This is a genomic window from Citrobacter sp. T1.2D-1 (assembly GCF_950098555.1).
Taxonomy (GTDB): Bacteria; Pseudomonadota; Gammaproteobacteria; order Enterobacterales; family Enterobacteriaceae; genus Citrobacter_A; species Citrobacter_A telavivensis.
In genome coordinates this window covers 1-57,671 of sequence record NZ_CATNHH010000007.1, presented here as the reverse complement: position 1 = coordinate 57,671, position 57,671 = coordinate 1, and the positions used below count along the sequence as shown (strand labels likewise).

The following is a 57,671-nucleotide window of genomic DNA, read 5'->3' as shown; positions in this document are numbered from 1 at the left end:
GGCGATCGTCACCCAGCATCGTCATATTTCCCGCGAAGCGCTGCTGCAACACGTTGACGTGCTCTACCCGATGCTGAAAGCCGAGCTGTTCCTGCGCTGGGAGCGTGATGAACTGGCAGGCGTGATTGACGCGCTGACGGCTGAAATGCAGCGTCAGGGGCTGATTACCGTTCAGGACGACGAGCTGCATATCAACCCGGCCCACTCCCGCACGCTGCAACTGCTGGCGGCGGGCGCGCGCGAAACGCTGCAACGCTATGCCATCACCTTCTGGCTGCTGAGCGCCAACCCGTCTATCAACCGCGGGACGCTGGAGAAAGAAAGCCGCACCGTGGCGCAGCGTTTGTCCGTGCTGCACGGTATCAACGCACCGGAATTCTTCGACAAGGCGGTGTTCAGCTCACTGGTGCTGACCCTGCGTGACGAGGGTTACATCAGCGATACCGGCGATGCGGAACCGGGCGAAACGATGAAGGTGTATCAGATGCTGGCGGAGCTCATCACGTCGGATGTGCGCCTGACGATTGAGAGCGCAACACAAGGCGAGTAATACATAGAAAAGCCGGTCGAGATGACCGGCTTTTTTTATGTCAGATTGCCGGATGGCGGCGTTCCGCCTGATCCGGCCTACATCAGCTTACCGTTTGGTAGGCCCGATAAGCGCAGCGCCATCGGACAAGATGCTTTATAAGTGCCAGTAACTCATCGCCAGACCGATAAAGAGTACCAGTCCCACGTAGTTATTGTTCATGAACGCTTTGAAGCACGCTTCACGTTCGCGGTTGGCAATCAGCTTCTGCTGCCAGACAAACAGCGCGCCAGCGACCAGTACAGACCAGTAATAGCCCAGCCCCAGGCCGTTCAGCCAACCAATCAGCGCCATCAGCGCCAACACCGCCACCTGCAAGATACCGATGATCAGCTTGTCATGCTCGCCAAACAGAATGGCGGTCGATTTGATGCCGATTTTCAGATCGTCATCGCGGTCAACCATCGCGTACTGCGTGTCGTAGGCCACCGCCCACAGAATGTTGGCCAGGAACATCAGCCAGCAGCTCAACGGTACCGATTCACTCACCGCCGCGAAGGCCATCGGAATCGACCAGCCAAACGCCGCCCCCAGCACCACCTGCGGTAGATGGGTGTAGCGCTTCATAAACGGATAGACCCACGCCAGCGCCAGCGCCGCAATTGACAGCAGAATGGTCATGGTATTGAGCGTCAGCACCAGTAGAAACGAGAGCACCACCAGCACGACAAACAGCGTCCGGGCCTCTTTCTCCGTCACCGCGCCGCTGGGCAACGGGCGGTTCGCCGTGCGTTTAACATGCCCGTCGAATTTCCGATCGGCATAGTCATTAACCACACATCCGGCGGCACGCATCAGCCAGACCCCGGCGACAAACACCGCTAGGATCCACAATTGAGGGACTCCAGGGGTCGCCACCCACAGCGCCCACAGCGTCGGCCAGAGCAGCAGTAAGGCGCCGATGGGCTTATCCGTACGCATCAAGCGGTGAAACGCCAGCAGCTTATTCTGCGTCAGACTCCACTCCATTTTATTTTCCTCTTAGTACAACGGTGATGCGGGTAAAAACAGTTCGGTCAACATCAGCGGCTTACCGCTCAGTCGCAGTCGGGAACGGCGTCCCCACAGCCCGACATCACAACCAATTTCAATAAAATCTCGGGTCAACGTCGATGATGTAAACAGATAACGCCCCAGCGGGGTCTTGCCCAAATTTTGTAGGGCCAGCTCAGGGCCAGACAGCGTGGATTCGGGCACCACGGTGCGTCCGGCCAGCCAGGGTTCATCATCGGCACATAACAGGATTTCACGCAGCCAGTAGCGGGTTTCTTTTGGCAGTCGGGTTAGCTCTTCCACCACCTCATGTTGACCCACAAATCCTTCCCTGATCAGTGTCACAGTGACCCGTTTTCCCTGCTGCTCAAAACGTTTTGTCATGGAATCTTCCAGTAGCAGCCAGTCGAGCTGTTCTGGGTCCAGGGCGGGGATCTCTTCAAAATAGCGCAGCGCACGCAGTTGCGTTAACGCGGGGTGTGACATGCCTGACTCTCCGTTTCATAACTGAAAGGCATTGTATCGCAGAAAAGAGCTTACGGGAGATGGAAACATAATTAAGTGATCTGTTGCGCAACAGAAGCGTAACAAGTCGCAGGAAATGCTAAAAAAAAGGTGCGCCAGATGACGCACCAGTTGTTGCAAATCAGCAATGTGGGGAGAACATTACCCCTTGCCTTTTACACTGCTGATAAAGGTGGAACGGGCAGATGTCGATCCCAGACGTTCAGCTTCATCAAGCAGTTTCAGCGCTTTATCAACGTCGCCTTTGGCAACGGCGTCTTTAATCGCTTTGTTAAAGTAGCTTTCGGTGTCATTCAACATCGGCTCGCTTTTCTTCGCAGGTGCAGGAGTCACCACCGGCGCGGCAACAGGTGCAGCATAGGTCGGCGCAGGGGCGGCAGTATTCCCCACCGTCACCGGACCTGGGCCGGAAGAACCAAACAGTGGCCCCACCAGCACGCTGGAGCTGCTGTTGGTTTTCACTTTCAGCTTCAGCAGGCCGTCGGTGGTATGACGGGCAATCGGATCCGGAATATCCGGAACAGAGTTACCCACCCCTTTGGCATAGGCTTTCGCCGGGTCGAGCAGTTTGGTGGTCTGCTGGAGATCTTTCTCGGTCGTAAAGACCAGAACATAAAGTTTCTGCTGGCCCAGTGCTGGCGTCAGGCGCATAACCCCTTCCAGGCGATCCGCGCTCATCACGCCGGGCTCCTGGTAGGTGAAATAGCTGCTCGGGAAGAACGCAGAAGGCGTCATGTTCTGATCAAGAATCAGGACGTTGGGCGCAAATACGCTGGTCTGTTTGTTCACTTCGCTGGAGAGCGTGATGTTTAACTCCCCAATGTTCGCCGGTACGCTGTACGCGGCAACCGGACCGGAAATGCCAGCCACGTCAAGACGCTGACCGCCAGTCGAAAGCTGCGTCGTTTGCGTGTTGGACTGGTCAACCGGCGTCCAGGTTAACTGCTGGAGCGCAGTCGTCGGAATCGTCGGCGCAGCGCTGGTATTTTGCGGCACATAGTTAACGTCAGCCAGGCTGATGCCCGGCGCACTGGCAAATAACCCTGCGGATAAACAAAGGGCGACGAGACTTTTCTTCATTTTCATTGTTATCACCTCAGAAAGCGTGGGTTCAGCGGTGGCCAGGCAATAGCGCGCTAAACCAGATGATGCCGGATGGCGGCGGACGCCTTATCCGGCCTACAAACTGGTGCCGTAGGCCGGATAAGCTTGCGCCATCGGGCATTGCAGCAGTTTGGGAGGGGCTTTCGCCCCTCGTTACGTCAGGTTAGTGCTGGATTACCACCAGATTTCCATCTGAGCACCGAAGGACCACTCATCGTTGTCACCACGGCTGAAGGTATGCGCGCTGGTATCGCTGTAGGCGATGCCGTTGTCGTAACCCCATTTTTCATCCCACTTCGCGTAGGTTGCGAAGACACGGATAGCCGGGCGAGACCAGATGCTGTCGCCAGCCTGCCATTGTTGCGCCAGGGTGATTTTGTACTGGTTGTTGGTGTCGTCGGTACGCTGAGATTTCACGTTGTCGTAACCGACTTCCATCAGGGTGCTCATGATCGGTGTCCATTTGAACATCGGACGCACACCCACGGTGTACCAGGTTGTACCGTTTTTATCGTCACGATCGATATCCTGATACATACCGACGTACATCAGATCCCAACGGTCGCCCAGGGAGATCGCGCCGTGGTCGAGGATACGCACCAGAGAACCGTTGTTGTTGGTTGTGATGTTATCGCTGTCATTGATAGTGTAGGTACCCTGTGGGATCCCTTTACCCTGGGTGGTCATCGCGTCAGTCGCGTACTGAACGACAAACTTGTTGTAGCCTTTCAGCATGCTCTGGGTATGTTCAGCGGTGAACATCCAGCCGTCTTTGGTTGCGCCGTCAACGTAGTGGTAACCGTCAGTTTTGTTCGCGCGACCGTAGTCAACACCCAGCTCCAGCACGCCGTCCGGGTTGGTTTCCAGACCGGCTAAACGCACGTCGAACACGTCGTTGGCGGTGTCTTTGTAATCGCGATAGACATCGTTGCTGCTAAAGATGTACGAGCCGCCCGCTTCCTGAGAACGGGTGGCAGCCAGAGACAGCTTACCGAAGCCCAGGTCGATGTTTTCAAGACCGGCACCAGGACCCGAGATATCCCAGTAGTAGAAGTCGATCATGTGAACGTCATGACGCTGATAGAAGCGCTTACCTGCCCAGATGGTGGAGCCTGGCAGCCAGTCGATCAGGTTTTTACCCTGTACGTTAGCTTCACGGAATGCCGGGTCAGTGGCTTCCCAGTCATTTTGCTGTGCCACAGAGTAGGCAACGTTGGTGTCAAAATAGAAGCTCTTATCACCCTCTTTCCACACTTCCTGACCCAGTTTCAGTTCCGCATAGGTTTCACATTCGTTACCAAGACGGTATTTACTTTGAGCACCGGTTGCCTGGAAACATTGTTGTTCGCCGCCACTACCCGTCCAGCCGATACCGGAACGAGCATAACCATGGAAATCCACTGCCATTGCCTGAACAGACATAATGCCTGCTGCGACGGCAACCGCCAGGGGGAGTTTGCGCAGAGTAATCATCATTCTATCTCCTGAGATCATTGCTTTTCTTTGAACGCTTCACCGTAGGGCTTTGCGCTTTTTTTTAATGGGACACCTTAAACGCCTGGCTCTTTATGCAACCGACGACATGCAGTGCCATCTTCACGGAACAGATGACAACGCTCTGGCGGCAGGCCAATAGCGAATGTGGCGCCCTCTTCTACCAACACCACGTCGTTCTGGCGGTACACCAGGTTTTGACGAATGGCGGGGATCTGGATATGAATCTGTGTTTCGTGACCAAGCTGTTCGACGACCTGAACCTCGCCTTCCAGCGTGACATCGGCGATATCACTGGGTAACAGGTGTTCAGGACGGATACCTAACGACATGTTTACGCCCACCTGCACATCACGGCTGTCGACCGGCAGCCAGACGTGCTGACGGTTCGGTAGTTCAACCTGGACCTGGTCGATGGCCGTCGCGGTAACTTTCACCGGCAGGAAGTTCATCTTCGGCGAACCAATAAAGCCCGCGACGAAGCGGTCTGCCGGGTAGTGATACAGTTCCAGCGGTTTACCGATCTGCGCGACGCGACCGGCGTCCAGCACCACGATTTTGTCGGCCAGCGTCATCGCTTCGACCTGATCGTGGGTAACGTAGATCATCGTGCGCCCAAGGCGCTTATGCAGACGGGAGATCTCGATGCGCATCTGCACACGTAGCGCGGCATCGAGGTTAGAGAGAGGTTCATCGAGCAGGAACACGCGCGGTTCCGCCACCAGCGTACGGCCAATCGCCACGCGCTGGCGCTGCCCCCCCGAGAGGGCTTTCGGTTTACGCTCCAGCAGGTGCGCCAGTTGCAGCACTTCCGCAACCTGGTTAACACGCTGATTCATCACCTCTTTTTTCGCGCCCGCCAGTTTCAGGCCAAACGACATATTTTCGGCAACGGATAAATGGGGATAGAGCGCGTAGGACTGGAAGACCATACCGACGCCACGTTCCGCGGGTGGGATATCGTTCATGCGGGTATCCCCAATATAGAGGTCCCCGCTGGTAATCGTTTCAAGTCCGGCAATCATACGGAGCAGGGTCGATTTGCCGCAGCCTGACGGTCCAACAAACACCACGAATTCCCCTTCGTGAATGTCGAGATTGATATCTTTCGATACCACCACGTCACCCCAGGCTTTCGTTACATTTCGCAGCTGTACGCTCGCCATGCCTTCTCCCTTCGTTACAACCTGTCATTGACAGCAACATTCATGATGGCCTGACTATGCGGGATTCACTGCGTGCGTAAATCCTCCACCCCCGGCTTTTTCATGGGGGAGGAGTCGGGAGGATGAGGGAAGGAAGTCTGAGACCCTGTCCGGGGGAGATCGCGTAATTTCGTGAAGTCCCCCGCAAAAATGAGTCTATTTTTATGTGCGCCAGTACGCATTACTCACATTTCTGCAACACAGATCACATAAAGAGGAGGTGGGGCGTAGGGGTAAGGAGGATGGAAAGAGGATGTCAAATAAGGAGACTGAGTCACGTTGAATCACTGAAGTCATACCACGAGCACATCACCAAAAGGATGGCAGATATGAAGATCAAGACTGGCGCACGCGTTTTCGCATTGTCCGCCCTCGCAGCAATGATGATTTCCGCACCGGCTCTGGCCAAAATCGAAGAAGGTAAACTGGTTATCTGGATTAACGGCGATAAAGGCTATAACGGCCTGGCCGAAGTCGGAAAAAAATTCGAGAAAGACACCGGTATCAAAGTGACCATTGAACACCCGGACAAGCTGGAAGAGAAATTCCCGCAGGTTGCGGCAACCGGTGATGGTCCGGACATCATCTTCTGGGCGCACGATCGTTTTGGCGGTTACGCACAGTCTGGCCTGCTGGCTGAAATCACCCCGGAAAAAACGTTCCAGGACAAACTCTATCCGTTCACCTGGGATGCTGTACGTTACAACGGCAAGCTGATCGCCTACCCCATCGCGGTAGAAGCGCTGTCGCTGATTTACAACAAAGACCTGGTGCCGACCCCGCCGAAGACCTGGGAAGAGATCCCGGCACTGGATAAAGCGCTGAAGGCGAAAGGTAAGAGCGCCCTGATGTTCAACCTGCAAGAACCGTACTTCACCTGGCCGCTGATTGCTGCCGACGGCGGTTACGCATTCAAGTTTGAAAACGGCAAGTACGATGTGAAAGATGTGGGCGTCGACAGCGCAGGCGCGAAAGCGGGCCTGGGTTTCCTGGTTGACCTCATCAAGAACAAACACATGAACGCGGACACCGATTACTCCATCGCAGAAGCGGCCTTTAACAAAGGCGATACGGCGATGACCATCAACGGTCCGTGGGCCTGGTCGAACATCGACAAGAGCAAAGTGAATTACGGCGTCACCCTGCTGCCAACCTTCAAAGGCAAACCGTCTAAACCGTTCGTGGGCGTGCTGAGTGCCGGTATTAACGCCGCCAGCCCGAACAAAGAGCTGGCGAAAGAGTTCCTTGAAAACTACCTGCTGACCGATCAGGGTCTGGAAGAAGTGAACAAGGATAAACCGTTGGGGGCCGTGGCGCTGAAATCCTATCAGGAGCAGTTAGCGAAAGACCCGCGCATCGCGGCCACCATGGATAACGCCCAGAAAGGCGAAATCATGCCGAACATCCCGCAGATGTCTGCGTTCTGGTACGCCGTGCGTACGGCGGTCATCAACGCCGCCAGCGGTCGCCAGACGGTTGATGCTGCACTGAAAGACGCGCAGGGCCGTATCACCAAGTAATGCTGTCGATGTGCCTGATGGCGCTGCGCTTATCAGGCCTACAAACGTCTGTAGGCCGGATAAGGCATTTATGCCGCCATCTGGCACATTTACGACAAGATTTCACCGTTGTAGAGGAAGATCCCCATGGATGCCGTTAAAAAGAGTCACTGGTGGCAGAGCGACATGCTGAAGTGGTCCGCGATCGGATTGCTGGGCCTGCTGGTGGGTTACCTTGTCGTTTTAATGTATGCACAAGGGGAATATCTGTTCGCCATCATGACGCTGATTTTAAGCTCTGCTGGCCTGTACATTTTCGCTAACCGTAAGGCCTACGCCTGGCGTTACGTTTATCCTGGCATGGCGGGCATGGGACTGTTCGTTCTGTTTCCGCTGATTTGCACCATCGCCATCGCTTTTACCAACTACAGCAGCACCAACCAGCTCACTTTCGAACGCGCCCAACAGGTGCTGATGGACCGCTCTTATCAGGCGGGTAAATCCTATAACTTCGGGCTCTATCCGGCAGGTGAAGAGTGGCAACTGGCCCTCACCGACGGCGAAACCGGTAAGAATTACCTCTCCGACGCCTTTAAATTTGGCGGCGAACAAAAGCTGGCGCTGAAAGAAACGGACGCCCTGCCAGAGGGTGAGCGCGCGACGCTGCGCATCATCACCCAGAATCGCCAGGCGCTGAACCAGATTACCGCCGTGCTGCCCGATGACAGCAAAGTGATCATGAGCTCGCTGCGCCAGTTCTCCGGCACGCAGCCGCTGTACGCGCTCGCCGATGACGGCATGTTGACCAACAACCAGAGCGGCGTGAAATACCGTCCCAATAACGACATTGGCTACTACCAGTCCATCAATGCGGACGGTAACTGGGGTGACGAAAAGCTCAGTCCGGGCTACACCGTGACCATCGGCTGGGATAACTTTACCCGCGTCTTCACTGACGAAGGGATCCAGAAGCCGTTCTTCGCCATCTTCGTCTGGACCGTGGTGTTCTCGGTACTCACCGTCATCCTGACCGTGGCGGTCGGGATGGTGCTGGCGTGTCTCGTTCAGTGGGAGTCGCTGAAAGGTAAAGCGATTTACCGTGTCCTGCTGATTCTGCCGTACGCCGTACCGTCGTTTATCTCGATTCTGATTTTCAAAGGCCTGTTCAACCAGAGCTTTGGTGAAATCAACATGATGCTAAGCGCGCTGTTTGGCATCAAGCCGGCATGGTTTAGCGACCCGACCACCGCGCGTTCGATGATTATTATCGTCAATACCTGGCTGGGCTACCCGTACATGATGATCCTGTGCATGGGTCTGCTGAAAGCGATTCCGGACGACCTGTACGAGGCGTCGGCAATGGATGGCGCGGGCCCGTTCCAGAACTTCTTTAAGATTACGCTCCCGCTGTTGATTAAGCCGCTGACGCCGCTGATGATCGCCAGCTTTGCCTTTAACTTTAACAACTTCGTGCTGATTCAACTGTTGACCAACGGCGGTCCGGATCGTCTCGGAACGACCACGCCAGCCGGGTATACCGACCTGTTAGTAAGCTACACCTACCGCATCGCCTTTGAAGGCGGCGGCGGACAGGACTTCGGCCTGGCGGCGGCAATCGCCACGCTGATCTTCCTGCTGGTCGGTGCGCTTGCCATCGTGAACCTGAAAGCCACACGCATGAAGTTTGATTAATCAGAATCACCAGGCGTAATTGGCGCAGCCAGTCTGGATGCTGCCAGCGTTCAGAATGGCAAGTGAAATAGCCTGGAGCGATGTTAAGGAGTAAAAAATTATGGCTATGGTACAACCGAAATCTCAAAAATTGCGTCTCTTCACGACGCACCTGTTACTCCTGATTTTTATCGCGGCCATCATGTTCCCGCTGCTGATGGTTATCGCCATCTCCCTGCGTGAAGGTAACTTTGCGACCGGCAGCCTGATCCCGGAAACCATCTCCTGGGAGCACTGGCGGCTGGCGCTGGGCTTCAGCGTTGAACATGCTGATGGCCGCATCACGCCGCCCCCCTTCCCGGTTCTGTTATGGCTGTGGAACTCGGTGAAAATCGCCGGGATCACCGCGATTGGCATCGTGGCGCTGTCAACGACCTGCGCCTACGCCTTTGCCCGTATGCGTTTTCCGGGTAAAGCCACGCTGCTCAAAGGGATGCTGATTTTCCAGATGTTCCCGGCGGTGCTGTCGCTGGTCGCGTTGTACGCGTTGTTTGATCGCCTTGGCCAGTACATTCCGTTCATTGGTCTGAACACCCATGGTGGGGTGATCTTCGCCTATCTCGGCGGTATCGCTCTACATGTGTGGACCATCAAGGGCTATTTCGAAACCATCGACGGGTCGCTTGAAGAAGCGGCCGCACTGGATGGCGCAACCCCGTGGCAGGCTTTCCGCCTGGTGCTGTTGCCGCTGTCGGTGCCGATTCTGGCGGTGGTCTTTATTCTGTCGTTCATTGCCGCCATTACCGAAGTGCCGGTTGCCTCACTGCTGCTACGTGATGTGGACAGCTACACCCTGGCCGTCGGGATGCAGCAATACCTCAACCCGCAAAACTACCTGTGGGGCGATTTTGCCGCTGCGGCCGTGCTTTCTGCGATCCCGATCACCCTGGTCTTCCTGCTGGCACAGCGCTGGCTGGTCAACGGCCTGACGGCGGGCGGAGTCAAAGGTTAAGTTTCATTGAAGTCCCTGTAATGCCACTGCACCCTCAACTTGTTTTATCCAACTTGTGACTGTAATTCGGCGCTCCACGGAGCGCCTTTTTTTTTGTCTGCCGGATGGCGGCGTTGCCTTATCCGGCCTACTCGCGCTTCAGTTTGTAGGCCTGATAAGCGCAGCGCCATCAGGCAACCACGACACACATTGCCTTATCCGACCTACTCGCGCTTCAGGCGTTTTGAATTACACATCCAGAGCGTGATCACCAGTAGCAGGATCGCCGCCGAATAGATCAGCACATCGAGAGGGGATTTGTGATCGACAATGATCAGCCGGACGATCGCGGTGATCCCGATATAGATGAAATAGCGCAGCGGAAAGTGAAAGCCTGACTGAAAGTACTTCACAATCAGCGCGATAAATTCGAAATAGAGAAAGTAGACAACCAGCCCTTCCACCAGCTCATACTTGCTGGCTTGTTCAGGCGCGAAGAGCACATCTGCCAGATGCAGCGTCTCTTTACCGAGGAATACGACCAGGATCATACCCAGACTCAGCAGCCCAAGGTTCAACACGGTCTGTAGGATCGTGGAGATAAACTCCACGCGCGGACGAGAGAGTGACGTCATAACAGCACCTCGATCTCAGTGGTGAGGTTCCTGTATAACGCAAAAATGTGACGGAGATCTATATTTTTTGTTTATATTTTGTGCAAACCAGAAGAATCGCCCGGTGGCGCTTCGCTTACCGGGCCTATGGGAATGTAGGCCGGATAAGCGCAGCGCCATCCGGCAAAACAACCTTAGCGGAAATTCACGCTTTTATCGCTGGTCATGTCATACAGCTGGAACTTACGTCCAAGCTGCTGACCCCCATCACGCGTCAGCGGCGTCCAGCCCACTGCCGCACGGCTGCGGGTCGGACCAGTAGAGAAGAGATCCAGCGGAATCGACACGTAGACGCCTTTGGTGAAATCCCCTTCGCCATACTCATCCGGCGAGACGTTAGTGAGAGTGGCGTAACCACCGACCACCACGCCGCTGTCGAAGCGTTTAGAGATATCCAGCGTGCCGCCTTTATCCCCCGCCAGATACTGACCGACGCTCGCTTTCACCAGCACGTCCTGGGCGAATGATGGCGTCCAGTAGGCCGTCAAGTGTCCGGTCTTCACGCTGTAGTCGGTGAATTTCATCATGTCCTGTGCGCTGCGCCAGTCACGCTGCTTCACGTAGTTGGCATCCAGGCCAAACGCCCAGTTGCTGTCGACCGGACGGTACAACACTTCCGCTCCCGCCCCACCGTACATGGTTTCAAGATAGCCGCCGTAAACCTGACCATAGAAACCATTACCGAAGTACTGGAAGTAGTTGGCCTGCAGGTTATTCACGTAAACGTCGTTCTGTACGTATTCACGCACGCGGGTACGCACGCGCGGTAGCTTCGAATCGTTCGGCGGGTTGGTGTAGTTAAATTTATCGTAGTTATTGGCAAGGTTGCCAAACAGGCTGCCGGTGGTCAGCAGGTGGTCGGTGACCCACAGATCCGCCGTCGCCATCACGCCCAACTGGTACATGTAGAAGTTTTCCGGCCCCCCCACGGACTGGTTCAGCACCGGATCGAGATGGAAGTCAAAGCGCGATTTATCGATATACCAGCCCTGTTCGGTACTTTCCGGCACTATCGGCTCAAGGCGTTTTTGCGCCAGCGGCGTTTCCTGTCCCAGCGGTTCGCCTTCCAGATGGCGTTTCAGGCTGCTGACGTCCGTTTCGGTGGTCACCTGCGGCAGATTGAGGCGATTTTCCGTCACGCGGATCGTGCGGATCCCCTCCGGGAGATCGTTCATGACGATCCGATTCGCTCGTTCGATCCCTTCACGCGAGTCGCGGTATTTCACCTGCTCGCCCGTCACGTACAGCGTGTCGCCCTTCACCTGAATCTGCGGATCCGCCAGTCCGGCGTTGTATTTCAGCAGCGTCAGTTGGTTCGCTACCACCGAGTGTTGCAGGATCGGGTCCTGCGGCTCCGGCTGATATTTCGGCCGCGCGTTATCGTTATACGACGGCCGCAAATCGTTGAAATTGGTCCGCAGCGTCACCCCAAACATAAAGGTGTTACCGCGTTCGTAGCTGAGGTTAACGTCGGCCCAATCGGTGACGCGGTAAATGGCACCGACGTTAAACTTGCTTTTTTGTTCCAGCTTGCCCGCGAAGTCCTGCTGGTAGTTGTTGCCCTCATATTCCAGCTTCAGTCGCAGCGGTTGCCACGGCGTCTGGTACTCAACACCGCCAAACAGCGACGCCGGACCGTGAAACATCTGACTGCCGTCAATAGAGCCGGCCTGTTTATAGCTGTTATCGCGGTAGCAATATTTATCGCTGTACGAACAGAGCGGATTGCTGACGTTGCCGCTGGTCCCCAGATAACCCCAGCCGAGGCCAAGCGAGAAATCAAACGGTCCCCAGGCTTTATTCGCCACGATGTATTCCGCATCGAACAGACCGGTCCCACCGATATCCCGCGCGCCGACCGACACCTGCGGTGTCCAGTAGCTCTCTTCCCACAGCCGCAACTTCAGGTCGAACGCCTTATCTTTGTAGGTCTGATTGCCCGAGAACGACTCGACGCTACTGTACGGTTTGGTCCGCACGTCGGTGTAGCGCAGTGTGGTTTCCAGCCAGGGGAAAAGCTGCACGGACGCGGAGTAATAACGGTACTGATCGTTATCGCGATAGTTGAGACTCAACTCCCCTTCACGCGCCATGCGCGCGGTTGGGGTCTGTAATAATCCCACGCCGCCAAAATCCGACTGGGAGGGCCCAATCGGTGCCGGATACGTTTCGGCATGGCACGCTGCGCTGATGCCCAGCGCCAGTAAGCTAAGCAGATGTGTTTTTTTCATTATTCGGGTATCCGCTGCGTCAGGGTGTGAAGAATGTCGGCGTTAAGCGCTTCCGGTTCGCTGCTCCAGAAAGCGTCATCCAGGCCGACAAAAATGATGCTGCCGGGCATCGGCTCAACGTGACGCTTATTCCAGTACGCAACCGGCACTTTCTGCGTTCGTCCATCGGGATAAACCACCCATGCATAGCTGCGATCTGCACCGCTGAGCCGCTGTTGTCCCTCGAGATAGCTGACAACATCGCGTCCTGGCATAAACGGCTGCTTTCCGGGACGGCTTATCAGACCAAAGACTGTGACATCCGTCGGCTGCGCGCCTACCCACAGCGTGTAGTTGCCCTGCAATGGCGGATTGCCGCGCTCGCTGACCCGCACAATGTCCGGATCGAGATTTACCCACTGTCGACCTGCCACCTTCAGCGCCTGAATTTGCTGGCGCAGCGCGTTAATGGCGGCTGCACCCTCCCCGCTCTCTTCGCCGCTTAACGCCGCCAGACGCCCCAGCAGCGCCTGCTGCTGGCTCTGCGCCGTCACGGTCGCTTTCTCTTCCGCGATCGCTGCACCGGGCCACCAGCTGTTCGCCAGTCTGGGCTGTCCCACCAGATCGATAAGATGTTCAGCGCCGGTAAGTGTTTTCGGTTCTGCGCTGCCTGCGCTAAAGACCTTAACGGTTCCCGCAGCAAAAACAGATGACGTGCTCAGACTGAAGATCAGTGCCGCAATAGTCCGTTTCATCATGATTTTGCCGCCTTAATCAGCGTGGTTTTCACCGGGAAATAGTTCGCCCCCAGATATTGCTCCGACTGGCGGATTTGCCCTTCGTCATCGACCCAGTAACGGTTATGCCAGCGAGCCTGATCGGTCGTGACGGCTTCATCCAGCACGCGAACCGGGGTCTCTTCGCTGCCGACTTTTACCGTGTCGTTGCCATCCCATGTAAAGACCGAGCGCGCGGTGGCATAGCGCACCTGCTTGTATTCGGTCCAGCCCATCGTGCGTGTCCAGGTCGTGCCGTCGACGATCTGATTTGGTTTATTCAGCGGGTCATCCGCGAGGTTATTCACGTCGATGAGGTTGTCGCCGCCCAGCAGCGTCTTCACCAGACGACCGTGCTGGGTCACGAGGGTGGCCTGATCCTGCGTCACCCATTTCTGCTGTCCGTTCTCTGCGAAAGCGAGCACCACAAACAGCTGCGGCCCGCCGTTAAGCTGCATGTACTGGCTGGCGTAGGGCATGTTTTGAATGTCATCGTCCGTTAGCTGTACGCCGGGCGTGCCAAACAGACTGTCCCACAGTGAGTTGCCCAGTTGCTTTGTCGTGGCTGAGCATGCCTGTAACAGCAGGCAAAGTAGTATGAGTGCAGGTCGCTTCACGACTCTTCTCCAGAGGGGCAAAATAACCACACCGAAGTGTGGTTAGGATTAAATGTACCGATCTTACTGGGTACTGGTGGTCGTGGTAGTGGTGGTCCCGGTATTGGAACCGTCACCGCCGCCGGTTGCCGCAAGCGCGACACCCACCGCCGAACTTACGGTGCTCACGCTGGATGCGGAGGAACTACCCGCCGACACCGACGTTGCTGCCGACCCTGCCGCTTCACCCACCTGAACGGGGGCTGCATAGACAGAACTCGCCGCAAGCGCAGATATGGCAAAAATGCCATACAGAACTTTTTTCATAACAATTTCCCTTCATTGAATGAATGGAGATTTACCCAAAAGCATTTCGGGCGGGATCGAGTATACACAACTAAAGCATGCGAATTACGGCAGGGGGAAATAGCAAGGTGGTTTTAGGATAATTGGACTTTTGCTGAACAATTCATTTTTATAAAAATAATAATAATCATTAAAAACAGCATATTAACATTAAATTCATTTAGCTAAACGATCCGTATTATCCTAAAATAACACTGGGTTATTTTACGGTTATTTATTATTTTAGGATTATGCTCAATATAAAATTGCGGGAAACAACACGGACAACCGGAATTATCTTATAAAAAAAGCCGATAATAATATCGGCTCATTTCATTATTAACTTTCCTGATGACGCTGCGCTTATCAGGCCTACGGTAGAGAGTAGGCCGGATAAGACGCATTAGCGTCGCCATCCGGCACTGCGCCAGATTAACGCCAGTTTTTATAACGGTTAATCAATCCGTTAGTCGAGCTGTCGTGGCTTTCAATCGCTTTATCATCTTTCAGCTCCGGCAGAATGCGGTTCGCCAGCTGTTTACCCAGCTCAACGCCCCACTGGTCGAAGGTGAAGATGTTCAGGATGATGCCCTGAGTAAAGATTTTGTGCTCATAGAGCGCAATCAGCGCACCCAGGCTGAACGGAGTGATTTCACGCAGCAGGATGGAGTTGGTCGGGCGGTTGCCTTCGAACACTTTGAACGGCACCACGTGTTCCAGCGTGGCCGGATCTTTACCCTGATCGCGGTATTCCTGCTCAACCACTTCACGCGATTTCCCGAACGCCAGCGCTTCCGTCTGGGCGAAGAAGTTAGACAGCAGCTTCGGATGGTGATCGGACAGCGGGTTATGGGTAATCGCCGGGGCGATGAAATCACAAGGCACCATTTTGGTTCCCTGGTGAATCAGCTGATAGAAGGCGTGCTGACCGTTGGTTCCCGGTTCACCCCAGATGATCGGGCCCGTCTGGTAATCCACCGGGTTGCCGTTACGGTCAACGTATTTCCCGTTAGACTCCATGTTGCCCTGCTGGAAATAGGCCGCGAAACGGTGCATATACTGGTCATACGGCAGGATCGCTTCGGTTTCTGCACCGAAGAAATTGTTGTACCAGATACCAATCAACGCCAGCAGCACCGGCAGGTTGTTCTCCAGAGGCGTGGTCGAGAAGTGCTTATCCATCGCATGCGCGCCGGACAGCAGTTGCACAAAGTTGTCGTAACCGACGGACAGGATGATCGACAGACCAATCGCTGACCACAACGAGTAACGACCGCCCACCCAGTCCCAGAACTCGAACATATTGGCGGTATCGATACCGAACTCACCGACCGCTTTCGCGTTGGTAGACAGCGCGGCGAAGTGTTTCGCAACGTGTTTTTCGTCACCGGCGGTTTTCAGGAACCAGTCACGCGCGCTATGGGCGTTAGTCATGGTTTCCTGCGTCGTAAAGGTTTTGGACGCCACGAGGAACAGGGTGGTTTCCGGGTTCACTTTCTTCAGCACTTCGGCGATATGGGTACCGTCGACGTTAGAAACAAAGTGCATATTCAGGTGGTTTTTGTACGGACGCAGCGCTTCGGTCACCATGAACGGGCCGAGGTCGGAGCCGCCGATACCGATGTTAACCACGTCGGTGATCGCTTTACCGGTATACCCCTTCCACTGGCCCGAAATAATGGCTTCAGAGAAGGATTTCATCTTCTCCAGCACCGCGTTGACTTCCGGCATCACATCTTTGCCGTCCACGATAATCGGGGTATTGCTACGGTTACGCAGCGCCACGTGCAGCACGGCACGATCTTCAGTACGGTTGATTTTCTCGCCGGAGAACATGGACTTGATGGCGCCCGCCAGATCGGTCTCTTTCGCCAGATCCTGCAGTTTCGCCAGCGTCTCTTCGGTGATGCGGTTTTTGGAGTAATCCACCAGCATCAGATCGTCAAACGTTGCGGAGAATTTGCTGAAGCGATCGCTATCCTTCGCGAACAGATCCGCGATAGTAACGTCCTTCATGTCATCAAAGTGTTTTTGTAGTGCCTGCCAGGCAGAGGTCTGCGTTGGATTGATGTTTTTCATTAGCAATACTCTTCTGATTTGAGAATTGTGACTGGGATCGATTGTAACGCCAGTCACAGAAAAGTGTGATTGTTTTAGTGCCGTTGCCTGGCCACGGTCAAATGCCGCCGAAAAGTATCGTTGTTATAAGCACCATTACTGAGGCTAAACGCAGCATGAAAAATCCGCATAATCCCAGCGTTGACAGTCCAGGCCACACATTTTATTTATAAATACGGTATTTGCGCCTGCACCGGTTTCTGTTCTGCCTTTGTGCCCAGGTCGCTTTCTCACTCCCTGACACGAGGTTGTTATGACAGAAATCGTTGTTTCCAAATTTGGCGGAACCAGCGTCGCTGATTTCGATGCCATGAACCGCAGCGCCGACGTGGTGCTTTCCGATGCAAACGTGCGTTTAGTGGTGCTCTCCGCTTCCGCAGGCATCACTAATTTACTGGTTGCACTGGCTGAAGGTCTGGAACCCACCGAACGCTTCGAGAAACTCGACGCTATCCGCAAAATTCAATTCGATATCCTGGAACGTCTGCGTTATCCAAACGTTATTCGTGAAGAGATCGAACGTCTGCTGGAAAATATCACCACGCTGGCGGAAGCGGCCTCACTCGCCACTTCCACCGCGCTGACGGATGAACTGGTCAGCCACGGCGAACTGATGTCTACTCTGCTGTTTGTTGAAATCCTGCGTGAGCGTCACGTTCAGGCGCAGTGGTTCGATGTGCGTAAAGTGATGCGTACCAACGATCGCTTTGGTCGCGCCGAACCTGACGTCGCGGCGCTGGCAGAACTGGCAACGCTGCAACTGACCCCACGTCTGAACGAAGGGCTGGTGATCACTCAGGGGTTCATCGGCAGCGAAGGCAAAGGGCGCACAACCACACTCGGACGCGGCGGCAGCGACTACACGGCGGCCCTGTTGGCCGAAGCGCTCCATGCCGCGCGTGTCGATATCTGGACGGACGTTCCGGGCATCTACACCACCGATCCTCGCGTGGTGCCTGCGGCGCAGCGCATTGATGAAATCGCCTTTGAAGAGGCGGCGGAAATGGCCACCTTTGGTGCGAAAGTGCTGCATCCGGCCACCCTGCTGCCCGCCGTGCGCAGCGATATCCCGGTCTTCGTCGGCTCCAGTAAAGATCCGAAAGCGGGCGGTACGCTGGTCTGCAATAAAACCCAGAATCCACCGCTGTTCCGCGCGCTGGCGCTGCGTCGTAAACAAACCCTGTTAACGCTGCACAGCCTGAATATGCTGCACTCGCGCGGTTTCCTGGCCGAAGTATTCGGTATTCTGGCACGCCATAATATCTCGGTCGATCTGATCACCACCTCCGAAGTGAGCGTGGCGCTAACGCTGGATACCACCGGCTCGACCTCCACTGGCGATACGCTGCTGACGCAGTCGCTGCTAATGGAACTGTCTGCCTTGTGTCGGGTGGAGGTTGAAGAGGGTCTCGCGCTGGTTGCGCTGATTGGTAACGATCTGTCGAAAGCCTGCGGCGTCGGCAAAGAGGTGTTCGGCGTGCTGGAACCGTTCAATATCCGTATGATTTGCTATGGCGCTTCCAGCCATAACCTCTGTTTCCTGGTGCCTGGCACCGAAGCCGAGCAAGTGGTGCAAAAACTGCACCAGAATTTGTTTGAGTGATATAGATTCAATGCCGGATGGCGGCGCTCCGCGCTTTATCCGGCCTACAAATTTTGCCCACGTAGGCCCGATAAGCGCAGCGCCATCGGGCAACGTAGTCATACCATCACCGTCTCATAAAGCAGTTTATCCAGTGCCTTCACGTCGCCTTCCCGGCTGTCCGGCAGCGTGGGCGGGATTTCGCCTCTCGCCAGTTCAGCGTGGATGAACGCATGCAGCAACGGACGGCGCGGACCATACTCCGCCTCTCCCGCACGCTGTTTGCGCGCCAGCAGTTCGTCTATCTCCTGACGTAACGGCGCCTCCAGTTCGCTTCCGGCCAGCAGTTCGGCAAAGCGCATGGGCGGAACGCCTTTACCCGCTTCGACCCAACGCACCGCCAGCAGCGGACGCAGGACGTAGAAGTATTTTTTCAGCCGCACCTCTTCTCCCTGCAAATAGCCGCGAAAGTTTTTTCGCGCCATCGAGTAGTAATGCCAACGTGCGCGAAGTGGAGAAAACCACTGCGGTATCATCGTTTTAAGTGCGCTGACCGTGACCTCATCCTGCTGATAAACCACCGGGGAATCCAGCCACTCGATCAGCGTCGGGTTGGCCCCCTTCAGCAGTCCCAGCGCTTTACGCCACTCCCAGCCGCACACGTCCAGTTCATCGTCTATCGGCAGCTCGATCACGTCGCGCGGCGCGTCGACCCGCAGATACCACTGTGGCGGATGAACATACAAAAACCGCACATCGTAATCACTATCCGGCGAGGCAAATCCCCAGCCGCGACTCCCTGACTCGCAGGCATACAGCACCCTGACGCCGTAACGCGTTTCCACTTCTTTGAGTTGCCGCGCGACCCGTTCGCGCATCGCGGCACTCACTGCATTTTTCGCCATCTTCTTTTATCCTTTTACACACACCACCTGCCGCAGCGTATGCACGATCTCCACCAGTGAAGACTGCGCCGCCATCACGGCATCAATGTCTTTGTAAGCCATTGGAATTTCATCGATCACCTCGCTGTCTTTACGGCATTCAACGTGGGCCGTCGCGCGGATCTGATCCGCCACGGTAAAGCGTTTTTTGGCCGCCGTTCGGCTCATGGTTCTTCCTGCGCCATGGCTGCAGGAGCAGAAGCTCTCTTCATTCCCCAGCCCACGCACGATGAAGCTTTTCGCCCCCATCGACCCCGGAATAATCCCCATCTGGCCTTTCTGCGCTGAAACAGCGCCTTTACGCGTCACCAGCACCTCTTCACCAAAGTGACGCTCTTTTTGCACATAGTTATGGTGGCAATTCACCGCTTCCTGCTGGGTGATAAACGGTTTACTCACGATGCGCGACAGCGCGGCCAGGACACGGGACATCATCACCTCCCGGTTTTGCCGGGCAAAATCCTGCGCCCATTCCACCGCTTCAATGTAGTCGTTGTAGTGCTGGCTCTCTTCCTGGAAGTACGCCAGGTTTCGGTCCGGGAGATTCGCGATATGCTGCTGCATATCCTGCTGCGCCAGCGTGATGAAAACGTTGCCGATGGCATTCCCCACGCCGCGCGAGCCGCTGTGCAACATCACCCAGACGCGCTGCTGCTCATCCAGACAAACCTCAATGAAGTGGTTACCGGTTCCCAATGTTCCCAGATGCTGATAGTTGTTGGTCTTCAGCAACGAGGGATACTTGTCAGTCAGGCGCTTAAAGCGCGGTGCCAGCATCCCCCAGTGAGTACTCACCTCCTCTGGCGGCGTATCCCACGCGCCTTTGTCGCGACGGGAGCGCGTATTCGTACGCCCGTGTGGAACGGCCTGCTCAATCGCGCTCCGCAACCCGCTGAGGTTATCCGGCAGATCGCCGGCCAGCAGCGAAGTACGCACTGCGATCATCCCACAGCCGATATCCACCCCTACTGCCGCCGGAATAATCGCCCCTTTGGTTGGGATCACGCTGCCGATGGTCGACCCTTTCCCCAGATGCACATCCGGCATCACCGCCAGGTGTTTAAAAATAAACGGCATCTTCGCCGTGTTCAGCAGTTGCTGGCGCGCTTCGGGCTCCACCGGAACGCCGTGCGTCCACATTTTCACCGGCGCCGCGTTCTGCGACGCCAACAGCGCATAGTCGTTATGTGCCATGTTTCTTATCCTTTAATGTTCACTAAGCCGTGCAGAACCTGGTCCAGGCCACCGAATACCGAGATTTTATCGATACGCTCCGCCACTCTTTCGAGGGTTTCCAGCTCTTTTAAGCGCAGCGCTACCGGGTTGTTTTCCATCACTTTCGCCGTATTCAACAGCGAGCGCGTCGCGGCCGTTTCTTCACGACGGCGGATCACGTTGGCCTGCGCCGATTTTTCCGCTTCAACCAGACGGGACAGAATCGTTTTCATATCCCCCGGCAACACGATGTCCTTCACGCCCAGCGAGGCCACGTCGATGCCATAGGGCGCCATACGTTTTTTCACCTGCGCGCTGACTACGTCATCAATCACCTGCTTATCTTCCAGCAACTCATCCAGCGTGCGCGTCCCGACGGCTTCACGCAGTGCAAACTGCAGTTCGCGGTACAGATGATCGAGCGGTTTAGTGAGCTGCGCAAAAGCCTGCAGCACGTCGCTGTAACGCCAGTTCGCCGCCAGATTCAGACGCAGGTTGACCTTATCTTTGGTCAAAATTTCCTGACCGCCCACTTCCAGTACCTGCAAACGGGTATCCACCACTTCCGCGTCAACCAGATGATTCACTTTCCAGTACGCCGTCAGACCCGGCGGCAACAGCGCCTGCGTCTCACCGTCAATTTTCAACACACCCGCATGCCAGGCCGGAACCTGCACGGTGAGCATCGCTTCACGACCTTTAACCGCACCGTTACGTCGCGGTTGCAGGACCGCATTCATGACCTCTGTGGGCACCTGAACCTGACGCGTATCCATGCGTACCAGTTTCAACGCCTCGTCGGCTCGCCAGTACAAACGGCGCGTGGACGGCGGCAGGATCTCCTGCAACACCTCATTCATGTATAACGCCCCCGCTTCGCTGTCGTTAAGATCGACGGCCAGACCGTAACGCGTTACCCAGTCCGGCTGAAAACGGCGTAAATAATTCGCCAGCGCTTCCGGCACTTCGCTACCGTCCAGATTAACCACCAGCACCTCTGGCGTATTGAACCACGGCAGACGGTGTTCACCCGCCTCCAGAACCTGATAGTAGTCGCCGTTTTTCGCTAACAGACCTAATTGTCCTTTGCGGATAGTGATTTTCTTCGTCATTTTTCTCTTTTCCTTATCAAAGTCAGGTGCGGGTGCGGAGGCGAAGCTACAGGGGAATTCCCTTTTGCCTGCGGCGCGGCATCGTGACCGGCAACCTGTTTTGGGGCCTGCTGACTGCGCAGTACCCGTTTTTATTTCTATGATTAACAACCAGTTTCATTGGGAGAATGAATCGGGAATCGAACCCATTGTTCAGGTGTCATCGGTTGACGGAACACCTCCGGAAAACAGCCGCTGCCGTTCCTGACGTGCCGGCGGGGTTTAACCCCCTGCGCTTTCAACGTGTTGACGAGAGTGTTATTGCCAGAAGCGTGCCAGAACGAAAAAAAGACAAAATTAATTTTTAATTATCTGATTAATAATGGATTAATTTTTATCGCCAATAATGGTGATTGCAGATGCCTTCCGTATTTTTTATCTTTCAATATCGATATTTATCTTTTGGGATAAACCATGAAAAAGCGGCGGGTGGTGATTGGCGTGCTGGGCACGGTGCTGGATAAACGCGGCAAGCGGGCAAACCGGCTCAAGAAATGGCGACCAACGGTCGGACTGTGTCAACAGCCGGATTTCCCGGTCGATCGACTGGAGCTTATCCACCAGCCACGCGATGCCGGGATGTGTCAGCAACTGGCGGAGGATATCAACCTGCTCTCCCCACATACCCAGGTCCGCCCGCATGCGATCACCATTGCCGATCCGTGGGATTTCGAAGAGGTCTATGCCGCGTTCCTCGACTTTGCCACGCACTACACCTTCGATACCGAGAACGAAGAGTATCTGGTGCACATCACCACCGGCACTCACGTGGCACAAATTTGCTGGTTCCTGTTGACGGAAGCCCGCTATCTGCCCGCCAGCCTGCTGCAAACCGGCCCCGCGCCGAAGGGCGCTCCACCGGAGGACGTTGCCGCTGGCACCTGTTCGGTTATCGATCTCGATTTAAGCCGCTATGCCACGCTCACCAGTCGCTTTCAGCGTGAGCAGCAGCAGTCGGTCTCCTTCCTCAAAGCCGGTATCGAGACGCGCAATGCTACCTTCAACAAACTGATTGACCGCATTGAGCGCGTGGCCTTGCGCTCAGGCGATCCTATCCTGCTCACCGGCCCGACCGGCGCGGGGAAATCCTTCCTCGCCAAACGGATTTTCCAGCTTCGCCAGTCGCGACATCTGGTGGGTGGAAAACTGGTAGCGGTTAACTGCGCTACCCTGCGCGGCGATAACGCTATGTCGACGCTGTTTGGACATGTGAAAGGCGCGTTTACAGGTGCCCTGTCATCGCGAACCGGACTGTTACGCGAAGCCGACGGCGGGGTGCTGTTTCTGGATGAAATCGCTGAACTGGGGCTGGACGAACAGGCCATGCTGCTGAAAGCGATCGAGGAGAAAACCTTCTTCCCGTTTGGCTCAGATAAAGAGGTGCACAGCGACTTCCAGTTGATTGCCGGCACCCATCGCGATATGCCACAGTGGGTCGCCGAAGGGCGTTTTCGCGAAGATCTCTACGCACGTATTAACATGTGGCGCTTTGCCTTGCCCGGCCTTGCCCAGCGGCGTGAAGACATTGCCCCTAACGTTGAGTATGAGTTGCAACGTTTCTCCCGCAGTCGACAGAATCAGATCCGCTTTGATAAAGAGGCGCGCGAACGCTATCTGGCGTTTGCCTGTTCGCCCCAGGCGCAGTGGCGCGGCAATTTCCGCGAGCTGAGCTCCTCCGTCGCGCGAATGGCAACGCTGGCTGAGCAAGGGCGTATTACGCCCGCCCTCGTCGAAGAAGAGATCGCGCTTTTGCAGGAGAGTTGGGGGGAGACGGCGTTGCAACCGGAACGAGAGATGGAACTCGACCTCTTTGACCGCCGCCAACTGGAAACGGTGCTCGAGGTATGCCGACGCAGCGCATCGTTGTCCGAAGCCGGACGTGAACTCTTCGCCGTCTCCCGACAGAAGAAAGCCAATCCCAACGATGCCGACCGTCTGCGTAAGTACCTCGCACGGTTCGGCCTGAGCTGGGAAAATCTCAAAGTCAGAACATGAGCATATACACAAAATCATTCGAGTTGCATCAAGGCGGCAACTGAGAGAATCCCCTGGAGCTTACATAAGTAAGTGACAGGGGTGAACGAAGACAGCCAACGCTGAGGCAGCTTGAAGGATAAAGTGTATAATTTGTTTGAATAATATTCCTTCACACGATAAAAACTAACTATGGTTGGGCTCGATCCCAACCGGTTAATAACAAGCAAACACAACATACGTGCAAGGAAAACAACATGCTCGCCACTCTCACCAGGCTGTTCCCGTTATGGGCGCTGCTGCTCTCTGTTATTGCGTATTACACGCCAACCACCTTTACGCCTGTCGGCCCGTGGGTGACGACACTGCTGATGCTGATCATGTTCGGTATGGGCGTTCATCTGAAAGTGGATGATTTCAAACGCGTGCTTTCGCGCCCTGCGCCGGTTGCGGCCGGGATCTTCCTGCACTATCTGGTGATGCCGCTCGCGGCATGGATACTGGCGCTGGCGTTTAACATGCCGCCGGAACTCTCTGCCGGGATGGTACTGGTCGGTAGCGTGGCCAGCGGCACGGCATCTAACGTCATGATCTATCTGGCGAAAGGGGATGTGGCGCTCTCGGTGACGATCTCATCCGTTTCCACCCTGGTGGGCGTGGTCGCCACGCCGCTGCTAACACGTATGTATGTCGATGCGCATATTCAGGTTGATGTGATGGGCATGCTGCTCAGTATTTTGCAGATTGTGGTGATCCCGATTGCCCTGGGCCTGGTGATCCACCACCTGTTCCCGCGCGTGGTGAAGGCAGTTGAGCCTTACCTGCCTGCGTTTTCGATGGTCTGCATTCTGGCAATCATCAGCGCGGTGGTCGCGGGTTCCGCGGCGCATATCGCGTCCGTCGGCTTCGTGGTGATTATCGCCGTGATCCTGCACAACACTATCGGCCTGCTCGGCGGTTACTGGGGGGGACGTCTGTTTGGCTTTGACGAGTCAACCTGCCGCACGCTGGCAATCGAGGTTGGAATGCAAAACTCAGGCCTCGCCGCCGCGCTGGGTAAAATTTACTTCGGACCGCTCGCTGCGCTGCCTGGCGCACTGTTCTCCGTCTGGCACAACCTTTCCGGTTCCCTGCTGGCCGGCTACTGGTCCGGTAAACCGATTGATAAGCCGCAACGGAATACGGTTAAAGAAAGTTAAAGGCACAGGCCCGATATGACGAAAAACCGGGCCTAACCTACCTGCACCGTCACCGGTATTCCTAACTTCATCAGCATCATGACCAATGCATCCAGGGTAAATTTGCTCGCTTTCTGGTTAACGACATCGGAAACGCGGGGCCGCGAGATATTTAATCTCACCGCCGCCTCTGATTGTTTCATGTGATTTTCTTCAATCCAGACAGCGATTTCCTGCATAAGCTGTTGTTTGAGACGGATGAGTTGTTCCACTTCACGTTCTGCGTCTTGTTGAAGGTGTTTGGCTTCTGCGTCATCAAAGCCTGGTTCAGCAAAAATATTCGCCTGTGCAGAAGTGACATGACGAATTTTAGTATCCACTTCGTGGCTCATTGACGCCTCCTGTGTTCCTGACAGACCGCCTGAAAGCGAACCTGCGCAATGTGTTTATCCTGCCCGGAAGTCCGCTGCGTTTTCTTACTGAAACAGTGCAGCACATAGACGGTATCCTCAAAGCGGGCAAGGTAGATAATCCGGTATGCTCCAGCTTCATTACGTAATCGGAGCTCTTCAACACCACGCCCAATCTCAGGCATCGGTTTCCAGTCAGCAGCCTCTAATCCCGCCTGGACACGATGTAGTGGGTAACCGGCATCTTTACGTACCTCTGGCGGGAAATCGCGCAGTCTTCGAAAGAATGCCCGACCCAGGCAACAGATCTAAGTACCTGCTTGTTTAGCAGCATATCGCATCCTTGTATAAAATTTTATACGCATTTGTTGAGTAAAATACAAGCGCACCATCCCTGCTCGGGTAAACTAATTCAGGCAAGACATATCGTCACTTCAGAAAGGCATAATCTGCGAGGCGCTTTCCAGGTTATTCCTTCTTTTGGTACTTCAACTCCCGGTACAGTATTTGAAGTGCATCACAAAACAACAAATAACAACATAAAACAAAAAACAACGTAACCCCTGAATTTTCATAAAATTAAGCCAGTCACATTGTCTCATCGGTTATTGTCATCGATCTTTTCATGTTGCTTTATTTTGTTTTGATTGGGAATATGATTCCACTACAACACAGATAACCCCTTACCCTACCTTTGAGGCCGCTATGAAAAAAATTGCGATTATTGGAAGCAGTGGAGGCAACCTCTACAACCTGGGTGGCGCCGAGCCAGAAAAGTTACTCCAGGAGATTTATCAGCAGTGCGAAGCCGCAGGTGTGGATGTCGCCGCCGTGCAGTTCATCGCGGCAGATGCCTCGATGGATGTCGCTAAACCTGACACCCCCGCCTCCGTCTATGCATTAACCACAGAAAACCAAACAAAACCACAACGCATCTTCCAGGGCAAACTCTCTGAGGTGAATGCCTCCGTCGTCGAGAGCGATAGTCGGATAGCCGGAATGATCCGCCGTGGTGAGATCGACGGGATCGTCGTGATGAGCGCCGATCCGGTAAAAGCAAACCAGGCCGTTTTTGATGCCGCCGTGGAGATGAAAACCCCTATCGTCGGCACCGGAGGCACGTCGATGGCACTGGTCGCCGCAAAAGGCGCCAATGTGGTCGCGACTTCAGGCACAACCGGCACCACCAGCCGCACCCGCGCGGTCTCCTTCGTGGCTTCGCTGTGTAAATACTGGGGCATCAAGTACAAACCCCAGTTGGGCAGCGCGTCACCTTCACAGGGCGGTTCCGGAAAGAGCCTGCTCAAGCGCTTTAACATTCGCAGCATCATGATTCCAGCGCTACCGGGCTTTATCGCGATGGCGATCGTACTCGCCCTGAGCCACATTCCCGGGCTGGAAAAACTCAACGATATCTTTGAAATCCTGCTGAAAGGGCTGCCGGTGCTGGTTGCTGTGCTGGCGGCAAAACAGATTTCCGAACTTGATGAAGTTTCTATTGTGGCCGGGGTCGTCGCCGGGGTGCTTTCTGTTGAAGGCGGCCTGATCGGCGGGATTATTGGCGGCGTGATGGCCGGGATTTTTGTGCGCTGGTTGTTTGAACTGTGCCTGAACTGGCGCTTCCCGATGACCACCGTCAACATCGTTGCTGGCGGTATTTCGGGCCTGGCTGCCGGCTTGATCATGCACTATCTGTTGAGCCCACTGGCGCTCTCCGCGGGTAACTACATCAAACTGGCTATCGAAAGCACGCTGGCATTTAGTCCGATTCTTGCCGGGCTGCTGGCCGGTCTGGTTATCTGGCCTGCCATTCTGGGTGGCGTCTATCACGCGGTCATCCTGCCACTGGTGCTGCTGGAGATGGAAAAATCCGGCGTCAGCTTCCTCGGTGCAGTGGACATGGTCGGGCTGGTCATGGTCGCAGCCGGTATCAACCTGGCCAACGTCATCGCGCCACGCGAAAAAAGCGAAGCGGCCGTTGCCACACCAGGACTGCTTATCAACCTGGGCTTCGGGACCTTCGTGGAATCCGCCTACCCCTTCATGTTCGCCAACAAAATCGTCTTTGGCTCCGCCATTTTCTGGGCAGGAATGGGCGGCATGATGCTCGGCTTCTTTAACGTCAAAGGGGTGGCCTACGTTCCGGCTTTCGCCTCACCGTTCTTATCCAGCAATGCGCTGCAGATGGCTATCGTGATGGCCACCGTCATGATCATGACCTGCATTACCACCATCGTTGCGAACCGTTTTAAGGCTGTCGTACAGAGTGAATCTGTGCCGTCTGCCCGTTAATTAATGCACCAACACCAGAGGTACACCATGTTTAAAGGCGATATGAATAAAAAACGCGCCAAAGCGTTACAGAAAGTGAAAGATGCCATCGCGTTGCACGGCGGGCAAACCATCCTCAGTACGGGGATCACCGGCGACGATGCGCGCCTGGCGAAAGCGGTGTGTGAAGCAGGCGTGAAACTGCTGGAGCCCAACCATCCGGCACTGGCGTTGGCTCGCGGACACAAGGGGGTGAGCAACATGCACGCTGCGGAGCAAATCCGCCACGAAATCACCAACGGTCAGATGGCAGAAGCGGTACACGGTGTGCGTAATGTGGTGCCGGACGACATCTTCATCACCGTGGGTATTGCGGGCGGGTTTACCGAAACGCTGCCCGTGCCGCTCAGTGAAACGGAGATTCTGGAGATTGCCCGCGCCGGGGCCGACGGTTTACACACCCACAAATCTGACTGGGACGACCTGCAGGACATCGTCAACCTCGCCCATGAATATGGCCTGACCGTTGACGCCTACATTGGTCATCCGGATGACCTGCATACCTTCGGCATTCCGGCACGCACCCCGGAAGAGGTCGCCAGCGTGGCGAAGCGCATGCAGGAGATGGGGGTCGATATGATCGGCCTGATGACCGGGATGAGCTATGAGGGCGTGGCGGCAGGCGATATCCCGCAGATGATTAAAGACCGTCTTCGGGCGCTGGTTAGCGCGGTGGACGTCCCGACGCTGGCAGAAGGCGGAATTAACCTCGCCAATGCCAAAGCGTTTAAGGACACCGGGGTCAATATTCTGGTCGTCGGCACGGCAATCGACAATATGGTTTGCAATGCCGCTAAAGAGGCCGTAGCCCCCTTTATTGCGCACGCATAACCACAGAGAACAATAATGCTACTGGTTACCGATCTGGATGGAACATTACTGACGTCGCAGAAGACCATCAGTTCACGTACGCGTCAGGCGCTGGTTGAATTTCGCCAGCACGGCGGTCTGCTGGCCGCCTGTTCCGCCAGACCGGTCTCCTCCATGGCGCGCCTGTTACAACAGCAGCAGGTTGAGACGCTGTTTGGCTGGTGCGCCGGCTTCAACGGCGGGCAAATTCTTGAAACGGCGCAGCAGCGCATTTTGCATTCTGCCGCGCTCACCCAAATGGATCTCAGAGATATTGACCGGCATATTTCGCTGTCCCGCTATCCTCACCATTTTTTTACTCCACAGGCAATTTATCACCGTTACGATCGCCTTATCGCTCCGTGGACATCGTATGAGGCCAGCTTATTTGAGTTACCACTTATTAACGCCGCACCAGGGAATATCTTTAATCGTCGCGATATATTTAAAATCACGCTGGTGGCAGAACACGACAGAATCGACGATCTGTGCCTGAAAATAAACAGCCTGCTGCCTGATGACTATAAGGCGACGATCACTGGCGGCAATTATATTGATATTCAACGTAGCGAGATTAATAAAGGCTATGCGATAAATGAAATCGCCCGGCAATTAAATCGACCTACCGCAGAGATTGCCGCCATTGGCGATCAGCAGAACGACGTCAGTATGTTTGCCGTTGCCGGGTTCGGCATCGCGATGGGCAACGCACCAGAGAGTGTGAAACGTCAGGCCCGCTATGTGACAACCACGAATGATGATGAGGGTATCGTCTGTGCGCTGGAGTGGTTGCGTTGCTCTGCGCATCCAGTTACCATGCGGCAAAGCTCGGCCCAGGCGGAAAATAATGAACCCGATTAAAAGAAGAAAACATATTCTTGATGAATTAAACAAATTCGGTGAAGTGACCGTTATTAAATTATCAGAAACGCTAAATGTGACCTCAGAAACCATTCGCCGCGATCTCTCTTTACTGGAGTCTGAAGGTCAGATCACCAAAATTCACGGTGGTGCAGTCAAAAAACAGGTTGTCCAGGAAGATGCATTTGGCGCAAGAATAGATGCGCATCGTGAAGAAAAAATGGCAATTGGCAAAGTCGCCGCGGGAATGGTCAGCGAGCGCGATACGCTGTTTATTGATTCATGTACCACGAATCTTATTCTTGCCGAACACTTACCTCCTTTCGCATTTTCCGTTATTACCAATTCCGCCTTAATTGCCGATAAAATAAAAGAGCATAATCTCCAGGCGCGTGTCTATGTCTTAGGCGGCGAATATGATTACCATTTCCGCGCCAATCTGGGCGTCTCGGTATGCCAGCAGATTAACGCGATTCACGCCGATATCTGCTTTATCGGTGCGGGCGGCATTTCACCGCAGCATGGCATACTCGTGAAGAGCTTTGATGAGGCTTACGTTGCCAAAGCGATGATTGCAATGAGTAAAAAATCCGTGATTCTCGCCGACCATACTAAATTTGGTCAGGACGGCGTGATGTGTATCGCCACGCTCAAAGAGATTGATCACGTCATTACGGATAAGGGATTTAAAACAACGGGTTATACACAGCAGGATTTCGCAGGAAAACTGCGTATTGCTGACTGAGCGCTATCCGCCCGTGGCGTATTGCCGTACACTGAAATCACCTGGCAGACAGAGGGCACCCGTATGGCACTCCCCCGCATTACCCAAAAAGAGATGACCGAGCGCGAACAGCGCGAACTGAAAACGCTGCTTGATCGCGCCCGTATCGCGCATGGTCGTCAGTTGACCAACGCAGAAACCAACAGCGTGAAGAAAGAGTACATTGATAAGCTGATGGTCTTGCGCGAAGCCGAGGCAAAAAAAGCCCGTCAGTTGAAGAAAAAGCAGGCTTATAAACCGGATGCGGAGGCCTCTTTTTCCTGGTCCGCGAATACGCCAACGCGCGGCAGACGTTAACGCCCTTTCTTCTTACGCCCCGGCGAGGTAAAGCGTTTACCGTTTGCCGCCGGGCGTGATTTTTCTTTCTCCGCCGTCTTTTCGATTTTCACCACCGGGCGCTTGATTCCCGCCGTTTTCGGCTTCGCTTTCGCCTTCGGTTTTGCTTCCGAAGTGGAATTTTCGATAAGCTTAAACAGCGTAATTAGCTCATCATCCGTCAGGTCACGCCATTCACCCAGCGGCAGACCGGAGAGGCTAACGTTCATGATGCGCGTACGTTCAAGCTTCGTCACCTCATAACCGAAATGTTCGCACATGCGCCGGATCTGACGGTTCAGCCCCTGGATTAGAGTAATGCGGAATACAAACGGCGCCTCTTTCTTCACCTTACACTTTTTGGTGACGGTGCCCAGAATCGGCACGCCCGCACTCATCCCACGAATAAATTCATCCGTAACCGGTTTGTCGACCGTGACCAGATACTCTTTTTCGTGATCGTTACCGGCACGCAGGATCTTATTCACCAGATCGCCGTGGTTGGTCAGAAAGATCAGTCCCTGGGAGTCTTTATCCAGACGGCCAATCGGAAACACGCGCTTGCTGTGGTTAACGAAATCAACAATATTGTCGCGTTCGCTGTCTTCAGTGGTGCTCACGATCCCTACCGGCTTATTCAGTGCGATAAAGACCAAATCTTCCGCTTCACGCGGCTCAATCAACCGACCATTCACCTTCACGACGTCGCCAGGCATCACCTGGTCGCCAATGGTGGCGCGTTTGCCATTGATGAAGACGTTTCCTTGCTCGATGAAGCGATCGGCTTCGCGACGCGAGCAGATTCCGCTTTCACTGATGTATTTGTTGAGTCGAATGGATGATGAGTCGGGCAGCATAATTTCTCCTTTGTACACTTTATCCTTCAGGCTGTCTCTGCGTTGGCTGCCCGCACTCACCTCAGTCACATAGTTATCTATGCTCCAGAGGATTCGCTCCCTTGCCGCCTTGATACAGCCTGAATGCTTTGTGTAATAAATGCGGAATATACCCTACCTTGCTGGCGATAAAAAATAATCGTGCAGAATGGCCTCTGCACTATTTGTGATCCGCCACACCTTTCGACACAAAAGTGTCGCCGATCTTAGCCTGCAATTTTGTTGAATGAAAATCAGCAGAATCAAGACATTAGGATTACTTGCACATCTGTGCCAACAACGATCGACCCGCACATCATATGTGCAATATAAACCGCCAGTACAGGACGTGGAAAGAAGAGAAAATTGCTTTGAACTCCCGCTTTTATGAGGTTATATCAGATCAAGAAGGCTGGTTCGTGATTTGCACAAATGTGCAGGAGTCTACAGATGGCGACGGAAAACAGTGATGATATCCGCCTGATCGTAAAAATAGCGCAGCTCTATTACGAACAGGATATGACACAAGCGCAGATCGCCCGTGAACTGGGGATTTATCGCACCACCATCAGCCGCCTGCTGAAACGCGGTCGCGAACAGGGCATTGTCACTATTGCCATCAACTACGACTACAACGAAAACCTGTGGCTGGAACAGCAACTCAAACAACGATTCGGTCTTAAAGAGGCGGTGGTGATCACCTGCGACAGCGAGCAGGAAGAGGAACAACTCGCAATGATGGGCGTGCATGGCGCGCAGTTGCTGGAACGTTTACTGGAACCCGGCGACATCATTGGTTTTTCCTGGGGACGTGCGGTATGCGCGCTGGTCGAGGGGTTGTCGCCAGCCAGCCAGTCACGTCAGTTGATCTGTGTGCCGATCATCGGCGGGCCGTCCGGCAAGCTTGAGAGCCGCTATCACGTCAATACGCTGACCTACGGCGCGGCGGCAAAGCTGAAAGGAGAATCACACCTGGCCGATTTTCCGGCGCTGCTGGAAAACCCATTGATCCGTAACGGTATTATGCAGTCTCAGCACTTTAAGTCGATTTCTGCCTACTGGGAGAATCTGGATGTCGCACTGGTGGGGATCGGTTCTCCGGCAATTCGCGACGGCGCAAACTGGCACGCATTTTACGGTAGCGAAGAAAGCGACGACCTGCACGCCCGGCAGGTTGCCGGAGACATTTGCTCGCGCTTTTACGATACCAACGGCGTAACGGTGGAGACCAATATGAGCGAAAAAACACTCTCCATCGAAACCAACAAATTAAAGCAGGCGCGTTATTCCATCGGCATCGCAATGGGTGAAGAAAAGTTAAGCGGTATTCTCGGTGCATTACGTGGAAAATATATTAATTGTTTAGTCACTAACAGCCATACCGCTGAATTGTTATTGAAGTAGATATATTCATCTTGATCCTGACGTAATTTATTTTATGCAGGATCCCCTTCTCTGAAATTGGGAGTTAATTATGCAAACGTGGTTAAACCTACAGGACAAAGTCATTATTGTAACCGGCGGTGCATCCGGAATTGGCCTGGCTATTGTCGAAGAGTTATTAGCACAAGGCGCGAATGTCCAGATGGCAGATATTCACGGTGGTGAAGCAACACATGAAGGAAATAACGGTTATCACTTCTGGCCGACGGATATTTCCAGCGCTAAAGAAGTTAATCACACCGTGGATGAAATCATCCAGCGCTTTGGCCGAATTGACGGTCTGGTCAATAACGCCGGCGTTAACTTCCCCCGTCTACTGGTCGATGAAAAAGCCCCGGCTGGAAAGTATGAATTAAACGAAGCCGCATTTGAAAAAATGGTCAATATCAACCAGAAAGGCGTGTTCTTAATGTCACAAGCGGTGGCGCGCCAGATGGTGAAACAACGTAACGGCGTTATCGTTAACGTCTCTTCTGAAAGCGGGCTGGAAGGGTCAGAAGGCCAGAGTTGCTATGCCGCAACGAAGGCGGCGCTGAATAGCTTCACCCGTTCCTGGTCAAAAGAGCTGGGTAAACACGGTATTCGCGTGGTCGGCATTGCCCCCGGGATTCTGGAAAAAACCGGACTGCGCACGCCGGAATATGAAGAAGCGCTGGCCTGGACCCGCAATATCACCGTTGATCAGCTGCGCGAAGGCTATAGCAAGAACGCCATTCCGATTGGTCGCTCAGGACGCCTGACCGAAGTTGCTGATTTCGTTTGTTATCTTCTGTCAGAACGCGCCAGCTACATTACCGGAGTAACCACTAACATTGCGGGCGGAAAAACGCGCGGCTAAGGAGGCGTTATGGTTAATGCAATCTTCTGTGCTCACGGCAAACTGGCCTGCGCCATGCTGGAATCGGTGCAGATGGTTTACGGCGACGCCAACGTTGAGGCGGTAGCCTTTGTCCCCGGCGAGAACGCCAGCGATATCGTCGCGAAGCTGGAAAAGTTGGTGAGTACTCACACCAACAGTGAATGGTTGATAGCCGTTGACCTGCAGTGCGGCAGTCCGTGGAACGCCGCGGCATTGCTTGCGATGCGCAATCCGGATATTCGGGTGATCAGCGGGCTTTCCCTGCCGCTGGCGCTGGAACTGGTGGATAACCAGAGCAGTATGAATGTGGATGAACTGTGCGAACACCTGACGACCATTGCACAACAAACCTGCGTGGTCTGGCAGCATCTGGAAACGACCGAAGAGGATTTCTGATGAATATTACCCTTGCCCGTATTGATGACCGCCTGATCCACGGTCAGGTCACCACCGTCTGGTCGAAGGTGGCGAATGCTCAGCGGATTATTATCTGTAATGACGAGGTTTATAACGATGAAGTGCGCCGGACATTATTACGCCAGGCCGCCCCGCCGGGGATGAAGGTCAACGTGGTGAATATCGAAAAAGCCGTCGCGGTTTATCATAATCCGCAGTATCAGGACGAAACGGTATTTTATTTATTTACCCGCCCACAGGATGCGCTGGCAATGGTCAAGCAAGGCGTGAAAATTGCCACCTTAAATATTGGCGGCATGGCCTGGCGACCGGGTAAAAAACAATTAACCAAAGCCGTATCCTTAGATGACGATGATATTAATGCGTTTCGCGAACTGGATAAATTTGGCGTCAACCTGGATTTGCGCGTGGTCGCCTCCGATCCATCCATTAATATTCTCGAAAAAATAAAAGAACAGTCGTTCGCTGAATAAATAAAAGCGCCTGTGTACGTATGCTTTAACAGGCAGGGATGTTCACACTTTAAGGTGACCCATTATGGAAATCAGTACCCTACAAATTATCGCCATATTTATATTTTCCTGTATTGCCGGGATGGGCAGCGTGCTGGATGAATTTCAGACCCACCGCCCGCTCATTGCCTGTACGGTTATTGGCCTGATCCTCGGTGATTTAAAAACCGGAGTGATGCTCGGCGGGACGCTGGAGCTGATCGCGCTTGGCTGGATGAACGTCGGCGCCGCGCAGTCTCCGGACTCCGCGCTCGCCAGTATTATCTCCGCCATTCTGGTGATCGTCGGCCAGCAGAGCATCGCGACCGGTATCGCTATCGCGCTGCCAGTGGCGGCGGCAGGCCAGGTCCTGACCGTCTTCGCTCGTACTATCACCGTGGTGTTCCAGCATGCGGCGGATAAGGCCGCAGAAGACGCGCGTTTTCGCACCATCGACATCCTCCACGTCTCCGCATTGGGCGTACAGGCGCTACGCGTCGCCATCCCGGCGTTGATTGTCTCGCTGTTTGTCAGTGCTGATATGGTCAGCAATATGCTGAATGCCATCCCGGAATTCGTCACTCGCGGCCTGCAAATTGCCGGTGGCTTTATCGTGGTGGTCGGCTACGCCATGGTGTTGCGCATGATGGGCGTGAAGTACCTGATGCCCTTCTTCTTCCTCGGTTTTATCGCCGGTGGTTACCTCGACCTGAGCCTGCTGGCCTTTGGCGGCGTCGGCGCGATTATTGCGCTGGTCTACATCCAGTTAAACCCGCAGTGGCGTAAAGCCGAACCGCAGGCGCAGACCGCCTCCACCACCGCCCTTGACCAGCTTGATGACTAACGGAGCCCATCATGGAACAGAAAAAACTGACCAAATCTGACCTGTTTAGCATGTTTGTCCGCTCCAACCTGCAGCAGGCGTCTTTCAACTTTGAACGTATTCATGGGCTGGGCTTTTGCTACGACATGATCCCCGCCATCAAGCGCCTGTATCCGCTGAAGGAAGATCAGGTGGCAGCCCTCAAGCGTCATCTGGTGTTCTTCAACACCACGCCCGCGGTGTGCGGTCCGGTGATTGGCGTGACCGCCGCCATGGAAGAGGCGCGAGCGAACGGGGCGGAAATTGACGATGGCGCGATCAACGGCATCAAAGTTGGCCTGATGGGACCGCTGGCGGGCGTTGGCGACCCGCTGGTCTGGGGCACGCTGCGACCGATCACCGCCGCGCTCGGCGCGTCGCTGGCGTTGTCCGGCAACGTTCTCGGCCCGCTGTTGTTCTTCTTTATTTTCAACGCGGTCCGTCTGGCGATGAAGTGGTACGGCCTGCAAATTGGCTTCAACAAAGGAGTCAACATCGTCAGCGACATGGGTGGCAACCTGCTGCAAAAACTGACCGAAGGCGCATCGATTCTCGGCCTGTTCGTGATGGGGGTGCTGGTCACCAAGTGGACCAGTATCAACGTGCCGCTGGTGGTATCGCAAACCCCCGGCGCGGACGGCGGCACCGTCACGATGACCGTGCAGAACATCCTCGACCAGCTCTGCCCCGGCCTGCTGGCGCTGGGCCTGACGATGCTGATGGTACGTCTGCTCAACAAAAAAATTAACCCGGTATGGCTGATCTTCGCCCTGTTTGGTCTGGGGATTATCGGTAACGCACTGGGCTTCCTGTCCTGATTTTTTCGCCCCGGTGGTAAGCCGGGGCTCTCGCTCAACATGAGGTGGAATATATGTTAACGACAGCTCTGCGCCTTTATGGCAAACGCGATCTGCGCCTGGAAACGTTTGAACTTCCTGAGATGCAGGACGATGAAATTCTGGCAACCGTGGTCACCGACAGCCTGTGCCTCTCCTCCTGGAAAGAGGCCAATCAGGGTGAGGATCATAAAAAGGTGCCAGACGATGTGGCAACCCACCCGATCATCATCGGCCACGAGTTCTGCGGCGATATTATCGCCGTGGGGAAAAAGTGGCAGCACAAGTTTCAGCCCGGCCAGCGCTATGTGATCCAGGCGAACCTGCAACTGGCGGATCGCCCGGATTGCCCCGGCTACTCCTTCCCGTGGGTGGGTGGCGAAGCCACGCACGTCGTGATCCCCAATGTGGTGATGGAGCAGGACTGCCTGCTGGCTTACGAAGGCGAAACCTACTTTGAAGGATCGCTGGTTGAGCCGCTCTCCTGCGTGATCGGCGCGTTCAACGCAAACTATCACCTGCAGGAAGGCAGCTATAACCACAACATGGGGATTCGTCCGCAGGGTCGCACGCTGATCCTCGGCGGGACGGGACCGATGGGGCTGCTGGCAATCGACTATGCGCTGCATGGCCCAGTCAACCCGGCGCTACTGGTGGTGACCGATACCAACGACGACAAGCTGAGCTATGCCCGTAAACACTATCCTTCTGAACCACAAACGTTGATCCACTACCTGCACGCGCAGGATGCCTCGTACGACACGCTGATGACGCTGAGTGGCGGCCACGGTTTTGATGATATTTTTGTCTTCGTGCCGAGCGAACAACTGGTCACCCTGGCCTCTTCTCTGCTCGCTCCCGACGGCTGCATGAACTTCTTTGCCGGCCCGCAGGATAAGCAGTTCAGCGCGCCGATCAACTTCTACGACGTACATTACGCCTTCACTCACTATGTGGGCACCTCGGGCGGAAATACTGACGACATGCGCGCGGCGGTCAAACTGATTGAAGAGAAGAAAGTGCAGGCGGCCAAAGTGGTGACACACATTCTTGGACTGAATGCCGCAGGCGAGACCACGCTGGAATTGCCGAAAGTGGGCGGCGGTAAAAAGCTGGTCTATACCGGGAAAGCATTACCGTTAACCGCCCTCAACCAGATTGACGATCCCACGCTGTGCGCTATTCTGGAACGCCATCACGGGATTTGGTCTAAGGAAGCCGAACAGTATTTACTGTCGCATGCCGAGGAGATTTAACATGATTAACCGCGACACCCAGTTGTGCATGTCGCTTGCCGGTCGGCCCGGCAACTTTGGGACCCGTTTTCATAACTATCTCTATGAAAAGCTGGGTTTAAATTTCATCTACAAAGCATTCACCACCCAAGATATTGAAGCGGCGGTGAAAGGGGTTCGCGCGTTAGGCATTCGTGGCTGCGCGGTCTCGATGCCGTTCAAAGAAAGCTGCATGCCGTTTCTTGACGCCGTCGATCCGTCGGCGAAAGTGATTGATTCCGTCAATACCATCGTCAATGACGACGGCAGGCTGACGGGCTACAACACCGACTACATCGCGGTAAAAAGCCTGATCGCCAGCCACCAGCTCGACACCGCTGCGCGGGTGATGATTCGCGGCAGCGGCGGGATGGGCAAAGCGGTGATTGCCGCCTTTCGCGACGCCGGTTTTCGCGATGTGATCGTCGCCGCTCGCAACCGGGACAGCGGCCCGGCGCTGGCAAAACAGTATGGCTTTCAGTGGCAGCCGCTGCCGGAAGGCATTGCCTGTGACATTCTGGTCAACGTCACGCCCGTTGGCATGGCCGGTGGCAAAGAGAGCGATGAACTGGCGTACAGCGAGCCAATGGTCGCCAACGCCAGCGTGGTGTTCGATGTCGTCGCCCTGCCGCCGGAAACCCCGGTGATTACGCTGGCACGGAAGCTGGGTAAAAAGACCATCAGCGGCGCGGAAGTGATTGCGTTGCAGGCCGTCGAGCAGTTCGCGATGTACACCGGCGTGCGCCCGGATGACGCGCTGATTGTTGAAGCCGCGGAATTTGCCCGTGCGGGATAAGAAGGGGTAAAAATATCCTCCGGCTATGCCGGAGGATATTGATTTAACGATTAATCAGCGCAATCAGAAACTGTAGCGGATGCCCAACTGGCCACTGTAAGGCGTCTCGATATGTTGGCCTTTTTCGTAGCTCACCTCTCCCCAGGCGGACCACCGATCGTTCAGTTTTGCTGTCATCCCCAGGCCGTATTTACCGCTTGTGCCAGACAGATCGTTGGTAAACTTCTCGGTGTGGTTAATAACGACATCATTGTTCTTCATAAACTCATGGCGAACAGCCAGTCTCGCGTAAGGCTGTAGCATTGTCCCATCCGCCAACGCCACATTCTTACCGAAGGTTAACCCCGTTTCCCCTTTCAGAGACCGGGTTGCATCCGCTTTAACCGACATGCCGCTGTCGAGTTTGTAATGGGTTCTGTCCCCCATAAACCACGATGCCTGAATGTACGGTTCTACAAACCAACTCTCCAGCGCAATATGCTTCCCGGCTTCGACAGACAGGCCGCCGCCAACGGTATTATCTTTCGCATGTGTGCGTCCGCCGTTGAAGTAAGGGTTATTCTCAGTGCGGAAATAGTTAGCTTTCAATACGCCATCAACGTAATAACCGCTGTTGTGTAACCAGGTCGTATACAGCCCGATGCCATAACTGTCGGCTTTACCATTTGTGCTGGATGCGTCGAGATCCGCACGCGTATAAGAAGTCATACTGCCCACAATGAATGCGCTATCTTCCAACGCAAAACGCGTATCACCGCCGAACATCACGCCATTCACATCCTGACGGTAACCTACGTGCTCTGTGGATACACGGTAGCGGCTACTGATATATTTGCCCCAGACGCCATTTTCATGGTCACGCATCTGACGAATTTCACCGAGACGTGTCCGCAGCGTTGTCAGCTCAGCATCCCATATGGTGGGGGTCACATTCGCCATGGCAATCACCGCTTTAGCGCTTTCTGATAAATCCGGTTTTACCTCTGGTTCTGGAGTCGGAGAAGGGCCTGGGCCTGGATCAGGGTTGGGGCCTGGCTCTGGCGTATTCGCTTGTGGCGACAGATACCAGTTGTCTTTGTCGCTGTCAGCGCCGTGCACCAGATAGTATTTATATGCGCCAAGATCGACGCTGCCGTTTGTCATCGCAAACGTATTGGCCACACTCCCGTTCGCATAAATCAGATGGTAAGGCGCAGCAGCGCGACTACGTAACTCACTTCCTGAATCCTGCACTGTGACATTAAATTGCCCGCTGACAGATTCAGAAACATTCAGAAAATCGCCTGTGCCACCGGATAAATTGGTGTTCATGACGAAAGTACCGTTACCCTCAAGCGTGGTGAGTTCCAGACGGTTAAACTGCCCCGCCGTGTGACCCTCTGACGCGCTAAAATTGACCACGCCATTGTTCGTTAAGGCTTTAATCGTAGCGACGGATTCGGTGGTGTCAGCATTGTGTTTCAGGTAGAGAACCGATGAAGGGCTTTGTAAGTCCACGGCGGCAGCCCAGGCCCCCTTGCCCAGATTTCCTGTCCAGTCATGTACGCTTCCCCCTTCCATCGTCAGCGAACCCTCTTCTACCGTCAGCGCGTCAGTTGAGTAACCGCCATAGGCAATCAGGCTGCTCCCGCCATTGCGAAGCGTTGTGTTCGAAATATGCCCCCGCGCGAGCACCTCCTGGCGTCCGCCATCAACGACCGTGTTACTGGCTTCACCGTACCAGGCGAGCTGCTGGAGGCCTCCGGCATGAACGGTTGTATTGGTCGCGTTGGCGCGAATACCGCCCGTCCAGCCTTCCTGCTCAACCCAGCTTCCACCGGACCAACCGCCTTTCTGACCATTAACCAGTTGCGTGCCGTAGACCTGCGTCCCGTCGGCATTACCGGTTTGAATTCGTTGCAACCCTCCCGCATGAATGGTGGCGTCCTTCGCCTGTTGTCCGTTGACGCGCACTGTTGAATTGCTGTCGGAAATCCAGTCTCCACCACTCCATTGACCGTCTACGCCAGTGATCACCTGCGTACCATAAACCTGCGCATTTTCTGAAATTCCGGAGGTAATCGTTTGTCGCGCGCCCGCATACACCGTGGTATCCCGGTCAGCGACGTATTCAGCGCCTTTTCCGCTATAAACCTGCTGGAATGCGCCGTTATACAGGAATGTGTCCAGAGCCAGCCCGCTGGCAAGCTGATAGCTGCCCGCGCCAATATGAGAGTTTTTCGCGGTCCCGCTATAAATAATCTGCTGGCCGCCATTTTGCACAATCGTATCTTCAACCAGCGCGGTGCTGGTGACAGAAAGCACCTGCGTGCCGCCATCAATGAGGTTCGCCTGGGCATAGCCACGCCCACCCACAGTCTGTCTTCCGCCTGTTTTCACCACGGTGTCATAGGCTTCGGAATCGCCATTCAGCGTAAGGGCGCCGTTATTTTCAACCAGCGTATGGAAGGCTTTACCACCACTGTTCAGTTGTAAAACCCCCGTTTCAATATTCCCTTTGCTATTGGTGTATTCGCCTTTAACCGTGGTATTCACCGCTTCAGAACCCGCAGCATCATAAATACCGTCGCCGATATTAAGCTGAACAGAGTTTAACGTATTGTTGTAACTGTACGACTCATTTAATAACGTCACGACCTGTTTGGAATATGCGGGGTTAAGCAGGACGATTTCCTGGTTCGCAATATATTTTTTGTCTTTGATGGAAAAAGTGGAATAGCCTTTTTCCCACGTTTCTTTCACCCAATCCCAGTGATTGGTATAGTCCGGATTCGACGTCAGATCGCCCGGCATCGTAGTTGTTTGTACGGGAGGATAAGGCGTGGGGAGCGTTTCTGCCGCCGCAAGCGGATACGCCGTTAAGCATAATGCAGGGAAAAAAGCATGGTAAAAGACGCGTTTCATATCTAAATCCATAGTTAATAAAGTCCATATTTGACGAGCACTTCTCTGCGGCTTATGAAAGTGTCATGGGCCGGCCGAAGAAAAGAAAACTGATTTTTGAGCGTGTTATTCAGTTCGGAATAAGCAGATGTTCGAGTTTCTTTACTTTAAATTTACGAGCAACAGTGGTTTTCCATCCTTGCAAGGTGGAATAGGCGCGGCAATGTTTCTCCTGCAAATAACTCATACTTCCGCCTTCAAGATAATGTCGCAGAAGCAAAACATCTCTTGAGGAGAGCCGACAGGCTGGTCCCGGGAATGACCACACGATTTGACGCCCCGTCGCGACAGTGTCCAGACCGCGGATGATATCGTTAACAGAACAACGCGATTCAAAGATTGCGCTAACAGCCTGACATTTCAGGTGCCAGAAAAAAGCCAGTGGCATGAGTCGTTGGCTGGAAATAATGATCAGCTGATAACCACTCTTACTCAATTGAGAGAATGATCGAAAGAAACTCTTTAATGTGTAGCTATTAAGGTGAATAAACAGGTAGTCTGAGCCGGAATGAGAATTAATCAATTTCCTGGACAGAACGGAAATTCCCCTGGAAAAATAAAAATCATTTTCAGGCCAACTGGCGATATGGCACTTCTTTACATATTCCTTTGTCATACAGATTATGCTCCCTATATCAAGGACAGCCCGTTCATTTATTCTTAGTAGGGAGTCTGTTATCCGGCGAGATTATTTATTCTGACATAGTCCGGCACGCCCACTCTGTTGCTGTCGGTATAATATTGATTCAACCAGAATAGTACATGAGCAATATTGATTGTCAAACCTGATCGATAGAACAAAACCAATAGACAAAGACTATTACTGGAGAAATATCGATCGTTGTAATCGATCTTTTTTTCGGAATTTACCTTACTGATTGTAGGTAAAACAAAAAGATACATAAAATTAAATTTTTGGTAAAATTCCCATATTTCAGCTAGTTACGTAAAATTATATATTCGAAATGAAATATTTAGTTACACAAATATGAAAATTGCTTGCATGGCACCATCCAGACGATACCTCCCCTTCAGACACCGGATTCGAGGCTTCAGAGGGGCGAGCGAGCGCCGTATGCCTTTTCCACTTAATGCCCGTCTTTTCCTGGTTAACGCTATGACAGAGCCGCATTTTGACTGTCTTATTAAATAGAACATTTTCTAAATTTTAAAATAAGAACCCCTTTTAACCCTCAGGAATATTGAATAAAAAACATCAGCAATAATAAATATAAAACCGCTAAACGCTATTCTGCATTTACCGTATTAAAAATAGTTATCATTTTCAAACTTAAATATTGGAAATGTCTCGCGCTGTTTAATGCGTCTGTCGCGCCTGTTTCATCGCAAATTAGCGAGAAAATCGTCCGACAGTGAATACCGGTCAGTGCTGATGAATGCGCCAGGAACCGGGCGCATCGTTAAAACACGGCTTTGCCTTTCCGCAATCCCCTTCCAACATCGTGAGCCATGTCAGTAAGACGCTACACTGTCAGTGGTACATTATCGCGTTTTGTAATTTTCTGATTTTACGGAGAAATGATGGAACTGCTTTTATTGAGTAACTCGACGTTGCCAGGTAAAGACTGGATGGAACACGCGCTGCCGCTGATTGTGGAACAGTTGAATGGTCGCCGCTCAGCGGTGTTTATTCCCTTCGCAGGCGTGACCCAGACCTGGGATGAGTACACGGAAAAAACGGCAGCGATTTTCGCCCCCATGGGCGTCAGGGTGGTGGGCATTCACAGCGTCGCCGATCCGCTGGCAGCAATTGAAAATGCGGAAGTGGTGATCGTCGGCGGAGGGAATACCTTCCAGTTGCTGAAAGAGAGCCGCGAACGCGGATTGCTGGCGCCGATGGTTGACGTGGTAAAACGCGGTGCGCTGTACATCGGCTGGAGCGCGGGTGCGAACCTCGCCTGCCAGACCATCCGCACCACCAACGACATGCCGATTGTCGATCCAAAAGGTTTCGATGCGCTGGGCCTGTTCCCGCTACAGATTAACCCGCATTTCACCAACGCGCTGCCGGAAGGTCATAAAGGCGAAACGCGTGAACAGCGTATTCGCGAGCTACTGGTTGTCGCGCCAGAACTGACGGTGATCGGTCTGCCGGAAGGGAACTGGATTAAAGTGAGCAAAGGCCAGGCGGTGCTTGGCGGCCCGAACACCACGTACGTGTTCGAAGCCGGTAAAGATGCGGTTGCCGTTGAGGCAGGTCACTGCTTTTAACCGACGTTGCCGGATGGCGGCGTAAACGCCTTATTCGGCCTACAGATTGCGCTCACTGTAGGCCGGATAAACGCCGCGCTATCCGGCATTACCGCCGGTTAGTAATCATCCCGCTCATCGTCTTCGTCCGGCTGTTCCAGCACGCTGTAGGCCACAGAACAGAACAGCGAGTTCAGACGCTGCATATCGCCCAGTAACCCCAGGTGCAGGGAACTGGTCTCGATGCTTTGTACGTTTTGCTGATGCAGACGGTCTACGTGCGCATGCGAGTAACGACGGTTCAGGATCCGGAAACGATGTTTGCTACGACGCAACCGGCGGGCGCTGGTCACGTCGCCGGAGAAGAACACCGACATCGCCAGTTGCAGATTGCTGAGCAGTTGGTCATAGAGCGCATCCAGCTCTTTTAACCCCTCAATCGAAAACGCCCGACGCGCCGCCAGCGACTTGTCGGCAATTTCACTGCCCATGCGCTCCACAATATCCGACGCCTGTTCAAGGTTGAGCGACATCTCAATAATCTCCGCCCAGCGGCGCGACTCCTCCTCCGCCAGTTCCTCTTTCGGCATTCGCGCCAGGTAGAGCTTAATGGCGGTGTAGAGCACGTTAATGTCATCCGCCATTTTGCGCAGCTCTTTCTCTTCACGCGGCTCGCCGTGCATCACCCTTTTCAGCCCTTCCATCATCTGTTCCATCGCATCGCCGATGCGCAGCGCTTCACGGGCGGCATTGGCCAGCGCAAGGGTCGGCGTATCCAGCGCGCTAACGTCCAGGTGCTTCGGCTTGAGATGTGCATCCAGCTCCGGCTCGTCGCGGATGATGCGCTTACAGAAGCGCGCCATCGGCTCGGCAAAAGGAATCATCGCCAGGCAGCGCACCAGGTTGTAGAAGACGTGGAAATAGATCACCAGCTCGGATTTCGGCAGCGGTAATTCATCCATCAGATTCGCCAGTGGGTGTACAAACGGCAGAATAATCAGGCTGCCCACCAGCTTGAACAGCAGACTGCCGAGCGCGACGCGGCGAGCCGCGGCATTGGCCGCGCTGTTGTTGAGCATCGCCAGCAGGCCGGAGCCAAGGTTGGCGCCAATCACCAGACACAGCGCCACCGGGAAGGAGATGATCCCCGCCGCCGTCAGGGTGGCCGTTAGCAGTACCGCCGCCAGGCTGGAGTAACTGATTATCGCGAACATCGCGCCAATTAGCGCATCCAGCATGATATCGCCGGTCAGCGAGGCGAAAATCACCTGCACGCCGTTGGCCTGCGTCATGGGCGTGACGGCCTGGACAATCAGCTCCAGCGCCAGCAGGATCAGGCCAAGGCCGATACCCACCCGCCCCAGTTGCCCGGCGCGTGACTGTTTACGGCCGAGGAAGAAGATCACGCCGATAAAAATCAGCAGCGGCGACAACCATGATAAATCGAAGGTGAGAATACGCGCCATCAGCGCGGTCCCCACGTCAGCGCCGAGCACAATCACCAGCGCAGGCGTCAGCGCGACAAGATCCTGGGCGACAAACGAGGTCACCAGCATGGTGGTGGCGTTACTGCTTTGTACCAGCGCAGTGACGCCAATCCCCGCGCAGAAGGCGAGCGGTTTCTTTTCAACGCTACGGCTCAGAACGGTACGCAGGCGAGCGCCAAACACCCGCATGACGCCAGTACGAACAATATGGGTACCCCAGACCAGCAGGGCGACAGCAGAAAGCAGGTGGAGCAAAGTTAACACGGAATCAGGTACTCCTTATTGTTATAGGTTCCCGGGACTCATGGCGCCCGCATCATGCCTGATGACGCTGCGCTTATCAGGCCTACAAATAAGCCCGGTAGGCCGGATAAGGCGCATACGCCGCCATCCGGCAAGTAACGTTCATGAGCCTTCTTCCAGTATAAGGGTTTAAACGCAAGAAAGAGACAGGGTGCCCGGTGAGCACCCTGTTAGTTGTAAGGAAAGATGACAGTTTCGTGACATCCTGTCGGAATTTCCCCGCTCACGTCATGCCGAACGTCTGTGATACCACCATAGCGACCCCACTTTGCCGCATTCGGATAACAGAAATCCGGACAGCGCCAACGCTGCCGAATGGCTGCCGATGAGCGAGAAAAACAGGGGAAACAGTGAGACCGAGCAGGTCAGTGACGCAAAGCGTAAAACCTCCTGAATGCCCAGCAGGATATAATTCAATTTATCTTTAAACAGAAACAAATATGCGGTGTAGACGAGCGAAATCTTCATTAACAGGCCAACGAAGAAGACGATCTGGATCGCTGCGCCGGGTCCTTCACTCGCCCCAAAAGCGGAAAAGGTGTGGGTGAAATTAACCACATCCGAATAAAAGGGTACGTTGCCCTGACGCGTGGACAGCCAGAAATATGCGCCCAGCGCCAGCAGATCCATCAGCCCCCAGAATAAGAGAATTTTATTTCGGGTTTTGAACAGGCTAAACATGTTACATGGCCTCCGTTGCCATTACGTTTCCCACCAGCGCCGCTGAACGGCTGACGCTGACGGGAAACGCCCGGACCGATCAGTCGGCGTCATAGCCCAGGTTAGGGGCCAGCCAGCGTTCAACTTCAGAGACGCTCATCCCTTTACGGAAAGCATAGTCTTCTACCTGATCGCGCTGAATCTGCGCGACTGCGTAGTACTTGCTGTCCGGATGACTGAAGTACCAGCCGGAGACCGATGCGCCAGGCCACATGGCGAAGGATTCGGTGAGCTTCATACCGGTGTGTTTTTCCACATCCAGCAACTGCCAGATGGTGCCTTTCTCGGTGTGCTCCGGACAGGCCGGATACCCTGGCGCCGGACGAATCCCCTGGTAGTTTTCGCGAATCAACTCCTCGTTACTGAGGTTCTCGTTGGCCGCATAGCCCCAGTAGACCTTACGCACGCGCTCATGCAGGTATTCCGCGAAGGCTTCCGCCAGACGGTCGGCAAGCGCTTTCACCATGATCTTGTTGTAATCATCGTGCTGCGCTTCAAACGCATCGGCCAGCGCGTCTTCCTCCAGACCTCCCGTCACCGCAAAGGCACCGATGTAGTCCGCTTTACCGGACAGTTTTGGCGCCACGAAGTCAGACAGACAGTAGTTGGCAAAGCCCACTTTTTCGGTTTGCTGACGCAGATGATGACTGACCGTCAGCACGTGAGTACGCGTTTCATCGCGATAGATTTCAATGTCATCGCCCACACGGTTTGCCGGGAACAGCCCCACCACGCCGCGCGGATTCAGCGCCTTCTCCGCGCTCAGTTTATCCAGCATGTCGTTAGCATCGTTAAACAGGCGCTTCGCCTCGACGCCGACCACTTCATCTTCCAGAATGCGCGGATATTTCCCGGCCAGCGACCAGGTCATAAAGAACGGGGTCCAGTCGATGTAGTTACGCAGCGTTTCGATGCTGGCTTCGACCTCCTGCACGCCCAGACGATGCGCCACCGGCGGAGTATAGTTTTCCCAGTCAAACGCCAGATCGTTTTCACGCGCGGCCGCCAGTGTCACCGGCGGCGTACGCGGTTTCTTACGCCCATGCTGGATACGCACGGTTTCATACTCTTTGCGGGTACGGGCGACAAAGTCATCGCGCTGGGTGTCGGAAAGTAGCGCGGCGACCACGCCGACGGTGCGCGAGGCGTTCTGCACGTAAACCGTGGGGCCACTGTAGTTCTGCTCGATTTTCACCGCCGTATGCGCTTTCGAGGTCGTCGCCCCGCCAATCAGCAGCGGAATGGTGAAGCCCTGACGCTCCATCTCTTTCGCCACGTTGACCATTTCGTCCAGCGACGGGGTAATCAGCCCGGAAAGGCCGATCAGATCGGCATTCACCTCTTTCGCGGTTCTGAGGATCTTCTCTGCCGGCACCATCACGCCAAGATCGACGATCTCGTAGTTGTTACATTGCAGGACCACGCCAACAATATTCTTGCCGATATCGTGAACGTCGCCCTTCACGGTGGCGATCACCATTTTACCGTTGCTGGAGCCTTTCTCTTTGCTGGCTTCGATAAACGGTTCGAGATACGCCACCGCCTGTTTCATTACGCGAGCGGATTTCACCACCTGCGGCAGGAACATCTTGCCCTCGCCAAACAGGTCGCCGACGACGTTCATACCGTCCATCAGCGGCCCTTCAATCACTTCAATCGGACGGGCGGCCTGCTGACGCGCCTCTTCGGTGTCCTGCTCGATAAATTCGGTGATGCCTTTAACCAGCGAGTATTCGAGGCGTTTTTTCACTTCCCAGGTGCGCCATTCCGCCAGTTGGGCGTTGGCCGTCTCATCGCTCTTGCTGCCACGGTATTTCTCCGCCAGTTCCAGCAGTCGCTCAGTGCCGTCATCACGACGGTTGAGGATCACGTCCTCGACCGCGTCGCGCAGGTCAGCCGGCAAATCGTCGTAAATCGCCAACTGTCCGGCGTTCACAATCCCCATGTCCATACCGTTGCGAATGGCGTAGTAAAGGAACACCGCGTGAATGGCTTCACGTACCGGGTCGTTACCGCGGAACGAGAACGAAACGTTGGACACGCCGCCAGAGATCAGCGCATGCGGTAGCTCGCGTTTGATGTCTTCACACGCGCCGATAAAGTCCTGCGCGTAGTTGTTGTGCTCTTCAATCCCGGTCGCTACCGCGAAAATATTCGGGTCGAAAATAATGTCTTCCGGCGGGAAGCCCACCTCTTCGGTGAGAATCTTGTACGCACGGCGGCAAATCTCGATTTTACGCGCGCGGGTATCCGCCTGGCCCTGTTCATCAAAGGCCATCACCACTACCGCCGCACCGTAGCGACGCAGCAGCTTCGCGTGGTGGGTGAAGATCTCAACCCCCTCTTTCATGGAGATAGAGTTAACGATGCCTTTCCCCTGAATGCACTTCAGCCCTTTCTCGATGACTTCCCATTTTGAGGAGTCAATCATGATCGGCACACGAGCAATATCCGGCTCACCGGCAATCAGGTTGAGGAAGCGCACCATCGCCGCTTCGGCGTCGAGCATCCCCTCATCCATGTTGATATCGATAATCTGCGCACCGCTTTCGACCTGCTGACGGGCAACATCCAGCGCTTCATTGTATTTTTCTTCTTTGATCAGGCGCTTAAATTTGGCGGAACCGGTGACGTTGGTACGTTCACCGACGTTCACAAACAGGCTGTCGTCGCCAATATTCAGCGGCTCAAGACCGGACAGGCGGCAGGCGACGGGGATCTCCGGCAACTGACGTGGCGCCAATCCCTCGACGGCGCGGTTCATCGCCGCAATGTGTTCCGGAGTGGTACCGCAGCAGCCGCCAACGATGTTCAGGAAACCCGCTTCGGCCCACTCGCGGATCTGACCCGCCATCGTATCGGCGTCCAGATCGTATTCACCGAAAGCGTTGGGCAACCCGGCGTTCGGGTGTGCCGTCACGTAGCATTCGGCAATGCGTGAAAGCTCTTGCACATACTGGCGCAGTTCGTCCGGTCCCAGCGCACAGTTGAGACCGAAGGTAAGAGGCTCGGCATGGCGCAGGGAGTTATAAAACGCCTCCGTTGTCTGACCGGAAAGCGTACGGCCTGAAGCATCGGTGATGGTGCCGGAAATCATGATCGGCAGGTCGACGCCCAGCGCCTCCAGTTCCTCTTTAACGGCGAAAATCGCCGCTTTCGCGTTCAGCGTATCAAAGACGGTTTCAATTAAAATCAGATCACTGCCGCCTTCCACCAGCGCTTTGGTGGATTCGCGGTAAGCGGCCACCAACTGGTCAAAGGTGATATTACGGAATGCCGGATCATTCACATCCGGCGAGATCGACGCGGTCCGGTTGGTTGGGCCGAGAACGCCCGCAACATAGCGTGGTTTTTCCGGGGTGCGAGCGGTCCACTCATCAGCACAGGCGCGCGCCAGTTTCGCGGCGGCAAAGTTGATCTCCGCCGACAGGGATTCCATCTGGTAATCCGCCATTGCGATAGGAGTGGAGTTGAAGGTGTTGGTTTCAATGATGTCCGCGCCCGCGTCAAAATACGCGTTGTGTATGGCAGCAATCACCTCTGGCTTGCTAAGCACCAGCAGGTCATTATTACCTTTCAGGTCGCACGGCCAGTCGGCAAAGCGTTCACCACGGAAATCCTCTTCACTCAGACGGTAGCTCTGGATCATCGTGCCCATGCCGCCGTCCAGCACCAGAATACGTTCATTTAACTGCGCACGCAGTTGTTCAACTTTGCTGCTCACACTTGCTCCCGACAACGCTCAACCAGACCGAAAAAGTCAACAAAACATAGTGGCATAAACAGGGCTGACGGAAAAGCCAACAACGGGCAACATGAGACATGTTCAGCTTCACTCATCCGATCAGTACAAGTCTTCTTGCATTATAATTGAATAAAACGAAAATGATTTCCACGATACAGAAAAGGAGTCCGCTATGGTTGCACCCGTTCCCGCCAAACGCGGCAGAAAACCCGCTGCGACAACCGCCCCCGCTGCCGGACAGGTTCAGTCGCTGACCCGTGGCCTGAAACTACTGGAATGGATCGCGGAATCCAACGGCAGCGTGGCGTTGACCGAACTGGCACAGCAGGCTGGTTTGCCAAACTCCACCACTCACCGTTTACTCACCACCATGCAGCAGCAGGGCTTTGTGCGTCAGGTGGGCGATCTTGGGCACTGGGCGATAGGCGCGCACGCGTTCATCGTCGGCAGCAGCTTTTTACAGAGCCGCAATCTGCTGGCAATCGTCCATCCGATTCTGCGCAAACTGATGGAGGATTCCGGTGAAACGGTAAATCTGGCGGTGTTGGATCAGAGTGACCATCAGGCGATTATCATTGACCAGGTGCAGTGCACCCAACTGATGCGCATGTCTGCACCGATTGGCGGTAAGCTGCCGATGCACGCCTCTGGCGCAGGCAAAGCGTTTTTAGCGCAGCTGAGTGAAGAACAGGTAACCCAGTTGCTGCACCGCAAAGGGCTGCATGCGTACACCCACGCGACGCTGGTCTCCCCGGTTCATCTGAAGGACGACCTCGCCCAGACCCGCAAGCGCGGTTATTCCTTTGATGATGAGGAGCATGCGCTCGGTCTGCGCTGCGTGGCGTCGTGCATTTTTGACGAGCATCGCGAGCCGTTCGCGGCGATCTCTATCTCCGGCCCGATTTCGCGCATCACCGACGACCGCGTTACCGAGTTTGGCGCGATGGTGATCAAGGCGGCGAAAGAAGTCACGCTGGCGTACGGCGGGATCCGGTAAGCAAAATATCCCTAAGGGGCATTTTCGGTAGGGCTGATAAGCGTAGCGCCATCAGGTAGATCGGCGCATATTGCCGGATGGCGGCGTAAGCGCCTTATCCGGCCTATAGTAATCAGGTAAACCGTACGCTGAATCGCTGGCGACGGCGATAGGCGTAAACATCTTCCACATGCCCTTCGCGAATACGCATCTGTAGGCCGCGCCAATAGTCGGCGCTGAACAGGTCGGCGTGCATCTCCTCAAACAGCGGCCGGATTCGCGGGTCGGCGCACAGCCAGTGACGAAACTCCTCAGGAAACACATCGCCCGGCGACACGCTGTACCACGGCTCACCCGACAGCTCATCTTCCGGGTAGCGCGGCGGTGGGATATGGCGGAAATTCACTTCCGTCATGTAGCAGATTTCGTCGTAATCGTAGAACACCACGCGACCATGGCGGGTGACGCCGAAATTTTTGAACAGCATGTCGCCGGGGAAAATATTGGCCGCGGCAAGCTGGCGGATCGCGTTGCCATACTCCTCAATCGCATCCCGCAACTGCTGGCCTTCCACCTGCTCAAGCCAGATATTGAGCGGCACCATCCGCCGCTCAATATAAAGATGACGGATGACAATCTGCTCGCCAAGGTCAGTAATCTTTTCCGGCACTTCCTCAAACAACAGCGCCATCAGCGCCGGATCGATCTGGCGTTTGTCCAGTACGAAGTTTTCGAACTCCTGAGTATCCGCCATGCGCCCCACGCGATCGTGCTCTTTTACCAGTTGATAGCAGGCGCGTACGTGAGCGGCAGACATCTCTTTCTGCGGCGCGAACTTATCTTTGATAATTTTGAATACCCGGTCAAAGCCCGGCAGCGTAAAGACCAGCATCACCATCCCGCGTATGCCCGGAGCTTCAATAAACTGCTCATCGCAGTTGCGCAGATACAACAGATACTCGCGATAGCTCTCGGTCTTCGCATGTTTCTGACAGCCGATCGCCATGTATAACTCTGCCGTGGTTTTTCCCGGCAGGATCTCGCGCAGCCATTCCACCAGCGCGGCGGGCAGCGGCGCATACACCATAAAATAGGAGCGGGCGAAACCGAACACGATGCTGGCTTCTGCCGTGGTGGTCAGGCAGGTATCCACAAACAGTTCACCCTCATCGGTACGATGAATCGGCAGTAAAAAAGGCAGCGTGGCCGTTGGCGTGATGAGTTTGCCCACCAGCCAGGCGGCTTTGTTGCGATAAAACAGCTCGTTTGCCACCTGTAGACGACAGTGCTGCAAGGTCTCTTCGCCAAAGGTTTCGCGCAGATGCATGATGATGTAGCGAATATCTCGCCCTTTGTTCTGCCAGGGCAGACGCAGCGGCAGATCGCTAAGAATACGGGTGAGCAGCGGTTCCCATCCATGATCGGGGAAGAAATCTTTCGCCAGAGGACGCGGGATCGTCCGGAAACGGCGTTCCGGCTGGGAGCTAAAAATAAAGAGCCGCTCGGGAGTGAGCGAGCGGTGGTCAAATAACCGACAATATACGGAGTTAAAAAAACTCTCCGCAATCTCGAAGCGCGGGTAATCCGGCAGGAGCCCGGTGTAATGCTCTTTTACACGCAGCAAAAACGCGGCGTCGGTACTTTTGCCGCCAGTAATGCAGCGCAGTTGTTCCACCACCAGACCCACATGGTGATCGTAGAGGTGAATACGGCTTTTCATCGCCTGCTGCACGGCATGCCAGTCGGCCTGTTCAAAGCGCTGTTGCGCGCCGGAGGTCACTTCCAGAAATCGACCATACTGGGCGTCGAAACCTTGCAAAATCGTCTGAGCAATCAGTAACTCCAGGCCACGCGTCATCGCTTCTCCCCATCCGGCACAACGTCATGCCGGATGGCGCGTTCGCTTATCCGGCCTACATCCCTTCGTAGGCCCGGTAAGCGCAGCGCCACCGGGCATTAATCAGAACTGCGATTCTTCGGTCGAACCGGTCAACGCGGTCACCGATGATGCGCCGCCCTGAATGATGGTGGTGACTTTATCGAAGTAGCCGGTGCCCACTTCCTGTTGGTGAGAGACGAAGGTGTAACCGTCCGAGCCTGCGGCGAATTCTGGCTGCTGTACCTTTTCAACGTAATGCTTCATGCCTTCGCCCTGTGCGTAGGAACGCGCGAGGTCGAACATGTTGAACCACATGCTGTGGATACCCGCCAGGGTGATGAACTGGTACTTGTAGCCCATATCGGACAACTGTTGCTGGAAGCTGGCGATGGTCTTGTCGTCCAGATTCTTCTGCCAGTTAAACGACGGCGAGCAGTTGTAGGCCAGCAGTTTACCTGGATACTTCGCGTGAATGGCATCGGCAAAACGCTTCGCCAGTTCAAGATCCGGCGTGGAGGTTTCACACCAGACCAGGTCGGCATACGGGGCGTAGGCCAGACCACGGCTGATCGCCTGCTCAATGCCAGCATGCGTACGGAAGAAGCCTTCACTGGTACGCTCACCGGTAATAAATTCGCTGTCGTACGGGTCGCAGTCGGAAGTGATCAGATCCGCCGCATCCGCATCGGTACGGGCGATCACCAGTGTCGGTACGCCCATGACGTCAGCCGCCAGACGCGCAGCCACCAGTTTCTGAATCGCTTCCTGAGTCGGCACCAGCACTTTACCGCCCATATGGCCGCACTTCTTCACCGACGCCAGCTGATCTTCGAAGTGAACAGCCGCTGCACCGGCTTCAATCATCGATTTCATCAGCTCAAAGGCATTCAGTACGCCACCAAAACCGGCTTCCGCATCGGCAACGATCGGCAGAAAGTAATCCACATAGCGCGGATCGTTCGGTTCAATACCGCTGGACCACTGGATCTGATCCGCACGACGGAAGGTGTTGTTGATCCGATCCACCACTGCCGGAACAGAGTTTGCCGGGTAGAGCGATTGATCCGGATACATGCTGGATGCCAGGTTAGCGTCCGCCGCGACCTGCCAGCCCGACAGATACACCGCTTCGATGCCCGCTTTTGCCTGCTGCAACGCCTGGCCGCCGGTCAGCGCACCGAGGCTGTTGATGTAGCCTTTTTTTGATTCACCGTGCAGCAGGCGCCACATTTTGGCCGCGCCCAACTGTGCCAGCGTGCATTCCGGGTTGACCGAGCCGCGTAATTTCACCACGTCCTCCGCGCTGTACGGGCGACGGATGCCTTCCCAGCGCGGTTGTGTCCATTCTTTCTGTAATTCTTCGATCTGTTGGGTACGGGTTTTCATGTGCAGATGCTCCATATTATCTTCCTGGCTTCCCAGGCGTTATTGGTGAAGGCAGTTTGGTCACGGGCCTGCGCGCAAAAAACCGGAGCGTACTAAGAGTACGTGAGGATTTTGAGCACAGCCCAGGGCCAAAATGGCGAACAAAATAGCCTGGGCAATTAAGCCAGCAGGCGGTAGCCTGGCAACGTCAGGAAATCGATTAATTCGTCAGAGGTGGTGATTTGTTCCATCAGGCGCGCGGCATCGTCAAAACGGCCGCTGCTGTAGCGGTGTTCGCCCAGTTCGTCCTGGATGACCCGCATCTCTTCAGCCAACATCTGGCGGAACAGCGCCTTAGTGACCGGTTTACCATTGCTCAGGGTTTTCTCGTGATGGATCCACTGCCAGATTGACGTACGGGAGATTTCCGCCGTCGCTGCATCTTCCATCAGGCCATAAATCGGCACGCAGCCGTTGCCAGAGATCCACGCCTCGATGTACTGCACCGCAACGCGAATATTGGCGCGCATCCCCTCTTCGGTACGCTCGCCTTCACACGGTGCCAGCAATTGTTCTGCGGTAATCGGCGCGTCTTCATCACGGGTCACAAACAGTTGGTTTTTGTTCTCGCCCAACACCTCGTTGAAGACCGCCATCGCGGTATCCGCCAGACCAGGATGCGCAATCCACGTGCCGTCGTGGCCATTATTGGCTTCCAGCGCTTTATCCGCTTTCACCTTGCTGAGCACCTGATTGTTGCGTTCAACGTCTTTGCTCGGGATGAATGCCGCCATACCACCCATCGCGAAGGCACCACGCCTGTGGCAGGTTTTAATCAGCAGACGCGAATATGCGCTGAGGAAGGGCTTATCCATCGTCACTACCTGGCGGTCCGGCAGAACGCGATCCGGATGATTCTTCAACGTTTTGATATAACTGAAAATGTAGTCCCAACGCCCACAGTTCAGGCCGACGATATGATCGCGCAGCGCGTGCAGGATCTCATCCATCTGGAACACCGCCGGCAGGGTTTCAATCAGCAGTGTGGCTTTAATCGTGCCGCGCGACAGATTGAAACGATCTTCGGTATAGCTGAAGACTTCACTCCACCAGGCCGCTTCCTGCCACGCCTGCGTTTTCGGCAGGTAAAAATAGGGACCGCTGCCTTTAGCCAGTAATGATTTGTAGTTATGGAAGAAATAGAGAGCAAAGTCGAACAAGCTGCCGGGGATCGCTTCACCGCGCCAGGTCACATGTTTTTCCGGCAGGTGCAGGCCGCGCACACGACAAATCAGTAAAGCCGGATCGGGTTTCAATTGATAGATTTTGCCGGCTTCATTGGTGTAGCTAATGGTGCCGTTTACCGCGTCGCGCAGGTTGATATGTCCGTCGATCACTTTGCTCCATTCCGGTGCCAGCGAATCTTCGAAATCGGCCATAAAAACCTTCACATTCGCGTTCAGCGCATTGATAACCATCTTGCGCTCAACCGGCCCGGTAATTTCAACCCGGCGATCCTGTAAATCCGCCGGAATGCCGCGAATCTTCCAGTCATCATTTCTAATGGAAACAGTTTCCGAAATAAAATCAGGCAATATACCGTTGTCGATATCCTGCTGCTGCTGAATACGAGCCGCGAGCAGCTTATTGCGCTTTGCCGTAAAGCGCGCCACCAGTTCGGTAAGGAATTCGACCGCTTCAGCGGTCAGGATCTGCTTCTCTGACTCACCGTAAGGCCTGGTAAAGATCAATTCATCGGTAGTCGTTGCCTGTTGATTCATTCTGTAACTCCTCGTCATTGATAACAAAGCATTCCCAATGCGAACGAAGGATCGTTGTGCGCTTTTCGTTCAGCACAACTAAGACTACTCATTTCAAAATCAAAATCAAAAACAATTTCCATTTTTAATTAAATTATCAATTAACCTATTGATAACAATAAAAATAAAGTTTAATTACAAGATGAGGTGTATTTCGGAAATAAAAAAGCACCCGAAGGTGCCTGATTCAATATGCTGAAACGCTTTAGGATCGTCAGCGACAGACGATTAATCCAGCGTTGGATTCATGTGACGCAGATCATATGGTGTGATCTGATAGACGTAATAGTTGAGCCAGTTGATAAACAGCAAATTACCGTGGCTTCGCCAGGTGGCGCGAGGTTTGTTTTGGGGATCGTTTTTCGGAAAATAGTTGTACGGAATCTCTGGACTTAACCCGGCTTCCACATCACGGAAATATTCGCTGCCCAGCGTGTTAGCGTCATATTCCGGATGACCCGTGACAAACGCAATGCGTTTATCTTTACTGGCAAACAGGTAGGCATCACCATTCTCAGTCTCGGCGAGGATCTCAAGATCGGTATAGTCACGGATCAGCACAGCCGGGAAATCAGCGTAGCGCGAATGCGGGGCAAGGAATGAATCATCAAAACCCCGCGTCAGCAGTGCGTGAGGGTGAAGAATATGATGCTCATAAACGCCAGAGAGCTTGTCGGTGCGGGTCTGCTTCGGAATACCGTAGAGGATATTGAGTGCGGCTTGTACCGCCCAACAGACAAACAGCGTTGAGGTGACATGATCTTTCGCCCATTCCAGCACCTGTTTGATCTGTGGCCAGTAGGCAACATCATTGAACTCCACCAGACCCAGCGGCGCACCGGTGACGATCAGTCCATCGAAGTTCTGATCGCAGATATCCTCAAAGTTACAGTAAAAGTTGTTCAGGTGTTCGGCTGGCGTATTACGCGACTCACGAGCATCAATGCGCAGTAACTGAACATCCACCTGCAGCGGAGAGTTCGACAGGAGACGCAAAAACTGATTTTCCGTTTCGATTTTCTTCGGCATCAGGTTGAGGATTAGCACCTTGAGCGGACGAATTTCCTGACCTGAAGCGCGGGAAGTCGTCATGACAAAGACGTTTTCCTCACGCAAGAAATTGACGGCGGGTAGCTCGTCCTGCACGCGAATCGGCATAACCTGATAACCTCACTACATACGTTTAAACGTTTAGACATCCAGATAGCTGAAGATACCCAGAAATTACGCCAATGTCGAGTCTGCATGTTAAAGGTGAGAAAGTTTCACGACGACGGAGACGTTAGAATATAAGCATAACGAAAAGGAGAGAATATGGTTATTAACATCCGCCGATCCCAGCATGATGAAGGAGAAAAACTGATCGCGATCTGGTGTCGTTCGGTCGACGCCACTCATGATTTTCTGTCTAAAGAATACCGTATCGAGCTGGAGGAGTTAGTCCGCTCGTTTTTACCCGAAGCGCCTTTATGGGTCGCCGCTAATGAGCAGGATGAGCCCGTCGCATTTATGTTACTCACCGGGGATCATATGGATGCGCTGTTTGTTGATCCCGACGTTCGGGGCCGTGGCGTAGGTAAGCTGTTGATTGAGCATGCGCTTTCGTTAGCACCCGCGTTAACAACTAACGTGAACGAACAGAATGAACAAGCCGTTGGGTTCTATAAGAAGATGGGATTCTGGGTGGCGGGGCGCGCAGAGGTCGATGATCTTGGGCGGCCGTATCCGTTATTGCATTTACGCTACCACGGTGGCTCGCCCTGCCTGTAGGCCGGATAAGGCGAAGCCGCCATCCGGCATTTTCCGTGGTGCACAGACGCAAAAAAGCCCATCCGTCAGGATGGGCTTTTTCACTGTCTGATGCCTGGCAGTTCCCTACTCTCACATGGGGAGACCCCACACTACCATCGGCGCTACGGCGTTTCACTTCTGAGTTCGGCATGGGGTCAGGTGGGACCACCGCGCTACAGCCGCCAGGCAAATTC

49 protein-coding genes, 1 rRNA gene and 2 pseudogenes (1 of these 52 running past the window's edge) are annotated in these 57,671 nt (G+C 54.5%); 25 read left to right on the top strand and 27 right to left on the bottom strand.

Going from position 1 to position 57,671, the window contains the following annotated elements:
* Window positions 1-550, top strand: partial view of a glycerol-3-phosphate 1-O-acyltransferase PlsB gene (plsB, locus tag QQZ17_RS08615; protein WP_152401425.1) — the final stretch only. It extends 1,871 nt beyond the left edge of the window; 550 of the gene's 2,421 nt are visible here — the last part of the coding sequence; the start codon falls outside the window, past its left edge; its stop codon occupies window positions 548-550.
* 135 nt (window positions 551-685) lie between these two features.
* Here plsB and ubiA read toward each other — a convergent pair whose 3' ends face one another.
* The 5 genes from ubiA to malK all read right to left on the bottom strand — a co-directional run bounded on the left by ubiA (window position 686) and on the right by malK (window position 5,871).
* On the bottom strand, window positions 686-1,558 hold the full coding sequence (gene ubiA, locus QQZ17_RS08610; RefSeq protein WP_152401423.1) for a 4-hydroxybenzoate octaprenyltransferase: 873 nt from the start codon (window positions 1,556-1,558) through the stop codon (window positions 686-688).
* Window positions 1,559-1,570: 12 nt separating this feature from the next.
* Window positions 1,571-2,068, bottom strand: coding sequence for a chorismate lyase (gene ubiC / locus QQZ17_RS08605; protein WP_152401421.1), 498 nt, complete (start codon window positions 2,066-2,068; stop codon window positions 1,571-1,573).
* A 180-nt stretch (window positions 2,069-2,248) separates the two neighbouring features.
* A complete protein-coding gene (malM, locus tag QQZ17_RS08600; protein WP_152401419.1) occupies window positions 2,249-3,193 on the bottom strand; it encodes a maltose operon protein MalM in 945 nt (314 codons plus the stop codon).
* 192 nt (window positions 3,194-3,385) lie between these two features.
* Window positions 3,386-4,684, bottom strand: coding sequence for a maltoporin (locus QQZ17_RS08595; RefSeq protein WP_046498508.1), 1,299 nt, complete (start codon window positions 4,682-4,684; stop codon window positions 3,386-3,388).
* Window positions 4,685-4,761: 77 nt separating this feature from the next.
* A complete protein-coding gene (malK, locus tag QQZ17_RS08590) occupies window positions 4,762-5,871 on the bottom strand; it encodes a maltose/maltodextrin ABC transporter ATP-binding protein MalK (RefSeq protein WP_152401418.1) in 1,110 nt (369 codons plus the stop codon).
* Between the two features lie 368 nt (window positions 5,872-6,239).
* Between malK and malE the strand changes: the two genes are divergently transcribed.
* From malE to malG, 4 genes and pseudogenes are all read left to right on the top strand, one after another.
* Window positions 6,240-7,430, top strand: coding sequence for a maltose/maltodextrin ABC transporter substrate-binding protein MalE (malE, locus tag QQZ17_RS08585; protein ID WP_152401414.1), 1,191 nt, complete (start codon window positions 6,240-6,242; stop codon window positions 7,428-7,430).
* 10 nt (window positions 7,431-7,440) lie between these two features.
* Window positions 7,441-7,602: pseudogene (locus tag QQZ17_RS26400) on the top strand (hypothetical protein); the annotation flags it as partial.
* Window positions 7,557-9,101, top strand: a complete 1,545-nt coding sequence (gene malF, locus QQZ17_RS08580) for a maltose ABC transporter permease MalF (RefSeq protein WP_152401412.1) — start codon at window positions 7,557-7,559, stop codon at window positions 9,099-9,101. The pseudogene QQZ17_RS26400 and the gene malF, both read left to right, overlap by 46 nt.
* Window positions 9,102-9,201: 100 nt before the next feature.
* Window positions 9,202-10,092 (top strand): maltose ABC transporter permease MalG, encoded by an 891-nt coding sequence (gene malG, locus QQZ17_RS08575; protein ID WP_046493885.1) that lies wholly within the window; start codon window positions 9,202-9,204, stop codon window positions 10,090-10,092.
* Between the two features lie 203 nt (window positions 10,093-10,295).
* On the opposite strand, the gene psiE is transcribed toward malG, so the two are convergent.
* From psiE to pgi, 6 genes are all read right to left on the bottom strand, one after another.
* Entirely contained in the window at window positions 10,296-10,706 is a 411-nt protein-coding gene (psiE, locus tag QQZ17_RS08570) for a phosphate-starvation-inducible protein PsiE (protein WP_046493883.1), read from the bottom strand.
* Between the two features lie 173 nt (window positions 10,707-10,879).
* Entirely contained in the window at window positions 10,880-12,976 is a 2,097-nt protein-coding gene (locus QQZ17_RS08565; RefSeq protein WP_152401408.1) for a YjbH domain-containing protein, read from the bottom strand.
* On the bottom strand, window positions 12,976-13,713 hold the full coding sequence (locus QQZ17_RS08560; protein ID WP_152401406.1) for a capsule biosynthesis GfcC family protein: 738 nt from the start codon (window positions 13,711-13,713) through the stop codon (window positions 12,976-12,978). Before QQZ17_RS08560 ends, QQZ17_RS08565 begins: the two co-directional genes overlap by 1 nt.
* Window positions 13,710-14,348, bottom strand: a complete 639-nt coding sequence (locus QQZ17_RS08555) for a YjbF family lipoprotein (protein WP_152401404.1) — start codon at window positions 14,346-14,348, stop codon at window positions 13,710-13,712. Before QQZ17_RS08555 ends, QQZ17_RS08560 begins: the two co-directional genes overlap by 4 nt.
* A 63-nt stretch (window positions 14,349-14,411) precedes the next feature.
* Window positions 14,412-14,654, bottom strand: coding sequence for an exopolysaccharide production protein YjbE (gene yjbE / locus QQZ17_RS08550; protein ID WP_042321038.1), 243 nt, complete (start codon window positions 14,652-14,654; stop codon window positions 14,412-14,414).
* Window positions 14,655-15,104: 450 nt separating this feature from the next.
* The gene (gene pgi, locus QQZ17_RS08545) at window positions 15,105-16,751 is read right to left on the bottom strand and encodes a glucose-6-phosphate isomerase (RefSeq protein ID WP_152401402.1); all 1,647 of its coding nucleotides are present in this window, start codon (window positions 16,749-16,751) and stop codon (window positions 15,105-15,107) included.
* A gap of 292 nt (window positions 16,752-17,043) precedes the next feature.
* On the opposite strand from pgi, the gene lysC reads away from it, so the two are divergent.
* Window positions 17,044-18,393: a lysine-sensitive aspartokinase 3 gene (lysC, locus tag QQZ17_RS08540; RefSeq protein WP_046493873.1), complete on the top strand. Its 1,350-nt coding sequence runs from the start codon at window positions 17,044-17,046 to the stop codon at window positions 18,391-18,393.
* A gap of 98 nt (window positions 18,394-18,491) precedes the next feature.
* On the opposite strand, the gene QQZ17_RS08535 is transcribed toward lysC, so the two are convergent.
* The 3 genes from QQZ17_RS08535 to QQZ17_RS08525 are packed head-to-tail and all read right to left on the bottom strand — an operon-like array spanning window position 18,492 to window position 21,643.
* A complete protein-coding gene (locus QQZ17_RS08535) occupies window positions 18,492-19,277 on the bottom strand; it encodes a nucleotidyltransferase domain-containing protein (RefSeq protein ID WP_152401400.1) in 786 nt (261 codons plus the stop codon).
* Window positions 19,278-19,283: 6 nt separating this feature from the next.
* Complete coding sequence (locus QQZ17_RS08530; RefSeq protein WP_152401398.1) at window positions 19,284-20,510, bottom strand: RtcB family protein; 1,227 nt, start codon at window positions 20,508-20,510, stop codon at window positions 19,284-19,286.
* Window positions 20,511-20,515: 5 nt separating this feature from the next.
* Entirely contained in the window at window positions 20,516-21,643 is a 1,128-nt protein-coding gene (locus QQZ17_RS08525) for a slipin family protein (protein WP_152401396.1), read from the bottom strand.
* 453 nt (window positions 21,644-22,096) lie between these two features.
* Here QQZ17_RS08525 and rtcR point away from each other — a divergent pair, with 453 nt between their 5' ends.
* On the top strand, window positions 22,097-23,677 hold the full coding sequence (gene rtcR, locus QQZ17_RS08520) for an RNA repair transcriptional activator RtcR (RefSeq protein WP_152401394.1): 1,581 nt from the start codon (window positions 22,097-22,099) through the stop codon (window positions 23,675-23,677).
* A gap of 236 nt (window positions 23,678-23,913) precedes the next feature.
* Window positions 23,914-24,855 (top strand): ketopantoate/pantoate/pantothenate transporter PanS, encoded by a 942-nt coding sequence (gene panS, locus QQZ17_RS08515; protein WP_152401392.1) that lies wholly within the window; start codon window positions 23,914-23,916, stop codon window positions 24,853-24,855.
* A gap of 32 nt (window positions 24,856-24,887) precedes the next feature.
* Here the strand turns inward: panS and QQZ17_RS08510 are convergent, their stop codons facing one another.
* Both QQZ17_RS08510 and QQZ17_RS08505 read right to left on the bottom strand, forming a co-directional pair.
* Window positions 24,888-25,226, bottom strand: a complete 339-nt coding sequence (locus QQZ17_RS08510; RefSeq protein WP_152401390.1) for a helix-turn-helix domain-containing protein — start codon at window positions 25,224-25,226, stop codon at window positions 24,888-24,890.
* Window positions 25,223-25,519, bottom strand: a complete 297-nt coding sequence (locus QQZ17_RS08505; RefSeq protein WP_446715168.1) for a type II toxin-antitoxin system RelE/ParE family toxin — start codon at window positions 25,517-25,519, stop codon at window positions 25,223-25,225. The genes QQZ17_RS08510 and QQZ17_RS08505 overlap by 4 nt, the downstream gene beginning before the upstream one ends.
* Window positions 25,520-25,949: 430 nt before the next feature.
* Here QQZ17_RS08505 and QQZ17_RS08500 point away from each other — a divergent pair, with 430 nt between their 5' ends.
* The 5 genes from QQZ17_RS08500 (at window position 25,950) to QQZ17_RS08480 (ending at window position 30,366) form a co-directional block, all read left to right on the top strand.
* The gene (locus QQZ17_RS08500) at window positions 25,950-27,536 is read left to right on the top strand and encodes a PTS sugar transporter (protein ID WP_152754561.1); all 1,587 of its coding nucleotides are present in this window, start codon (window positions 25,950-25,952) and stop codon (window positions 27,534-27,536) included.
* A 27-nt stretch (window positions 27,537-27,563) separates the two neighbouring features.
* Window positions 27,564-28,406 carry a histidine biosynthesis protein gene (locus QQZ17_RS08495; protein WP_152401388.1) on the top strand — a complete coding sequence of 281 codons (843 nt, stop codon included), beginning with the start codon at window positions 27,564-27,566 and terminating at the stop codon, window positions 28,404-28,406.
* A 15-nt stretch (window positions 28,407-28,421) separates the two neighbouring features.
* On the top strand, window positions 28,422-29,285 hold the full coding sequence (locus tag QQZ17_RS08490; protein ID WP_152401386.1) for a Cof-type HAD-IIB family hydrolase: 864 nt from the start codon (window positions 28,422-28,424) through the stop codon (window positions 29,283-29,285).
* Window positions 29,272-30,030 carry a DeoR/GlpR family DNA-binding transcription regulator gene (locus tag QQZ17_RS08485; protein ID WP_152401385.1) on the top strand — a complete coding sequence of 253 codons (759 nt, stop codon included), beginning with the start codon at window positions 29,272-29,274 and terminating at the stop codon, window positions 30,028-30,030. The genes QQZ17_RS08490 and QQZ17_RS08485 overlap by 14 nt, the downstream gene beginning before the upstream one ends.
* 63 nt (window positions 30,031-30,093) lie before the next feature.
* A complete protein-coding gene (locus QQZ17_RS08480; protein ID WP_042321003.1) occupies window positions 30,094-30,366 on the top strand; it encodes a DUF3811 domain-containing protein in 273 nt (90 codons plus the stop codon).
* Here the strand turns inward: QQZ17_RS08480 and rluF are convergent.
* The gene (gene rluF / locus QQZ17_RS08475) at window positions 30,363-31,241 is read right to left on the bottom strand and encodes a 23S rRNA pseudouridine(2604) synthase RluF (RefSeq protein WP_152401383.1); all 879 of its coding nucleotides are present in this window, start codon (window positions 31,239-31,241) and stop codon (window positions 30,363-30,365) included. The genes QQZ17_RS08480 and rluF overlap by 4 nt on opposite strands.
* Window positions 31,242-31,709: 468 nt before the next feature.
* Between rluF and QQZ17_RS08470 the strand changes: the two genes are divergently transcribed.
* The 8 genes from QQZ17_RS08470 (at window position 31,710) to QQZ17_RS08435 (ending at window position 38,237) form a co-directional block, all read left to right on the top strand.
* Window positions 31,710-32,663, top strand: a complete 954-nt coding sequence (locus QQZ17_RS08470; protein WP_152401381.1) for a sugar-binding transcriptional regulator — start codon at window positions 31,710-31,712, stop codon at window positions 32,661-32,663.
* Between the two features lie 70 nt (window positions 32,664-32,733).
* On the top strand, window positions 32,734-33,540 hold the full coding sequence (locus tag QQZ17_RS08465) for an SDR family oxidoreductase (protein WP_152401378.1): 807 nt from the start codon (window positions 32,734-32,736) through the stop codon (window positions 33,538-33,540).
* Window positions 33,541-33,549: 9 nt separating this feature from the next.
* Window positions 33,550-33,957, top strand: coding sequence for a mannose/fructose/sorbose PTS transporter subunit IIA (locus tag QQZ17_RS08460; protein ID WP_152401376.1), 408 nt, complete (start codon window positions 33,550-33,552; stop codon window positions 33,955-33,957).
* A complete protein-coding gene (locus tag QQZ17_RS08455) occupies window positions 33,957-34,451 on the top strand; it encodes a mannose/fructose/sorbose PTS transporter subunit IIB (RefSeq protein ID WP_152401374.1) in 495 nt (164 codons plus the stop codon). The genes QQZ17_RS08460 and QQZ17_RS08455 overlap by 1 nt, the downstream gene beginning before the upstream one ends.
* Before the next feature lie 64 nt (window positions 34,452-34,515).
* Window positions 34,516-35,313 carry a PTS mannose/fructose/sorbose transporter subunit IIC gene (locus QQZ17_RS08450; RefSeq protein WP_152401372.1) on the top strand — a complete coding sequence of 266 codons (798 nt, stop codon included), beginning with the start codon at window positions 34,516-34,518 and terminating at the stop codon, window positions 35,311-35,313.
* An 11-nt stretch (window positions 35,314-35,324) separates the two neighbouring features.
* Complete coding sequence (locus tag QQZ17_RS08445; protein WP_046493831.1) at window positions 35,325-36,149, top strand: PTS system mannose/fructose/sorbose family transporter subunit IID; 825 nt, start codon at window positions 35,325-35,327, stop codon at window positions 36,147-36,149.
* Window positions 36,150-36,202: 53 nt separating this feature from the next.
* Entirely contained in the window at window positions 36,203-37,423 is a 1,221-nt protein-coding gene (sorE, locus tag QQZ17_RS08440) for an L-sorbose 1-phosphate reductase (protein WP_152401369.1), read from the top strand.
* Between the two features lies 1 nt (window position 37,424).
* Window positions 37,425-38,237 (top strand): shikimate 5-dehydrogenase, encoded by an 813-nt coding sequence (locus QQZ17_RS08435; protein ID WP_152401367.1) that lies wholly within the window; start codon window positions 37,425-37,427, stop codon window positions 38,235-38,237.
* Window positions 38,238-38,300: 63 nt separating this feature from the next.
* On the opposite strand, the gene QQZ17_RS08430 is transcribed toward QQZ17_RS08435, so the two are convergent.
* Both QQZ17_RS08430 and QQZ17_RS08425 read right to left on the bottom strand, forming a co-directional pair.
* Entirely contained in the window at window positions 38,301-41,141 is a 2,841-nt protein-coding gene (locus tag QQZ17_RS08430; protein ID WP_152401365.1) for an autotransporter outer membrane beta-barrel domain-containing protein, read from the bottom strand.
* Window positions 41,142-41,250: 109 nt separating this feature from the next.
* Window positions 41,251-41,796 (bottom strand): hypothetical protein, encoded by a 546-nt coding sequence (locus tag QQZ17_RS08425; protein WP_152401363.1) that lies wholly within the window; start codon window positions 41,794-41,796, stop codon window positions 41,251-41,253.
* 926 nt (window positions 41,797-42,722) lie between these two features.
* Between QQZ17_RS08425 and pepE the strand changes: the two genes are divergently transcribed.
* Window positions 42,723-43,412, top strand: a complete 690-nt coding sequence (gene pepE / locus QQZ17_RS08420) for a dipeptidase PepE (RefSeq protein ID WP_152406237.1) — start codon at window positions 42,723-42,725, stop codon at window positions 43,410-43,412.
* 98 nt (window positions 43,413-43,510) lie between these two features.
* Here the strand turns inward: pepE and QQZ17_RS08415 are convergent, their stop codons facing one another.
* Window positions 43,511-45,142 (bottom strand): Na/Pi cotransporter family protein, encoded by a 1,632-nt coding sequence (locus QQZ17_RS08415; protein WP_152401361.1) that lies wholly within the window; start codon window positions 45,140-45,142, stop codon window positions 43,511-43,513.
* A gap of 57 nt (window positions 45,143-45,199) precedes the next feature.
* On the opposite strand from QQZ17_RS08415, the pseudogene QQZ17_RS26395 reads away from it, so the two are divergent.
* Window positions 45,200-45,280 (top strand): annotated as a pseudogene (locus tag QQZ17_RS26395) (hypothetical protein); the annotation flags it as partial.
* A gap of 129 nt (window positions 45,281-45,409) precedes the next feature.
* On the opposite strand, the gene QQZ17_RS08410 reads toward QQZ17_RS26395, so the two are convergent.
* The gene (locus QQZ17_RS08410) at window positions 45,410-45,811 is read right to left on the bottom strand and encodes a hypothetical protein (RefSeq protein ID WP_152401359.1); all 402 of its coding nucleotides are present in this window, start codon (window positions 45,809-45,811) and stop codon (window positions 45,410-45,412) included.
* Between the two features lie 130 nt (window positions 45,812-45,941).
* Window positions 45,942-49,625, bottom strand: coding sequence for a methionine synthase (gene metH, locus QQZ17_RS08405; protein ID WP_152401357.1), 3,684 nt, complete (start codon window positions 49,623-49,625; stop codon window positions 45,942-45,944).
* A gap of 193 nt (window positions 49,626-49,818) precedes the next feature.
* Between metH and iclR the strand changes: the two genes are divergently transcribed.
* Window positions 49,819-50,643 carry a glyoxylate bypass operon transcriptional repressor IclR gene (gene iclR / locus QQZ17_RS08400; RefSeq protein ID WP_152401355.1) on the top strand — a complete coding sequence of 275 codons (825 nt, stop codon included), beginning with the start codon at window positions 49,819-49,821 and terminating at the stop codon, window positions 50,641-50,643.
* 112 nt (window positions 50,644-50,755) lie between these two features.
* Here the strand turns inward: iclR and aceK are convergent, their stop codons facing one another.
* The 4 genes from aceK to metA form a co-directional block, all read right to left on the bottom strand.
* A complete protein-coding gene (gene aceK, locus QQZ17_RS08395; RefSeq protein ID WP_152401353.1) occupies window positions 50,756-52,480 on the bottom strand; it encodes a bifunctional isocitrate dehydrogenase kinase/phosphatase in 1,725 nt (574 codons plus the stop codon).
* Between the two features lie 102 nt (window positions 52,481-52,582).
* The gene (gene aceA / locus QQZ17_RS08390; RefSeq protein ID WP_152406236.1) at window positions 52,583-53,887 is read right to left on the bottom strand and encodes an isocitrate lyase; all 1,305 of its coding nucleotides are present in this window, start codon (window positions 53,885-53,887) and stop codon (window positions 52,583-52,585) included.
* 158 nt (window positions 53,888-54,045) lie between these two features.
* Entirely contained in the window at window positions 54,046-55,647 is a 1,602-nt protein-coding gene (aceB, locus tag QQZ17_RS08385; RefSeq protein WP_152401351.1) for a malate synthase A, read from the bottom strand.
* 267 nt (window positions 55,648-55,914) lie between these two features.
* Window positions 55,915-56,844: a homoserine O-acetyltransferase MetA gene (gene metA / locus QQZ17_RS08380; RefSeq protein WP_152401349.1), complete on the bottom strand. Its 930-nt coding sequence runs from the start codon at window positions 56,842-56,844 to the stop codon at window positions 55,915-55,917.
* A gap of 156 nt (window positions 56,845-57,000) precedes the next feature.
* On the opposite strand from metA, the gene QQZ17_RS08375 reads away from it, so the two are divergent.
* Window positions 57,001-57,456, top strand: a complete 456-nt coding sequence (locus QQZ17_RS08375; RefSeq protein ID WP_152401347.1) for an acetyltransferase — start codon at window positions 57,001-57,003, stop codon at window positions 57,454-57,456.
* A gap of 92 nt (window positions 57,457-57,548) precedes the next feature.
* Here QQZ17_RS08375 and rrf read toward each other — a convergent pair.
* Window positions 57,549-57,664 (bottom strand): 5S ribosomal RNA (rrf, locus tag QQZ17_RS08370).
* Window positions 57,665-57,671 lie beyond the last annotated feature (7 nt).

Bases quoted from the DNA above. Each gene is read 5' to 3' on its own strand.
- QQZ17_RS08485 (WP_152401385.1), top strand. From the start codon at position 29,272: ATGAACCCGATTAAAAGAAGAAAACATATTCTTGATGAATTAAACAAA.
- QQZ17_RS08500 (WP_152754561.1), top strand. From the start codon at position 25,950: ATGAAAAAAATTGCGATTATTGGAAGCAGTGGAGGCAACCTCTACAAC.
- aceB (WP_152401351.1), bottom strand. From the start codon at position 55,647: ATGAATCAACAGGCAACGACTACCGATGAATTGATCTTTACCAGGCCT.
- malG (WP_046493885.1), top strand. From the start codon at position 9,202: ATGGCTATGGTACAACCGAAATCTCAAAAATTGCGTCTCTTCACGACG.
- QQZ17_RS08430 (WP_152401365.1), bottom strand. From the start codon at position 41,141: ATGAAACGCGTCTTTTACCATGCTTTTTTCCCTGCATTATGCTTAACG.
- QQZ17_RS08410 (WP_152401359.1), bottom strand. From the start codon at position 45,811: ATGGATCTGCTGGCGCTGGGCGCATATTTCTGGCTGTCCACGCGTCAG.
- QQZ17_RS08560 (WP_152401406.1), bottom strand. From the start codon at position 13,713: ATGATGAAACGGACTATTGCGGCACTGATCTTCAGTCTGAGCACGTCA.
- QQZ17_RS08530 (WP_152401398.1), bottom strand. From the start codon at position 20,510: ATGGCACATAACGACTATGCGCTGTTGGCGTCGCAGAACGCGGCGCCG.
- rtcR (WP_152401394.1), top strand. From the start codon at position 22,097: ATGAAAAAGCGGCGGGTGGTGATTGGCGTGCTGGGCACGGTGCTGGAT.
- psiE (WP_046493883.1), bottom strand. From the start codon at position 10,706: ATGACGTCACTCTCTCGTCCGCGCGTGGAGTTTATCTCCACGATCCTA.
- ubiC (WP_152401421.1), bottom strand. From the start codon at position 2,068: ATGTCACACCCCGCGTTAACGCAACTGCGTGCGCTGCGCTATTTTGAA.
- lysC (WP_046493873.1), top strand. From the start codon at position 17,044: ATGACAGAAATCGTTGTTTCCAAATTTGGCGGAACCAGCGTCGCTGAT.
- QQZ17_RS08465 (WP_152401378.1), top strand. From the start codon at position 32,734: ATGCAAACGTGGTTAAACCTACAGGACAAAGTCATTATTGTAACCGGC.
- panS (WP_152401392.1), top strand. From the start codon at position 23,914: ATGCTCGCCACTCTCACCAGGCTGTTCCCGTTATGGGCGCTGCTGCTC.
- malF (WP_152401412.1), top strand. From the start codon at position 7,557: ATGGATGCCGTTAAAAAGAGTCACTGGTGGCAGAGCGACATGCTGAAG.
- sorE (WP_152401369.1), top strand. From the start codon at position 36,203: ATGTTAACGACAGCTCTGCGCCTTTATGGCAAACGCGATCTGCGCCTG.
- malM (WP_152401419.1), bottom strand. From the start codon at position 3,193: ATGAAAATGAAGAAAAGTCTCGTCGCCCTTTGTTTATCCGCAGGGTTA.
- QQZ17_RS08595 (WP_046498508.1), bottom strand. From the start codon at position 4,684: ATGATTACTCTGCGCAAACTCCCCCTGGCGGTTGCCGTCGCAGCAGGC.
- QQZ17_RS08460 (WP_152401376.1), top strand. From the start codon at position 33,550: ATGGTTAATGCAATCTTCTGTGCTCACGGCAAACTGGCCTGCGCCATG.
- iclR (WP_152401355.1), top strand. From the start codon at position 49,819: ATGGTTGCACCCGTTCCCGCCAAACGCGGCAGAAAACCCGCTGCGACA.
- QQZ17_RS08470 (WP_152401381.1), top strand. From the start codon at position 31,710: ATGGCGACGGAAAACAGTGATGATATCCGCCTGATCGTAAAAATAGCG.
- QQZ17_RS08375 (WP_152401347.1), top strand. From the start codon at position 57,001: ATGGTTATTAACATCCGCCGATCCCAGCATGATGAAGGAGAAAAACTG.
- pgi (WP_152401402.1), bottom strand. From the start codon at position 16,751: ATGAAAAACATCAATCCAACGCAGACCTCTGCCTGGCAGGCACTACAA.
- QQZ17_RS08435 (WP_152401367.1), top strand. From the start codon at position 37,425: ATGATTAACCGCGACACCCAGTTGTGCATGTCGCTTGCCGGTCGGCCC.
- rluF (WP_152401383.1), bottom strand. From the start codon at position 31,241: ATGCTGCCCGACTCATCATCCATTCGACTCAACAAATACATCAGTGAA.
- malE (WP_152401414.1), top strand. From the start codon at position 6,240: ATGAAGATCAAGACTGGCGCACGCGTTTTCGCATTGTCCGCCCTCGCA.
- malK (WP_152401418.1), bottom strand. From the start codon at position 5,871: ATGGCGAGCGTACAGCTGCGAAATGTAACGAAAGCCTGGGGTGACGTG.
- QQZ17_RS08450 (WP_152401372.1), top strand. From the start codon at position 34,516: ATGGAAATCAGTACCCTACAAATTATCGCCATATTTATATTTTCCTGT.
- QQZ17_RS08535 (WP_152401400.1), bottom strand. From the start codon at position 19,277: ATGGCGAAAAATGCAGTGAGTGCCGCGATGCGCGAACGGGTCGCGCGG.
- aceK (WP_152401353.1), bottom strand. From the start codon at position 52,480: ATGACGCGTGGCCTGGAGTTACTGATTGCTCAGACGATTTTGCAAGGT.
- QQZ17_RS08455 (WP_152401374.1), top strand. From the start codon at position 33,957: ATGAATATTACCCTTGCCCGTATTGATGACCGCCTGATCCACGGTCAG.
- QQZ17_RS08510 (WP_152401390.1), bottom strand. From the start codon at position 25,226: ATGAGCCACGAAGTGGATACTAAAATTCGTCATGTCACTTCTGCACAG.
- aceA (WP_152406236.1), bottom strand. From the start codon at position 53,887: ATGAAAACCCGTACCCAACAGATCGAAGAATTACAGAAAGAATGGACA.
- QQZ17_RS08490 (WP_152401386.1), top strand. From the start codon at position 28,422: ATGCTACTGGTTACCGATCTGGATGGAACATTACTGACGTCGCAGAAG.
- QQZ17_RS08480 (WP_042321003.1), top strand. From the start codon at position 30,094: ATGGCACTCCCCCGCATTACCCAAAAAGAGATGACCGAGCGCGAACAG.
- metA (WP_152401349.1), bottom strand. From the start codon at position 56,844: ATGCCGATTCGCGTGCAGGACGAGCTACCCGCCGTCAATTTCTTGCGT.
- QQZ17_RS08525 (WP_152401396.1), bottom strand. From the start codon at position 21,643: ATGACGAAGAAAATCACTATCCGCAAAGGACAATTAGGTCTGTTAGCG.
- QQZ17_RS08565 (WP_152401408.1), bottom strand. From the start codon at position 12,976: ATGAAAAAAACACATCTGCTTAGCTTACTGGCGCTGGGCATCAGCGCA.
- QQZ17_RS08495 (WP_152401388.1), top strand. From the start codon at position 27,564: ATGTTTAAAGGCGATATGAATAAAAAACGCGCCAAAGCGTTACAGAAA.
- pepE (WP_152406237.1), top strand. From the start codon at position 42,723: ATGGAACTGCTTTTATTGAGTAACTCGACGTTGCCAGGTAAAGACTGG.
- QQZ17_RS08425 (WP_152401363.1), bottom strand. From the start codon at position 41,796: ATGACAAAGGAATATGTAAAGAAGTGCCATATCGCCAGTTGGCCTGAA.
- ubiA (WP_152401423.1), bottom strand. From the start codon at position 1,558: ATGGAGTGGAGTCTGACGCAGAATAAGCTGCTGGCGTTTCACCGCTTG.
- yjbE (WP_042321038.1), bottom strand. From the start codon at position 14,654: ATGAAAAAAGTTCTGTATGGCATTTTTGCCATATCTGCGCTTGCGGCG.
- QQZ17_RS08445 (WP_046493831.1), top strand. From the start codon at position 35,325: ATGGAACAGAAAAAACTGACCAAATCTGACCTGTTTAGCATGTTTGTC.